The 56989-nt window shown below is 64.6% G+C and carries 53 protein-coding genes and 1 tRNA gene; 28 read left to right on the forward strand and 26 right to left on the reverse strand.

Going from position 1 to position 56989, the window contains the following annotated elements; genetic code table 11:
• Positions 1–471: 471 nt before the first annotated feature.
• On the reverse strand, positions 472–954 hold the full coding sequence (locus OC450_RS31090; protein WP_410050528.1) for a response regulator: 483 nt from the start codon (positions 952–954) through the stop codon (positions 472–474).
• A gap of 433 nt (positions 955–1387) precedes the next feature.
• On the opposite strand from OC450_RS31090, the gene OC450_RS31095 reads away from it, so the two are divergent.
• From OC450_RS31095 to OC450_RS31110, 4 genes are all read left to right on the forward strand, one after another.
• On the forward strand, positions 1388–2098 hold the full coding sequence (locus tag OC450_RS31095; RefSeq protein WP_262049305.1) for a Crp/Fnr family transcriptional regulator: 711 nt from the start codon (positions 1388–1390) through the stop codon (positions 2096–2098).
• Positions 2099–2286: 188 nt separating this feature from the next.
• Positions 2287–2985 (forward strand): Crp/Fnr family transcriptional regulator, encoded by a 699-nt coding sequence (locus tag OC450_RS31100; RefSeq protein ID WP_211384204.1) that lies wholly within the window; start codon positions 2287–2289, stop codon positions 2983–2985.
• Positions 2986–3138: 153 nt separating this feature from the next.
• Entirely contained in the window at positions 3139–3516 is a 378-nt protein-coding gene (locus OC450_RS31105; RefSeq protein ID WP_211383568.1) for an Hpt domain-containing protein, read from the forward strand.
• Between the two features lie 162 nt (positions 3517–3678).
• The gene (locus OC450_RS31110; RefSeq protein WP_211383569.1) at positions 3679–3927 is read left to right on the forward strand and encodes a hypothetical protein; all 249 of its coding nucleotides are present in this window, start codon (positions 3679–3681) and stop codon (positions 3925–3927) included.
• Between the two features lie 81 nt (positions 3928–4008).
• Here OC450_RS31110 and OC450_RS31115 read toward each other — a convergent pair whose 3' ends face one another.
• On the reverse strand, positions 4009–4632 hold the full coding sequence (locus OC450_RS31115) for a helix-turn-helix domain-containing protein (protein WP_262049273.1): 624 nt from the start codon (positions 4630–4632) through the stop codon (positions 4009–4011).
• 337 nt (positions 4633–4969) lie between these two features.
• Here OC450_RS31115 and OC450_RS31120 point away from each other — a divergent pair, with 337 nt between their 5' ends.
• Entirely contained in the window at positions 4970–6133 is a 1164-nt protein-coding gene (locus tag OC450_RS31120) for a hypothetical protein (RefSeq protein ID WP_262049274.1), read from the forward strand.
• 317 nt (positions 6134–6450) lie between these two features.
• On the opposite strand, the gene OC450_RS31125 is transcribed toward OC450_RS31120, so the two are convergent.
• Entirely contained in the window at positions 6451–6654 is a 204-nt protein-coding gene (locus tag OC450_RS31125) for a hypothetical protein (protein WP_262049275.1), read from the reverse strand.
• A 70-nt stretch (positions 6655–6724) separates the two neighbouring features.
• Here OC450_RS31125 and OC450_RS31130 point away from each other — a divergent pair, with 70 nt between their 5' ends.
• Complete coding sequence (locus tag OC450_RS31130) at positions 6725–7939, forward strand: EAL domain-containing protein (protein WP_262049276.1); 1215 nt, start codon at positions 6725–6727, stop codon at positions 7937–7939.
• Positions 7940–7950: 11 nt separating this feature from the next.
• Here OC450_RS31130 and OC450_RS31135 read toward each other — a convergent pair whose 3' ends face one another.
• The gene (locus OC450_RS31135; RefSeq protein WP_262049277.1) at positions 7951–8811 is read right to left on the reverse strand and encodes a DMT family transporter; all 861 of its coding nucleotides are present in this window, start codon (positions 8809–8811) and stop codon (positions 7951–7953) included.
• Between the two features lie 723 nt (positions 8812–9534).
• On the opposite strand from OC450_RS31135, the gene OC450_RS31140 reads away from it, so the two are divergent.
• Both OC450_RS31140 and OC450_RS31145 read left to right on the forward strand, forming a co-directional pair.
• Entirely contained in the window at positions 9535–9825 is a 291-nt protein-coding gene (locus tag OC450_RS31140) for a hypothetical protein (RefSeq protein WP_211383574.1), read from the forward strand.
• A complete protein-coding gene (locus OC450_RS31145; protein ID WP_211383575.1) occupies positions 9822–10043 on the forward strand; it encodes a hypothetical protein in 222 nt (73 codons plus the stop codon). Before OC450_RS31140 ends, OC450_RS31145 begins: the two co-directional genes overlap by 4 nt.
• A gap of 82 nt (positions 10044–10125) precedes the next feature.
• On the opposite strand, the gene OC450_RS31150 is transcribed toward OC450_RS31145, so the two are convergent.
• Positions 10126–10215 (reverse strand) — tRNA-Ser (locus OC450_RS31150).
• Positions 10216–10451: 236 nt separating this feature from the next.
• On the opposite strand from OC450_RS31150, the gene OC450_RS31155 reads away from it, so the two are divergent.
• The gene (locus tag OC450_RS31155) at positions 10452–11315 is read left to right on the forward strand and encodes an alpha/beta fold hydrolase (protein ID WP_262049278.1); all 864 of its coding nucleotides are present in this window, start codon (positions 10452–10454) and stop codon (positions 11313–11315) included.
• A 592-nt stretch (positions 11316–11907) separates the two neighbouring features.
• Here OC450_RS31155 and OC450_RS31160 read toward each other — a convergent pair.
• Positions 11908–13053, reverse strand: coding sequence for an ROK family protein (locus OC450_RS31160; RefSeq protein ID WP_256808654.1), 1146 nt, complete (start codon positions 13051–13053; stop codon positions 11908–11910).
• Positions 13054–13382: 329 nt separating this feature from the next.
• Here OC450_RS31160 and rplU point away from each other — a divergent pair, with 329 nt between their 5' ends.
• The 3 genes from rplU to OC450_RS31175 all read left to right on the forward strand — a co-directional run bounded on the left by rplU (position 13383) and on the right by OC450_RS31175 (position 14887).
• The gene (gene rplU / locus OC450_RS31165; RefSeq protein ID WP_256808657.1) at positions 13383–13772 is read left to right on the forward strand and encodes a 50S ribosomal protein L21; all 390 of its coding nucleotides are present in this window, start codon (positions 13383–13385) and stop codon (positions 13770–13772) included.
• 97 nt (positions 13773–13869) lie between these two features.
• Positions 13870–14139, forward strand: coding sequence for a 50S ribosomal protein L27 (gene rpmA / locus OC450_RS31170; protein ID WP_008137923.1), 270 nt, complete (start codon positions 13870–13872; stop codon positions 14137–14139).
• A 154-nt stretch (positions 14140–14293) separates the two neighbouring features.
• A complete protein-coding gene (locus OC450_RS31175) occupies positions 14294–14887 on the forward strand; it encodes a GNAT family N-acetyltransferase (protein ID WP_211383579.1) in 594 nt (197 codons plus the stop codon).
• Positions 14888–15059: 172 nt separating this feature from the next.
• On the opposite strand, the gene OC450_RS31180 is transcribed toward OC450_RS31175, so the two are convergent.
• Complete coding sequence (locus OC450_RS31180; RefSeq protein WP_211383580.1) at positions 15060–15974, reverse strand: DMT family transporter; 915 nt, start codon at positions 15972–15974, stop codon at positions 15060–15062.
• A gap of 261 nt (positions 15975–16235) precedes the next feature.
• Here OC450_RS31180 and OC450_RS31185 point away from each other — a divergent pair, with 261 nt between their 5' ends.
• The 3 genes from OC450_RS31185 (at position 16236) to OC450_RS31195 (ending at position 19599) form a co-directional block, all read left to right on the forward strand.
• A complete protein-coding gene (locus tag OC450_RS31185) occupies positions 16236–16715 on the forward strand; it encodes a MaoC family dehydratase (RefSeq protein ID WP_211383581.1) in 480 nt (159 codons plus the stop codon).
• Between the two features lie 138 nt (positions 16716–16853).
• On the forward strand, positions 16854–17894 hold the full coding sequence (gene obgE, locus OC450_RS31190) for a GTPase ObgE (RefSeq protein WP_256808659.1): 1041 nt from the start codon (positions 16854–16856) through the stop codon (positions 17892–17894).
• Between the two features lie 70 nt (positions 17895–17964).
• Positions 17965–19599 (forward strand): alkaline phosphatase family protein, encoded by a 1635-nt coding sequence (locus tag OC450_RS31195; protein ID WP_211383583.1) that lies wholly within the window; start codon positions 17965–17967, stop codon positions 19597–19599.
• A 134-nt stretch (positions 19600–19733) separates the two neighbouring features.
• Here the strand turns inward: OC450_RS31195 and OC450_RS31200 are convergent, their stop codons facing one another.
• Complete coding sequence (locus OC450_RS31200) at positions 19734–20699, reverse strand: Bug family tripartite tricarboxylate transporter substrate binding protein (protein WP_262049279.1); 966 nt, start codon at positions 20697–20699, stop codon at positions 19734–19736.
• A gap of 241 nt (positions 20700–20940) precedes the next feature.
• On the opposite strand from OC450_RS31200, the gene proB reads away from it, so the two are divergent.
• The 10 genes from proB (at position 20941) to OC450_RS31250 (ending at position 30584) form a co-directional block, all read left to right on the forward strand.
• A complete protein-coding gene (gene proB / locus OC450_RS31205; protein WP_256808664.1) occupies positions 20941–22062 on the forward strand; it encodes a glutamate 5-kinase in 1122 nt (373 codons plus the stop codon).
• 146 nt (positions 22063–22208) lie between these two features.
• Positions 22209–23504, forward strand: a complete 1296-nt coding sequence (locus tag OC450_RS31210) for a glutamate-5-semialdehyde dehydrogenase (protein ID WP_211383586.1) — start codon at positions 22209–22211, stop codon at positions 23502–23504.
• A 20-nt stretch (positions 23505–23524) separates the two neighbouring features.
• Positions 23525–24169 carry a nicotinate-nucleotide adenylyltransferase gene (locus tag OC450_RS31215; RefSeq protein WP_211383587.1) on the forward strand — a complete coding sequence of 215 codons (645 nt, stop codon included), beginning with the start codon at positions 23525–23527 and terminating at the stop codon, positions 24167–24169.
• A 208-nt stretch (positions 24170–24377) separates the two neighbouring features.
• Entirely contained in the window at positions 24378–24734 is a 357-nt protein-coding gene (gene rsfS, locus OC450_RS31220; protein WP_027515020.1) for a ribosome silencing factor, read from the forward strand.
• 94 nt (positions 24735–24828) lie between these two features.
• Positions 24829–25311, forward strand: coding sequence for a 23S rRNA (pseudouridine(1915)-N(3))-methyltransferase RlmH (gene rlmH / locus OC450_RS31225; protein WP_211383588.1), 483 nt, complete (start codon positions 24829–24831; stop codon positions 25309–25311).
• Positions 25312–25344: 33 nt separating this feature from the next.
• Complete coding sequence (locus OC450_RS31230) at positions 25345–26709, forward strand: murein hydrolase activator EnvC family protein (protein WP_211383589.1); 1365 nt, start codon at positions 25345–25347, stop codon at positions 26707–26709.
• Positions 26706–28064, forward strand: a complete 1359-nt coding sequence (locus OC450_RS31235) for a S41 family peptidase (RefSeq protein ID WP_211383590.1) — start codon at positions 26706–26708, stop codon at positions 28062–28064. The genes OC450_RS31230 and OC450_RS31235 overlap by 4 nt, the downstream gene beginning before the upstream one ends.
• A gap of 154 nt (positions 28065–28218) precedes the next feature.
• Complete coding sequence (locus tag OC450_RS31240; protein ID WP_262049280.1) at positions 28219–29436, forward strand: divergent polysaccharide deacetylase family protein; 1218 nt, start codon at positions 28219–28221, stop codon at positions 29434–29436.
• 76 nt (positions 29437–29512) lie between these two features.
• The gene (locus OC450_RS31245; RefSeq protein ID WP_211383592.1) at positions 29513–30019 is read left to right on the forward strand and encodes an RNA pyrophosphohydrolase; all 507 of its coding nucleotides are present in this window, start codon (positions 29513–29515) and stop codon (positions 30017–30019) included.
• A 64-nt stretch (positions 30020–30083) separates the two neighbouring features.
• Positions 30084–30584, forward strand: a complete 501-nt coding sequence (locus OC450_RS31250) for an RNA pyrophosphohydrolase (RefSeq protein ID WP_211383593.1) — start codon at positions 30084–30086, stop codon at positions 30582–30584.
• Positions 30585–30787: 203 nt separating this feature from the next.
• Here OC450_RS31250 and OC450_RS31255 read toward each other — a convergent pair whose 3' ends face one another.
• The 6 genes from OC450_RS31255 to OC450_RS31280 form a co-directional block, all read right to left on the reverse strand.
• Positions 30788–32434, reverse strand: a complete 1647-nt coding sequence (locus OC450_RS31255; protein WP_262049281.1) for an adenylate/guanylate cyclase domain-containing protein — start codon at positions 32432–32434, stop codon at positions 30788–30790.
• Positions 32435–32585: 151 nt separating this feature from the next.
• Entirely contained in the window at positions 32586–32993 is a 408-nt protein-coding gene (locus OC450_RS31260) for a F0F1 ATP synthase subunit epsilon (protein WP_211383595.1), read from the reverse strand.
• Between the two features lie 91 nt (positions 32994–33084).
• Positions 33085–34527: a F0F1 ATP synthase subunit beta gene (atpD, locus tag OC450_RS31265; RefSeq protein ID WP_211383596.1), complete on the reverse strand. Its 1443-nt coding sequence runs from the start codon at positions 34525–34527 to the stop codon at positions 33085–33087.
• 52 nt (positions 34528–34579) lie between these two features.
• Positions 34580–35455, reverse strand: a complete 876-nt coding sequence (locus tag OC450_RS31270) for a F0F1 ATP synthase subunit gamma (protein ID WP_262049282.1) — start codon at positions 35453–35455, stop codon at positions 34580–34582.
• Between the two features lie 142 nt (positions 35456–35597).
• Positions 35598–37127 (reverse strand): F0F1 ATP synthase subunit alpha, encoded by a 1530-nt coding sequence (atpA, locus tag OC450_RS31275; RefSeq protein WP_262049283.1) that lies wholly within the window; start codon positions 37125–37127, stop codon positions 35598–35600.
• Positions 37127–37687 (reverse strand): F0F1 ATP synthase subunit delta, encoded by a 561-nt coding sequence (locus tag OC450_RS31280; protein ID WP_211383598.1) that lies wholly within the window; start codon positions 37685–37687, stop codon positions 37127–37129. The genes atpA and OC450_RS31280 overlap by 1 nt, the downstream gene beginning before the upstream one ends.
• Positions 37688–38335: 648 nt before the next feature.
• Between OC450_RS31280 and OC450_RS31285 the strand changes: the two genes are divergently transcribed.
• On the forward strand, positions 38336–38845 hold the full coding sequence (locus OC450_RS31285; protein ID WP_211383599.1) for a septal ring lytic transglycosylase RlpA family protein: 510 nt from the start codon (positions 38336–38338) through the stop codon (positions 38843–38845).
• A gap of 175 nt (positions 38846–39020) precedes the next feature.
• On the opposite strand, the gene OC450_RS31290 is transcribed toward OC450_RS31285, so the two are convergent.
• Positions 39021–41228, reverse strand: a complete 2208-nt coding sequence (locus OC450_RS31290; RefSeq protein ID WP_262049284.1) for a primosomal protein N' — start codon at positions 41226–41228, stop codon at positions 39021–39023.
• 111 nt (positions 41229–41339) lie between these two features.
• On the opposite strand from OC450_RS31290, the gene OC450_RS31295 reads away from it, so the two are divergent.
• Positions 41340–42305 carry a tyrosine recombinase XerC gene (locus OC450_RS31295; RefSeq protein WP_262049285.1) on the forward strand — a complete coding sequence of 322 codons (966 nt, stop codon included), beginning with the start codon at positions 41340–41342 and terminating at the stop codon, positions 42303–42305.
• A 5-nt stretch (positions 42306–42310) separates the two neighbouring features.
• On the opposite strand, the gene OC450_RS31300 is transcribed toward OC450_RS31295, so the two are convergent.
• Positions 42311–43333, reverse strand: a complete 1023-nt coding sequence (locus OC450_RS31300) for a TIR domain-containing protein (protein WP_256808683.1) — start codon at positions 43331–43333, stop codon at positions 42311–42313.
• A 248-nt stretch (positions 43334–43581) separates the two neighbouring features.
• On the opposite strand from OC450_RS31300, the gene OC450_RS31305 reads away from it, so the two are divergent.
• Positions 43582–44172: a DUF4337 domain-containing protein gene (locus OC450_RS31305; RefSeq protein ID WP_211383602.1), complete on the forward strand. Its 591-nt coding sequence runs from the start codon at positions 43582–43584 to the stop codon at positions 44170–44172.
• Between the two features lie 78 nt (positions 44173–44250).
• On the opposite strand, the gene OC450_RS31310 is transcribed toward OC450_RS31305, so the two are convergent.
• The 10 genes from OC450_RS31310 to zapE form a co-directional block, all read right to left on the reverse strand.
• Positions 44251–44781 carry a hypothetical protein gene (locus OC450_RS31310; protein WP_211383603.1) on the reverse strand — a complete coding sequence of 177 codons (531 nt, stop codon included), beginning with the start codon at positions 44779–44781 and terminating at the stop codon, positions 44251–44253.
• 34 nt (positions 44782–44815) lie between these two features.
• Positions 44816–46216 carry a dihydrolipoyl dehydrogenase gene (gene lpdA / locus OC450_RS31315; protein ID WP_211383604.1) on the reverse strand — a complete coding sequence of 467 codons (1401 nt, stop codon included), beginning with the start codon at positions 46214–46216 and terminating at the stop codon, positions 44816–44818.
• A 57-nt stretch (positions 46217–46273) separates the two neighbouring features.
• Complete coding sequence (locus tag OC450_RS31320; RefSeq protein ID WP_211383605.1) at positions 46274–47035, reverse strand: SDR family oxidoreductase; 762 nt, start codon at positions 47033–47035, stop codon at positions 46274–46276.
• Between the two features lie 55 nt (positions 47036–47090).
• Entirely contained in the window at positions 47091–48338 is a 1248-nt protein-coding gene (odhB, locus tag OC450_RS31325; protein WP_262049286.1) for a 2-oxoglutarate dehydrogenase complex dihydrolipoyllysine-residue succinyltransferase, read from the reverse strand.
• 177 nt (positions 48339–48515) lie between these two features.
• Positions 48516–51497, reverse strand: coding sequence for a 2-oxoglutarate dehydrogenase E1 component (locus tag OC450_RS31330; protein WP_262049287.1), 2982 nt, complete (start codon positions 51495–51497; stop codon positions 48516–48518).
• A gap of 137 nt (positions 51498–51634) precedes the next feature.
• The gene (sucD, locus tag OC450_RS31335) at positions 51635–52519 is read right to left on the reverse strand and encodes a succinate--CoA ligase subunit alpha (RefSeq protein ID WP_262049288.1); all 885 of its coding nucleotides are present in this window, start codon (positions 52517–52519) and stop codon (positions 51635–51637) included.
• Positions 52520–52553: 34 nt separating this feature from the next.
• Positions 52554–53033 (reverse strand): DUF1579 family protein, encoded by a 480-nt coding sequence (locus tag OC450_RS31340; protein ID WP_211383608.1) that lies wholly within the window; start codon positions 53031–53033, stop codon positions 52554–52556.
• Between the two features lie 4 nt (positions 53034–53037).
• Positions 53038–54234: an ADP-forming succinate--CoA ligase subunit beta gene (gene sucC, locus OC450_RS31345; RefSeq protein WP_211383609.1), complete on the reverse strand. Its 1197-nt coding sequence runs from the start codon at positions 54232–54234 to the stop codon at positions 53038–53040.
• A gap of 220 nt (positions 54235–54454) precedes the next feature.
• Complete coding sequence (gene mdh / locus OC450_RS31350) at positions 54455–55423, reverse strand: malate dehydrogenase (protein ID WP_094972741.1); 969 nt, start codon at positions 55421–55423, stop codon at positions 54455–54457.
• A gap of 221 nt (positions 55424–55644) precedes the next feature.
• Positions 55645–56829 (reverse strand): cell division protein ZapE, encoded by a 1185-nt coding sequence (gene zapE, locus OC450_RS31355; RefSeq protein ID WP_262049289.1) that lies wholly within the window; start codon positions 56827–56829, stop codon positions 55645–55647.
• Between the last annotated feature and the right edge of the window lie 160 nt (positions 56830–56989).

Raw genomic sequence — 56989 nt, forward strand, 5'->3', positions numbered from 1 at the left:
GTGTCCAGGCTCTCGCTGGTCTCCGTCAGAAACTCCCGCAACAGATCATCCATGAGCTACGCCTTACTGACCTGGACCTTTACGCCTGAGCCGCGCTTGGCATGGACGGAAGCCCTACCCTGGATCGTTAGACATCCCTTTTCACGGTCCCGTTAATTTCATCCTCCGTGCTAATACGGATATTGAAGACAAGTTTGCGGTTCGGCCGCATGAGACAGCGTTTTTTAACAAGACCGGCACTGCGCCGCGAGCGCGAGACGCGTTGGGTAAACGTGCCGATAACGGCGGGGCGAGACCCGCGCGAAAGGCCTGCGCGTCAAGGACGATATGCGCGCCTTCGCGCAATTGGATCGCGCCGCCTGCAAACAGGGGCGCTCGCGCCACCGTCGCTTCGTGGCGTGCCGGGATCCCCAAGGCCAGCCATTGCGGTAAACGAAGGGTTACCCCGCGTCCGAGGCGGTTGGTGCCGCGCTAACCCAGCCGTGCGGCGGAGGCGGCGTCGGCATCGGGACGGTGCTCCGACAGACAATCGTTGATGGCGGCGAGCAGGGCATGCGGCGTGAACGGCTTGCGCAGACAGCGCGCCGCACCGAGCTCCAGCGCCATCCGGAGGAAATCGGGGGCCGGCGAATTCAGATTTGCGAAGGCGTAGCCGGACATCGCGATCAGCGGAATGGCCGGCGCCCGCTCGTGAAAGAGCCGGATCGATTCGAACCCGCGCATGTGCGGCATGAAGATATCGATGATCATCAGGTCGAACTGTTCGTGTTCGAGGGCGCGGAGTCCGGATTCCCCTCCTTCGGCAATCGTCACCCGGAAATTGTTGCGCTGGAGATAGATCTCGATGGCCATGCAGACCATCGGGTCGTCGTCGACAACGAGAATATGGCGCAGACCATCTGTCCCCATTTGAGCTTCCCGTTTCGGCGATTCAATCATCGAACCGTGGGGCACGCCTTTCTCCTTTGCTTTCAGCCGAAAAATGGATGGTCGCGAGGTTCGTTGGCCGAACGGGGAAGACGAGGGACGCAAGATCTGCCGCCACCCGGCGCCAGGGATCGGAGCAATGTTGGAGGGCTGTAAGCGCGCGCCCAACGAATGAGGCCGCGCGGTTCGGCCGGCGTCCGATGGCACCGCGGATGCAATGCTTCCGGCTCATGATGGCCCCCTTGCCGCCTCTTCCTGCGATCCTCGCAGGATTGGCACGCAGGCTCATGAGCGAATCAGCGCGCTATTCTCATTTCCGCCGCAAATGCCTCAGGCTGTCTGCCTCCCAACGGGTATATGGATAGCGACGCAACCTGTATAATATGTTTTGGCCATCGCGCAACTGGACGCCGAACAGAGCGCGATGCCGAGCATTTATCGAACGCGCCGGATCGACCTGATGACCGCGAGCGACCAGCCGCCCAACCTGTTGCTGCAACTGCTCGACGCGGCTGATTTGAATCTGCTGAGTCCCCATCTCGCGACGGTCGAAATGGTCAGGGAATCTGTCTTGAGTGAAGCCGGTGCCGCGCTGAGACACATCTACTTCCCGCACGGCGGATCGGTATCGATCACGGTCAGCCTTTCGGAAGGACAGACGATCGAAGTCGCGATGCTGGGCCGCGACAGCGTCGTGGGCGGCGGTGCGGCGCTTGCCGACGGCATCGCGCTGGCCGACGCCGTCGTGCTGTTCCCCGGAACCGCTTCCATGCTCGAAATCACGGCCTTCCGCACGGTTGCTGCCGCAAGCACGGCGTTTCGCAGCCTGATGGTCCGCCATGAGCAGGCCATGCTCGCGCACGCGCAGCAATCGTTGCTCTGCAACACGCTCCACCCGATCGAGGCACGGCTGGCGCGCTGGCTGTTGCGGGCCCGCGACCTGTGCGACAGCGAAATCCTCCCGCTGACACAGGAGGTGCTGGCGCAGATGATCGGCGTGCGGCGCAACGCCATTTCCCTGGTCGCACATGCGCTCCAGCGTGCCGGCGTCATTCGCTACACCCGCGGCCAGATCGAAATCATCGATCCGCGGGCGCTGGAGACCACGTCCTGCGATTGCTATTCGGCGGTGAAGGCCAGCCACGCGCGCCTGGTCGGAACCTCGCGGTGATGCCCGCGACGCGATCAGCCCGTAAGCCGAAGCGCACGCAGCAACGCAGCGGCGATCATCGTGGTCGGACATCTTGTCCCAATTGCCAATATATCCCGGCGGGAACATGATGGAACTTGCCCGCACGGGAAGCGACGTCGCCTGCGGCGAGTCGCAGGTGCAGGAGACGGGAGGCGGCTTTGGAAACGATGGTGCGTCCCTCCAACGGTTTCCTGTCCGCCCTTTCGGCAGACGATTATGAACTGATCCGTCCGCACCTGCGTACGGTCGATCTGCCGCATGACGCGGTGCTGGTCGAGACCGGCGAGACGCTCAAGCGCGCCTACTTTCCCCATCGCGGCGTCATCTCGCTGGTGGTGGAACTCGCCAAGGGAGAGCATGTGCAAGTCGCCATGATCGGCCGTGACAGCCTGTTCGGGGCTTTCTCGACCCTGGGCGATGCATGCGCGCTGAATACGGCAATCGTGCTGGTACCCGGCGTCGCGACGGTGGTGGATCTCGACCGGCTGCGCGTCGCGGCCGATCAGAGCGCCACCTTGCGGACGCTGCTCACGCGCCATGGGCTGGCGGTCTACGTGCAGATCCAGCAGACCGCGGGCTGCAACGCCGCCCATCCCGTGGAGTCGCGGCTGTCGCGCTGTCTGTTGCACACCCATGACCTTTCGGGCGACTACCGGCTGCTGCTGACCCAGGAGGCGATGGCGCAGATGATCGGCGCGCGGCGCAACAGCGTGTCGCTGGTCGCCAATAGCCTACAGCAGGCCAATTTCATCCACTACAGCCGCGGCCACATCCAGATCCTCAATCTGGACGGCCTGCGCCGGACGGCGTGCGAATGCTACGCCACCGTGAAGGCGCAGTATGACCGGCTGCTCGGCCCGCGCTGATCGGCGCGTCGTGGTAAACCGGCGGCTAATTGCGGCCTGCAAACACGGGGCGTCCCGCTACCGGAACTGAAATTCGAATGCCGTAGACACGAGCGTGCCTTGCGCCGGTACGGGCCGCGCAGCGGGCCAATCGTGATCGAGGCAGGCAAAGCCATGTTTGAAGTATCCGTCGCGCCGGCGCAGACAGTGCTCGATGCCGAGACTGCACGCGAGCCGGGCGCGTACGAGGCGCTGGTGCGCGAGATCGGCGAGGATGGTGCCGGGGAAGTGCGCGACGTGTTCTGGAGCGAGACCTGTGCGCGCCTGCAACTGTTCCGTGCGCTCTGGCTTGCGCAGCATCGCGCCAGGATCGCGCGCGAAGCGCATTCGCTGAAGAGCGCCGCGGGAACGTTCGGCTATGTCAGGCTCGCGGCGCTGGCGCTGCGGTTGGAGAAGACCGCCGAGAAGCTCGGCGACGCCGAATTCCGCGACCTCCTCGACCTGATGGACGCCGCCTACGCTGCCGCGCGCGCGCAGGAGCCGGAAGGCTAGATTCCTGTTTTGACGCGTTTTCTTCACGCGAAACGGCATCCACTCCGCTCGCAAACGCCCTAATCCCTCTCGCGTGCAAACCCGCCGTACTTCTACGGTTTGGGATTTTCACAGATGGCTAATCATAGGTAGCGATAGTCGCGGGAAACCAGGAGGGTTTCCATGTTCACATACGAGACCGCGGATCAGAAAGAAGTTCGTCGCTTCCGCATCGCGCAGTTCAACGGCCGGATGGCGACGGTGACCGCTGGCGCATCGACGGTGACCGGCTTCGTGCGTTCGGTGGTAGAGCAGGAATCGAGCATGCCGCCGCGCTGGACCATCACCATCATTCCCAACGCACCGAAGGAAGAGCTTAAGCCGCTGCGCCCCTCGCCGCGCACGCGTCCCTTCGCTGAAGATTATTTCTGAGCGCGATCGGATTCCCGGGCTTTCTCGAGCAATCGCTCAAGCGCGGCCCACGCCGCCGGCGGACGGCACAATACGAGACCTTCAGTCGATCGCATGCAGCAGCGCCGCACGGACGAGGTCCGCGGTGTTGCGCGCACCGAGCTTGCGCATCGCCTCCGCGCGATGGCTCTCGAACGTACGCGGACTGATCTGCATCCGAAGCGCACCCTGCTTGTTCGAATAGCCCTCGCTGATCAGCCTCAGCACCTCGCGCTCGCGCTTGGTCAGCCGCTTCTGGCCCGACAGGCCGAGGAACTCGGCGCTCGGCAGGCGCTGCGACTGCGGCGCGCGCGCGGCTCTCGATTCGGCGTCCTCGGTCCTGGACGGGACCGGCGGGCCGCCCGTGTGAGGACCCGCAAGCTGCTTGACCAGGCCACAAACGCGCTCGGTCTGCGTCAGCGCATTCTCCACCACCCGCTGCAAATAGGCGCGGTCACCCGTGACAGGCGCGAGCTGATCGCTGTGATGCTTGATCTCGCCCATGTAAAGCAGCAGCGCCGTGAGGGGGCCGTTGAGCTCGCGGGCGATGGCCGCGGCCATCTCGTCGGCCGCCTTGGCCCCAGCCGCGTTCAGGCGGACGAAATCGAGCTCTTCAGCTGGAGCAGCGCCGCTTTCGTACCGTTCCGACGGCCGCGAATCGGTGGCCGTATCATTCTGTGACCCCATGTCACTCATTTAGCGGAACCGGGGGCGATCTGTGGTTAACTTTTTGCTCCGTAAGACTACGGTGATTTCGACAGTTTTGCGCTCAAACAACGGCGTCGGCACAATTTGTGCTTGCGCGGGGCTGTCGCCGTCCCCGCAAAGGTTGAGATTTCCGCTCAAATCTTGAGCCGCGAGGTGGAAAGCCGCTCCACCACCCAATCCCGCCCGACGCCGGTTCCCCGGATTTTACGAATTAATTAACGGCGGCTTGCTTTCTTAGCACGATTGAGAGCGCGCAAATGCCTCCACGCATTGGGCCCGCAAGCCTTGCGGGAAACGCTGCGAAAGACTGCGTGCCATGAACGAGATCGACCGCCTGTCGGAATTCCTGCAGAGGCTCACGCCGCTGTCGCGGAGCTGTCTGCTCAGCGAACTCGAGCGGCTCGAGCTGTGCGGCATCGACATGCCGGGCTCGCCCGAGATCCAGTCGCGCCTGCGCGCCGAGTTTCGCAAGGACGGATCGACCCAGGCGCGCGCCACCAGTCCCTCGCGCTATTTCTTCGCGCCGCTCGAGCTACTCCTGATCGACGGCGCACCCGAGCATGCCAATATGGGGCGGATCTCGCGCAACACCCTCACCCCGATCTGGGAATGGATCTGCCGCGACCTGCTGCCGACCATGGCGCGCGACTACATCAAGGCGATCAACGACCAGGTCACCGCCAACAATCCCAAGGAAGTGCTGAAGATCGCATCGACCTTCCAGACCAAGGTCGTCAAGGTCCTCGAGAGCACTTTCGCTTCGGCGGAGAGCACCGAGTTCGCGCGCGGCAAGCTCGCGCAATACACCGCCTCGCGCACCGCCTTCGACGACGTGAAGAAGATGCAGCACGTGCTGCGCGCCGGCGCCGCGCTGCCCAAGTTCGGCGAAAAGCTGCCCGAGAAGATCGCGAAATTCGACGACGGCCTGGTTGATCAGATCACCGCGCGGCTCGATGCCTTCAAGAAGGCGAATCCCGAAGCGCTGCCCTTTGCGCTGGCGCTGGTGGCGAGGCGGTTGAAGACGCCGTGGCAATTGGTGCGCCTTGCCACCAAGGCCGCCGCGAGCAAGAGCGCCGCCGACGTCGCCGCCACGCCCTACGCCTGTGTCGTCCACATGGCGCTCGACCAACTCGACGACAAGCGCCTCGCCTTGCGCATCGCACTCCGGCACAACCGGGTGCTGGTCGCGCGCGACCTGCTCTCCGAGATCTACGACACCGAATACGCGCTCAAGGTGCGCATCGACGGCATCGAACATTGCGAATGGGGCATCCGCCTGCAGCAATTGATGGACGCGATCGCGGCGCTGGTGTCCGCCGAGGTGAGCCGCTTCCCGTCCAATGTCGGCCACATCCTCGGATCGCGCCGGCTGCGCAGCCACGACACGCTGGGCGGAAAGCTGTCCTATCTGGCCTGGAAGGGACGCGATGCGATCGAGGACGGCGCGGCGGCGTTCCGCAAATTGATCGGGCAAACCTGATCTTGTGCCGCGAGCGCTAGCGCGGCAGGCAAAGGAAGCGGTCGAGAAATCGTCCCGACAGCACGAATCTGAACCACCAATACAATAGTCGCCGCGTCGTCATTGCTGCGATCCTTCGACAGCCCACCACCGGCTGTCGCGAGCATTAGCGCAGGTGCAGCAATGCGCATGTGACGTGCTTCACATTTGCCGCCCGGCGCATTGTCGCGGAACTGTCACGAGCCAGGCGGCAATATGCGCACGTCGCGCGAAGATGAGTTCTTCGATCGCGTCGCTCGCTTCCATGCTCGGGCGCATACGGCCAATTGAGGCCGGCATTATTCAATTGGGCGAAGTGCGCTCAGGCCCGTCCAATTGCAGGACACCTGGCGCGCGCGGCGTCGAACCGCGCGTCGCGAAATCCCCGCATGATTGTCGCAGGCCTGCACGCCACGCGTGTCCAGACGTGAAAACTTCGCGAAGGAGATCCGAACAATTTTAGGAATGATGCGCGCTTTAACGTTACCCAGATAATCCAGCATTCGGCTGAAGCCTTCCATATTTGAAACTGCTCACGTCGCTAACACCGTCGCGGAACGGGAGTGGTTTGCGATGAACGACGAAATTGTTGAACTCGCCGGACGAAGGCCAAAAACCTTCGGACGGCGAAAGGTAACGCCGCGAGCATGCGTTGCCGACGGCAAGCGCCATTTGCGCGCCTTTCTCGCCGAAGTGCTGGAGGATCTCGGCTTCGTCACCACCGAATGCGCCAGCGCCGACGAGCTGCAGGGCGTGCTGACGCGCGAACTGCCCGACCTGATTCTGCTCGGCATCGCCGCCGACGGCATCGAGCCCGGCACGTTTCTCGAGACGCTGGTGCGCGAGGGCTTCGACGGCAAGGTTCTGGCCGTCGGCGCCCGCGAGTCGATCATCGTTCGGGCCGTGCAGCAGGTCGGCGAGGAATACGGCCTTGCGATGCTGCCGCCGCTGACGACGCCCTTTGCCGCGGAGACGCTGCGCGAGCGCGTCGCGATGCTGCTGCCGGACGAGCCGGCGCCGAGCCCGGCCGTGCACGTCGGCGAGGCGCTGCATGCCGGCTGGCTCGAGCTCTGGTACCAGCCCAGGATCGACGCGCGCACGCTGGTCCGCAGCGGCGCCGAGGCGCTGGTGCGGATGCGTCATCCGACCTGGGGCGTGGTGCCGCCGGCCTATTTCATCCCCGAGGCGCACGATCCGCATCTGCGCGACCTCTCGGAATTCGTGATCGAGCGCGCCGTGCAGGACTGGCACTATCTGCTGGAGCGGCAGAGCCCGGTCGATCTCTCGATCAACCTGCCGGCGGCGTATCTGAAGGAGCCGCAGGCCGTGCGCGATCTCTGCCGCCGCATGCCGACGCATCCGGCCTTCGGCGGGCTGACGATCGAGATCGACAGCGAGGAGGCGATCCGCGATCTCGATCTCCTCGTCGAGGTCGCCCGCGAAGTGCGTCTGCACAATATCGGCCTGTCGGTCGACAATCTCGGCGCCAACTGGCCGTCGCTGATGGACCTCGGCAAGATTCCCTTCATCAAGCTGAAGGCCGACCGGCACTTCGTCACCGGCAGCGGCAATGACCGGCTCAAGCGCACGGTGTGCCGCCACATCGTCGAGCTTTCGCATGGCTATGGCGTGCACGCGGTCGCCGAGGGCGTCGAGAGCCGCGCCGACCTCGTCGTCGCCAGCGAACTCGGCTTCGACCTCGTGCAGGGTTTCCTGTTCGGAAAGCCGATGCCGCTGAAGAAGTTTGCAAGAAGCACGTTGACGCGGACCGTGATGGGAGGCGAGTGAGGCCGCCCGCCTCAGGCAAACCGCCGCGCGAAGAAGACGCAGGCGACCACCAGCGCGGTCGCCGCGATCATGCTCCAGGCGACGGGCTCGCGCAGCAGCAGGCCGGCGAGCGCAAGACCGAAGAACGGCTGGAGCTGCTGCAACTGGCCGACACGGGCGATGCCGCCGATCGCAAGTCCGCGGTACCAGAAGATGAAACCGACGAACATGCTGAAGACCGACACGTAGGCGAGCCCGATCCAGGCGGGCGCACCGACGCCGCTCCAGTCCGGCGGCCAGGTCCAGACCGCGAGCGGCACCATCAGCGGCAGCGCCAGCAGCAGCGCCCAGGAGATCACCTGCCAGCCGCCGAGCCGGCGCGATAGCGCGGCGCCCTCGGCATAGCCGAGCCCGCACAGCACGATCGCGGCGACCATCAGGAGGTCGCCGCGAAGCGATGCGGTGCCGTCGTTGGACAGGGCGAAGCCCGCGACCGTGGCGCTGCCGAGCACGGCGAACAGCCAGAACATCGGCTGCGGCCGCTCGCCGCCGCGCAGCACGCCGAAGATCGCGGTGGAGAGCGGCAACAGCCCGATGAAGACGATCGAATGCGCCGAGGTGATGTGCTGCAGCGCGAGCGCCGTCAGCAGCGGAAAGCCGACCACCACGCCGATGGCGACGATGGCGAGCGAGGCGAGATCCTTGCGCTGCGGCCACGCCTGGCGGAGCAGGCCGAGCACGGCCACGCCGATCAGCGCCGCGATCACCGCGCGCACCGAGGTCAGGAACAGCGCGGAAAATCCGCCGACCGCGACGCGCGTCGCCGGCAGCGAGCCGCTGAAGATGATGACGCCGAGAAGCCCGTTGCCCCAGCCGGTGGCGGAAGAGTGCATGTTGGTCTCGCTTGGTGGATGGTGATCCGATCTGGAGAGGCCAGCCGGGGGTCGTGATGATTACACTTAAGCCTTCCGGGGCGGGACGACAAAAAAGTCGAAAACAACCCCATGCACAGTAGGCGGCGGATGCAGGATCAATGACTTACGCGGGGCCCGGACTCGTTTGACCGGGCGGCGATCCTAGTGTCGGAGGATTCGGATGACGTCGCGCGTCGTTTGACTCGTCGGGCAACACAGGAGCATGATGTCATCATTGCAGGGCCCGTGAGAGCAACGGACATCAGTGAACCTGCCGCAGCAAACGCAGGCGATTTTCTCTTCGGACGCGCCCGATCATTCCGACTTCACGTTGCTGTTCGTCCGCAGCATCGGCGGCAAATCCGAGAAATGAGCGCGCACCCATTGGATGTTGATCTTGCTCGCCCCAACAGTTGGATGCAACCGACGACAGCGCGTGAGCCGAATGGGACGGTGTTCGATCTACCGCGCTTAGAGAAGCACCTCTTATGTGACAGCGATGGCCGTTCCCGGAGCATTTCAATTCATGGGAGGGTAGTGTTGTCGCGGCCGAATTGCAGCGAGAAGGTACTATCGCTTGGTATCGCAACCCGGACCGAGCAAGTCAGGATTCTCTAGGAGTGACATACAAAGACGGCGACGAAATGAAAATCGTGCGGCCGGACTTCATCTTCTTCTCCGAACATGCTGACGGAACTATCCGTGGCGGACATCGTCGATCCGCACGGGATTCATCTTGCAGACGAACTGCCGAAGCTGAAAATCCTGGCAGAATATGCCAGCGCGAATTTGCGTACCTGCCACCGAACAGAGGCAGTGGCGAAGATTGATGATAACGACCGCGCACTCGACCTTACCAAAGATAAAGTCCGGGCGGAGATTCAAGCGGCCACTTTTGCCAGGTCGCTTTATGCCGGCAACTTTGCGAACGACTATACCCTGCCTAGTTGCTGGCTCGGCCCCGAGCATCTCGAAGTAAGGAAGAAGCGATGAACGACCCTGTCACCCACCAAATGGCGGTGGAAAGGCTGCGCGCCGCTGGGGCGGTTCAGGTGGCCGACAAGCTGGCGGCCTTCCGCAACGTGGACGGAGGGCTCGGCGGCTGGGACGGCTTCGTCCGGAAGCAATTTAGCCAGCGGATCGTTGCAGTCATTTGGCCCGAGGAAGGACCGGCACCGAAGCCCCACCTAACACGACCAGCACTTGGATGAACCGAACGCCTCTCGCGAGCCTTGCCCACATGGGGTCAGGTCGGAGGTTGAACAGGAAAAGTCGCAAGGGATTAAATCAGTATGGCGGAGAGGGAGGGATTCGAACCCCCGATAGGCTTGCACCTATGCCGCATTTCGAGTGCGGTGCATTCAACCACTCTGCCACCTCTCCTGAAGGCGCCAAGGTAGGAGCAGGGCCCCTGTGGTTGGGGGCGTTAATAGGCGAGGTTGGCGGGCCAGACAAGGCGCCAAAGGGGAAAATCCGCTGCCTCTTTCATCCCTGTGCTGGAGCCACTTCCGTTCCGATGGATCGGAACGGGGCTCCAGATTCTTGTTTTGGCGCGCTTTCTTGACGCGAACCGGTCTCCACTTCGCTCGAAAACGCTCTCGTCGCCGGAAGGAATTGCCATGGAGCATCTCACGATCAAGGCCAACGGCGCCAATTTCCACGTGGCCCGCGCCGGACGGGGCAAACCGCTGCTTTTGCTGCATGGTTGGCCGGAATTCTGGCTGACCTGGGAGCCGGTGATGGCCCGGTTGGCCGATCGCTTCATGCTGGTCACGCCCGATCTGCGCGGCTTCGGCGGCAGCGACAAGCCAGACGGGCCTTACGGGCCCGATGGCCATGCGGCGGACGTGCTGGCGCTGATGGACGGGCTCGGCATCGCGCGATTCGCCGTGGTCGGCCATGATGTCGGCGGCGCCGTGATGCAGCCGCTGGCCCGGCAGGCACCGGAGCGGATCGCCGGGCTGTTCTTCTTCGATTTCGTCTATCCCGGCATCGGACCGCGCATGGCGGCGCCCGACCGGCTCAACCACATCTGGTATCAATCTTTCCACCAGATGGAGATGGCGCCCGCGCTCGTGGGCGCGAGCCGCGAGACCTGCCAGCTCTATATCAGCCACTTCCTGAAGGGCTGGGCGCATCGAAAGAATGCCTTCGACGACGTCCTCGACGCCTTCGCCGACAATTTTTTCAAGCCGGGCAACATCGCCGGCGGCTTTGCGCATTATCGCGCGTCGCATGCCGGGCGTGTCGCGATGATGAAGGGCGAGGCGTCACGACTGCCGCCAATCGACGTGCCGACCTGCGTCCGCTGGGCCGAGCACGATCCGCTGTTTCCCTATGCCTGGACCGACCGGCTCGGGGAGACCTTTGGCAATGTCGATGTTGCGATGTTTCCCGACGTTGGACACTTCCCGCATCGGGAAGATCCCGATCGCGCGGCAGCCGAGATCGCGGCGTTCTTTCAGAGAATCGGCTGGGGTTGAATTCGGGGAAGCTGGAGCGGATGGGTTGAAGTCGATCGCGCTTGGCCGACGGCAGCGCTCTCTCCGTTCCCTCCCCCCTTGTGGGGGAGGGGCAGTGAGGGGGGTGCCACACGGGAATTCTCTTCGTCGCGCATCCGTCCCGCCACGCCATCAACGACCGTCACCTTTTCCTGGGCTACCCCTCTCCCTAGCCCTCCCCCACAAGGGGGGAGGGAACGCACCTTTGTTAGGGCGCGAGTCCCGTCTCATCATGCTCTCGAGCAGGGGTGGGACCGCCAGACGCGGTAAACACTGGCGGTCCCGTGCCGCTCATTGAAATACTGGCTGGGAAGGGCGGCTTCGCCAGCCAGGTGAGGCGACGATTCGACCCTAGCGTGCGGGCCGTGCGCCGCAACGCAATCCGGTCCTTAACCTAACCAGTCAAGGTTACTCTGGAGCCGGTGTCTCCCCCATCGAGAACTCCCGCGTGGAGAGACCCTCACCCGCCGCGCGCGGGACGATGCTTCGCATCGCCCGAGGCGCGTCCGCCTCTCCCGCGAGCGGGAGAGGCGGAGCAAGCCCGCGGCCGGTGATCCAACCTGAAGCATTCTCTTCAGTCACCCTTGCTCTTTTTCTTCCCGTTGTCCTTGCCGTTCTCGGTAGAATCCCGGTCCTTGTCCTTGCCATTGCCGCCGTCCTTGCGGCGGTTGGTGAAGCGGGCGTTGCCGAGCCCGGTGCCGATGGTGAGCACGCCCCAGCGGTCGACGTCCTGCATGAACGGCACCTCGGACAGGCCCTGAACCACGCCGTCATTGTGCATCAGGATCGCGGTGTCGTGCTCGCCGATCTGCGGAATGCCCTCGATCAGGCTCGCCGGCAGGTTGAACTTGCTGCTCTCCCAATTGCCCGGCAGGTTCTGCGCGCCCTTCTCGATCGAGCCGTCCGCGTTGATCACGCCGGGACAGGCGATGCCGATGAAGGGCGCGAGCTTGTAGCCTTCCTTTTCGGCCTCGGCGATCAGCGCCTTCAGCATCTTGGTGAGCCGCTTCACCGCGCCTTCGCGCGTCGGCTCGTCGTCGGCATGACGCCACAGGTCGGAGTTCACGACCTTGGCCTTCGAGAGGTCCTTGGCCTTCTTCCAGCTGGTCTCAACCAGGCCGCAGCGGATGTTGGTGCCGCCGATGTCGACGGCCAGAATGCTGTCATGGGCCTCGAAGATCCAAGACGGCGCCAGATGCAGCGCGCCGAGCAGGCCGGCTTCATCCGGGTGATGGCGGATCGGCGTCATGTCGATCTTGAACTCCTCGGCCTTGAGGATGATCTCGGTGCGCGCGATCGCGAGCTCACCCAGCCGGGAATCGCGGAATCCACCGCCGACCACGATGCGCTCGGTCTTCCCCCAGGCCTTGGACTTGAGGAAACGCCGCGTGACGTAAGCGAGCTCCTGGGCGAAATCCTCGATCGCGCTGTGCACCACCGCGGAGGCCTCGGTGTCGTCGCCGGCCAGCATGGCGTCCAGCGTCTTCTTGCTGACGTTCTCCGAGGGCTCCTTGCCGAACGGATCCTCGCCGGTCTTGCGCAGCGGCTTGCGCCAGCGCTCGAGGATCTTGCGGAACGCGCCCCTGCTGGCGCGGTCGCCGAGAAAACCGTCCTCGTCCTTCATCTCGATGTTGAAACTGTCGACGTCCACCGAGGGCAGCCGCTCCGCCCCGTGATGGGCGATGCCCGTCGTCGTCTTCACCAGCTCGTCTGTTGCCATGCTAAGCCCTGCCCGCGCGAGAATTCGCGGGGACAACGACGAGGGAACCCGTTGGTTGCAGCGCGGACCGGGATTCGATTGCGGGCATGCGAACGGCCAAATCCTTCAAATCCGGGCCGTTTTCGGCAGTTTTCCTTGACTCGGCGGGGATCGCGGCTATAAGTCCCACAACCGGCGCGGGGCGTTTCTCGCGCCGCTTGTTTTTGCGTGGGTTTTCAAAGGGATAACTCCCGCCCGCACAAAACTCGCATAAACCCATAGCGACTGACAAAAAGCCGGCCCGGACGAATTTCGTCGCGAGGCCGGGATTTGAACACGGAGAAAAAACGATGTTCGCAGTCATCAAAACCGGCGGCAAGCAATACCGCGTCGTGCCGGATGATGTTCTCGAAGTAGGCAAGATCGAAGCCGAAGTCGGCACGATCGTGCAGTTGAACGAAGTTCTGCTGGTCGGCGGCGACACGCCGGTCCTGGGCATTCCGACGGTGGCCGGTGCGTCCGTGGCCGTCGAGGTGCTCGACCACAAGCGCGGCCCCAAGGTCATCGCGTTCAAGAAGCGCCGCCGCAAGAACTCGCGCCGCAAGCGCGGCTACCGCGACGAGATCACGGTGCTTCGCATCAGCGAGATCCTGACCGACAACGCCAAGCCCACCAAGGGCCCGCGTCCGAAGCGGGAAAAGGTCGTCAAGGAAAAGGCAACCGAAGAAGCCGCCGCATAATTTTGTCACGCGCAATCACGAATTGATGCGTGGGAAATCGTGAAATGATTCCGTCAAGGAATTGATCTAGACATACGCAGGATTTCGGAGACGAGCCATGGCTCACAAAAAAGCAGGCGGTTCATCGCGCAACGGTCGCGATTCCAAGGGTAAGCGCCTCGGTATCAAGGCGTTCGGCGGGGAAGTCGTCATTCCCGGCAACATCATTGCGCGTCAGCGCGGCACCACCTGGCATCCCGGCCTTAATGTCGGCATGGGCACGGACCACACTCTGTTCGCCAAGATCGAGGGTCGCGTCACGTTCCAGGCCAAAGCCAACGGCCGCACCTTCGTATCGGTGCTCCCGCTCGCAGAGGCGGCTGAATAGACGGCGGATCAAATCTGGAGTCCGCCGGGTCCTTGACCGAACCGGCGGAGTCCTGAAGATCAAAAGATCGAAGGCTCCAGGGGAGGCAGGGAAACCGGCCTCCCCTTTCGTTTGCGTCCTCACTTTTCACTTAGTGACTTCGACGGAGCCGGACATGTTGCAGGATTTTTCGAGCGTGACCTTGCGGGAGGCGAGACCCAGCGTCGTCGCCACCGAGCGGCTGACCTTGCGGCGGCCGACACTCGCCGACGTCAGGACCATCGCCCTCCTCGCCAATGACCGCCGTGTCGCGGAGAACACCCGCCGCCTGCCGCATCCCTATTCGCAGGACGACGCCGTCGAATTCGTCCGCGCCACCGCCGCGCTCGGCAGCGAGACCGTGTTCCTGATCGAGCACGACAGCGGACCGGTCGGCATGGTCGGCATCGACTGCTCGACGCCCGACAATGCCGAGCTCGGCTATTGGCTCGGCGTCGAGCATTGGGGCCGGGGCTTTGCCACCGAGGCCGCGCGCGGCGCGATCGACTTCTTCTTCGAGGAGTTCGAGGACGAGCACCTCCATGCCGGCGCGCGCGTCACCAATCCGGCGTCGCGCAACGTGCTGGAGAAGTGCGGCTTCCAGTGGAGCGGGGTCCAGCTGCACCGCTTCCTGGCGCTGGGCTCCTCCACGCCCGTCGACTGCTTCCGCCTCTCGCGCGGGGTGTGGTCGTCGCTGAAGAGCTGGAGCAGCGCGCGACGGGTGAGGTAGGGCGTTTACCCTCCCCTGGAGGGGGAGGGTCGGCTCACATTGAGCGCAGCGAAGATGTGAGACGGGGTGGGGTGACGGTCTCTGCCCGTCCAACAGTGCCCGTGCGGAGAGATCACCCCACCCCGCTCGCGCTTCGCGCGATCGACCCTCCCCCTCCAGGGGAGGGTAAGAGCTACGCCGGCGGATTCACCTCTGCACTCGGGCGCCCCAGATCGCGCTCGCGCAAGTAGATGTAGAAGCCGGCGCCGATGATGATGACGGCGCCGACGATGGTGGCGATGGACGGCACGTCGCCGAACACGACGAAGCCGAAGATCACGGCCCAGACGATCATCGAATATTGATAGGGCACGACGACACTGGCCGGTGCGAGCTTGAGCGAGCGGTTGACGCAGAACAGCGCGGTCACCGAGATGCACCCTGCCAGCGCGAAGATCGCGAGGCTGCCCGATGTCGGCGGCACCCAGTGGAACGCCGACAGCACCGCGCCGAGCAGGAACGTGCCGACGAATTGCGAGGACGCCATCACGATGTCCGGCGTCTTGCGCAGGCTGCGCGTGATCAGCATCAAGGTTGCGAACGACAGGCTGCCGCCGAGCGCGATCAGCGCCGGCAGGCTGACGGTCTGCGCCGACGGCCGCAGCGCGATCAGGACGCCGCAGAAGCCGATCAGGATCGCCGTCCAGCGCCGCCAGCCGACCTTCTCGCCCAGGAACACCGCCGACATCGCGGTGACGAAAATCGGCCCGGCCAGATAATAGGTGATGACGTCGGCAAGCGGCAGATAGACGGTCGCAAGGAAGAAGGCGGCGACCTCGAGCGTCGACAGCACGACGCGGAAGAGCTGCAGGCGCGGCCGCTCCAGATGCAGGAACTGGTGGCGCTGCCGCCAGACCAGCGGCGACAGCAGCAGCAGCGCCGCGCAGGCGCGCAGGAACAGCAATTGCCCCACCGAATACGTCCCGACCAGGAACTTGCCCATGGCATCGCCAAACGAGAACATGAAGATCGACAGCACCATGAGTGCGATGCCGGCAAGGCGCGCGGAGCGATCATCATAGGCGGAGAGGTTTTTGAAGAGAGGCATTGCTGTCGATCGTGGAAACCCGTCGTTGCGAGGAGCTCTTGCGACGAAACAATCCAGACTGTGTCCGCGGAGGCGATCTGGATTGCTTCGCTTCGCTCGCAATGACGGGCGGAGAGCGTTCGGAAACCGGCGAATAGAGTCGCTTGCGGTCGTTTTAATGACGTGGGCAGCCGGGACAAGCCCGCTTCGCCGAATTGAACGGATTGTCGCACTCTTCGCGCCGCGGTAGCGATAGGCCGCCCACGAACAGAGAGCTTGGACATGACCGATTTCGATCCGACCCGGCATCGCATGATCCCCGCGCAACGCTGGTTTGAGGATTTCGTGGTCGGCGAGCGCTTCGTGCTGCCGAGCCGCACCCAGACCTCGGCGGTGTTCGCGGCGTTCCAGACCGCGAGCGGCGACACCCATCCAGTGCATTACGACGTGGAGTATTGCCGCAGCCGCGGCATGCCGCATCTGCTGGCCCACGGTTTCCAGACGCTGATCCACACCGCGCCCGGCGCCGGCCTGTTTCCGTTCATGGTCGAGAATTCCCTGGTCGGCTTCCTCGAGCAGTCGAGCCGGTTCCTCAAGCCCGTCTTTGCCGACGACACGATCTATCCTGCGCTCGAAGTCACTGAGCTCGTGCCGGGACGCACGACCGGGACAGTCACGCTCAAAAGCACCGTGTTCAACCAGCGCAAGGAGCTGGTGCTGGAGGGCGCGCAGAAATTCCTGATCCGGCGGCGGCCCGCCTGACGTCGGCTTGGACGTCGGCTTGGACCTCGTCTTGGACCTCATCTTGGGGTTAAGCACGGGGCGAAAATCGCGGAAATTCGGCCGGTTTGCGGGTCAATCCGGGTTGCCGCGCGGGACCGGCTAGCCTACCTATGGCCCATGAAATTCCTTGACGAAGCAAAGGTCTATATCCGCTCCGGTGACGGCGGGAACGGCTGCGTGGCGTTCCGCCGCGAAAAATTCATCGAATTCGGCGGCCCCTCCGGCGGCAATGGCGGCCGCGGCGGCAATGTCGTCATCGAGGTCGCTGATGGGCTCAATACGCTGATCGACTACCGCTACCAGCAGCATTTCAAGGCCCAGAAGGGTGAAAACGGCTCAGGCTCGGACCGTCACGGTGCCAACGGCAAGCCGATCACGCTGAAGGTCCCCCTGGGCACGCAGATCTTCGACGAGGACCGCGAGACCCTGATCCACGACTTCACCAATGTCGGCGAAAAATTCGTGCTCGCCGAAGGCGGCAATGGCGGTTTCGGCAACGCGCATTTCAAGACCTCGACCAACCGCGCGCCGCGCAACGCCAATCCCGGCCAGCCCGGCGAGGAGCGCTGGATCTGGCTGCGGCTGAAGCTGATCGCGGATGCCGGCCTCGTCGGCCTGCCCAATGCCGGCAAATCGACCTTTCTCTCCAAGGTCAGCGCGGCCAAGCCGAAGATCGCCGACTATCCCTTCACCACGCTGCATCCGCAGCTCGGGGTCGTGAATGCCGACGGCCGTGAATTCGTGCTGGCCGACATTCCCGGCCTGATCGAGGGCGCCCATGAAGGTGTGGGTCTCGGCGACCGCTTCCTCGCCCATGTCGAGCGTTGCCGTGTGCTGCTGCATCTCGTCGATGCAACCTGCGAGCATGCCGGCAAGGCCTACAAGACGGTGCGGAAAGAGCTCGATGCCTATGGCGGGCTCCTGACCGACAAGATCGAGATCGTGGCGCTGAACAAGATCGACGCGGTCCAGCCGGACGAATTGAAGAAGCAGAAGGAGCGGCTCAAGCGCGCCGCCAAGAAGACGCCGCTGCTGCTCTCCGGCATCACCGGCGACGGCGTCAAGGAAGCCTTGCGCGCGCTCGCCGACGTGATCGGCGAGAGCCCGGTCTCCGCCAAGGCGAAGAGCGCAGCCGAAGCCGAGCCCTGGTCGGCCTGATCCGGCTCCACTTGTCTTCGCGCCCTCGATGACGCAGCATCAAGCAATCAAGAAACGGCAGGGGCGAAGCATGGCGCGCGCGAAGAACGTTCTCTGGATCATGTGCGACCAGCTTCGCTACGATTATCTCGGCTGCACCGGCCATCCCACGCTGAAGACGCCGAACATCGACGCGATGGCCAAGCGCGGCGTGCTCTTCAGCAAGGCCTATGTGCAGTCGCCGATCTGCGGTCCGTCGCGGATGTCGTTCTACACCGGACGCTACATGCGCTCGCACGGCTCGCACTGGAACGGCTGGCCGCTGCGCGTCGGCGAGCCCACGCTCGGCGACCACCTGAAGAAGATCGGCGTGCGCAACGTGCTGGTCGGCAAGACCCACATGGCGCCCGATCTCGAAGGCATGAAGGCGCTCGGCATCCCGCCGGAATCGATGATCGGCGTGCACGTCGCCGAATGCGGCTTCGAGCCCTATGAGCGTGACGACGGCCTGCATCCGACCGGCCGGCAGCGCCCGAAATACGACGAGTATCTGCGCAAGCAGGGCTTTGAAGCCACCAACCCGTGGGAGCACTGGGCCAATTCCGGCGCGGCCGATGACGGATCTTTGCAAAACGGCTGGCTGCTGGTGCACGCCGACAAGGCCGCGCGCGTGCCGGAAGAGCACTCCGAGACGCCGTACATGACGCGGCGCGCGATGGACTTCATCAGCGAGGCCGAGACCGACGGCAGGCCGTGGTGCCTGCATCTGTCCTACATCAAGCCGCACTGGCCCTACATCGCGCCCGAACCCTATGCCAGCATGTATTCGACATCCGACATGATTCCGGTGATCCGCTCCGAGCGGGAGCGGCAGAATCCGCATCCGGTGTTCGGCGCCTATATGGACATGCGCTACTCCCGCAACATGGCGCGCGACGAGGCCCGCGAGAAGGTGATCCCGACCTATATGGGCCTGATCACCCAGATCGACGACCAGATGGGCGTGCTGATGAAGTTTCTGGAGGAGCACGATCTGCTCGACACGACGATGATCGTGTTCACGTCCGATCACGGCGATTATCTCGGCGATCACTGGATGGGCGAGAAGGATCTGTTCCACGAGCAGTCGGCGAAGATCCCGCTGATCATCATCGATCCCTCGAAGGAGGCCGACGCCACCCGCGGCACGCGCAGCGACGCGCTGGTCGAAGCCATCGACCTCGCGCCCACCTTCGTCGATTATTTCGGCGGCAAGGTGCCGGGCCACATCCTCGAGGGTCGCTCGCTGCTGCCGCTGCTGCGCGGGCCGACGCCGGCCGATTGGCGCAAGGTCGCGTTCTCCGAATACGATTATGTCATGCAGGACGTGCGGCTGAAGCTGAACCAGCCGATCGAGCGCTGCCGCCTGTTCATGGTGTTCGACGGCCGCTGGAAATACATCCACGCGTCGGGCTTCCGCCCGATGCTGTACGACCTCGAAACCGATCCAGAAGAGTTTCTGGATCGCGGCGACGATCCGGAGTGCGCCCCGATCATCGCGCGGTTGCAGGCCGAGCTGTTCGACTGGGCACTGCATCCCAACGATCACATCACCACGCCCCGCGAGAAGATCGCGGCCTATGCCGATAACCAGCTCCAGGTGAAGGGCGGGATCCTGATCGGCATCTGGGACGAAGCGGAGCTGGCGTCGATTCGTGATGGGATCGAGCAACGCGCGAAGCTGTGAGAGAGGGACAAGCTCTCTCAATTCGTCATGCCCGGGCTTGACCCGGGCATTCACGCCTTACGGCAACCGCGGATACAGGTGGATGGCCGGGTCAAGCCCGGCCATGACGACTGAGTATGCGGCGCCGCCGAAACTCAATTCTCGATCTTGTACCCCGTCGCTTTCACGATCGGCTGCCAGAACGCCGTGTTTGCGGCGAGCTCCTTGGTCAGCCCGTCTGCACTGCTGCCGACCGGGATCAGGCCGATCGCGGTGAGCTTTTCCTTCACCTCGGGCTTGGCGAGTGCGGCGCTTGCGGCCGCACCGAGCTTGCTGGCGAATTCCGGCGGGCTGCCGGCGGGAAGCCACATGCCGTACCAGGCGTCCGCGACGAGATCGATGCCGCTCTCCTTCAGCGTCGGGACCTCCGGAGCGAACGGCGAACGTTCCGCGCTCGATGACGCGATGATCTTCACGCCCTTGGCGCGATGCTGCGGCAGCGCGTCGGCCAATGTGACGATGCCGAACGACAGATGGCCGCCGATGAGATCATTGAGGATGGGTGCGCTGCCGCGATAGGGCACGCGGGTCAAGGGAATGCCGAGATCCTTCGCGAGCTTGGAGCCCATGAAATGCGGAATGGTGCCGTTGCTCGGCACGCCGAACGAGGTCTTGTCGGGATGAGCCTTCAGCCACGCCACGAAGCCTTTGAAATCGGCAGCATCGACCGCCGGACCAATCACGACTGCGAATTCGAACCGCGCCAGCAGCGACACCGGCATGAAATCCTTCGCCGTGTCGAAGCTCGGCGTCGTCTCCACCATCGGCAGCAGGTACATGGTGGGACCGGTTGTCACCAGCACCATGCTGCCGTCGGGACTTCCGCCCTTCACCGCCTTGATGCCGATCAGGCCGTCGCCGCCGGTGCGGTTTTCGACCACCATGGTCCGTTGCAGCATCGGCGCCATCTCCTGCGCGATCAGACGACACAGCGTGTCGCCGCCCGCCCCGGCCGCGAACGGGAAAATGATCTTGCTCAATCCGGCCTGCGCTTGCGCTTCGCCCGCCTGCGCCAGCAACGGCAGCCCCAGACACCCAGCCATGAATTTGCGGCGATCCATACGTCTCCCTCCCCAGCCCATTATTGGTTGCCGGCATTAGACCCGGGCCAGCGCCCAAGACAAGGCCCAACACGAGGTGCAAGACCAGATGGAAGACAAGGCCGACCTTGGCCCCGTTTACCATTCCGTCCGCCTTGCGCCGGCCATCGTCCTGCTGCAAAAGCAGGCCTTGCCGGCGCCGCTTTCCGCTCCGCCGTTTCCGATGCAGAGCAATTCGTCACACGCGCCAGCACATACACACATGGCCAGCCCCGAACTCAGTCAATTCCGCCGCATCGTCGTCAAGGTCGGCTCCGCGCTGCTGGTCGATTCCGACAAGGGCGAGGTGCGGGCGTCCTGGCTCGCCGCGCTCGCCGACGACATGGCCAAGCTGCACCGCGAGGGCCGCGACGTCCTCGTCGTCTCCTCCGGCTCGATCGCGCTCGGCCGCAGCCGGCTCAAGCTGCCGCGCGGCCCGTTGAAGCTGGAGGAGAGCCAGGCCGCCGCCGCGGTCGGCCAGATCGCGCTGGCGCGCATCTGGTCGGAGGTGCTAGGGGCCCACGGCATCGGCGCCGGCCAGATCCTGGTGACGCTCCAGGACACCGAGGAGCGCCGCCGCTATCTCAACGCGCGCTCCACCATCGGCAAGCTCTTGGAGTGGCGCGCCATCCCCGTGATCAACGAGAACGACACGGTCGCCACCACCGAGATCCGCTACGGCGACAATGACCGCCTCGCCGCGCGCGTCGCCACCATGGCGAGCGCGGACCTCTTGGTGCTGCTGTCGGACATCGACGGGCTCTACGACGCCCCGCCGAAGAACAACCCGAACGCAAAGCTCATTCCCGTGGTCGACAGCATCTCCTCGGAGATCGAGGCCGTGGCGGGCGACGCCGAGTCCGAGCTGTCGCGCGGCGGCATGCGCACCAAGGTCGAGGCCGCCAAGATCGCCACCACCGGCGGCACCCATATGCTGATCGCCTCCGGCAAGATCGAGCATCCGCTGCAGGCGATCGCCGATGGCTGCCGCTGCACCTGGTTCCTGACGCCGGCCAATCCCATCACCTCGCGAAAGCGCTGGATCGCGGGCACGCTGGAGCCGAAGGGCACGCTGACGATCGACGCCGGCGCCGTCGCGGCGCTGCGGGCCGGTGCCAGCCTGCTGCCGGCGGGCGTGATCAAGGTCGAGGGCCAGTTCGCCCGTGGCGACGCCGTGATCGTGCGCGGCCCCGACATGAGCGAGATCGGCCGCGGCCTGATTGCCTATGACGCCGACGACGCCGAGCGGATCAAAGGCCGCTCCTCTCCGGACGTGATGACCATCCTCGGCATCAGCGGCCGCGCAGAGATGATCCACCGCGACGATCTGGTGGTGGGCGGGTAAGGGCCGGCACGGCCCCTTTGGCTGATCTTGCTGGGCAAATGACGCAGCCGTCGTGCGGCCGGGGAGACCAGCCATACCCTCCCGACCCTTCGCAAAAGCGGGATTTCCGTGCTAGGACACCGCCTTAGCAAAAGGTTGAAACTCCCATGGCCGCCCCCCTCAAAGCCGTTGACGGCAATGCCGACCTGCAGGCGCTGATGTCCGATCTCGGTACCCGTGCCCGCGCCGCCGCGCGCGTGCTGGCGCTGGCGCCGCCGGAGCAGAAGAACCGGGCGCTCGAGGCCATGGATCGGGCGATCCGCGGCAATGCGGCGGCGATCCTCGCTGCCAATGCCGAGGATGTCGCGGAGGCCCGCGCCTCCGGCAACGCCACCGCCTCCTTCATCGACCGCCTCACGCTGACGCCCGCGCGCGTCGAGGGCATGGCCGAGGGCATCGGCATCGTGCGCGGCATCGCCGATCCGGTCGGCATCGTCACCGAGAGCTGGCAGCGGCCGAACGGCATGACCATCGAGCGCGTGCGCGTGCCGCTCGGCGTCGTCGGCGTGATCTTCGAGAGCCGGCCCAATGTCGCGGCCGATGCCGGCGTGCTGTGCCTGAAGTCGGGCAATGCGGTGATCCTGCGCGGCGGCTCCGACAGCTTCCGCTCCTGCCGTGCCATCCATGACTGTCTCGTCCAGGGCCTGCGCGAAGCCGGCCTGCCCGAAGCCGCGATCACGCTGGTGCCGACGCGCGATCGCGCGGCGGTCGGCATGATGCTGTCCGGATTGAACGGCGCCGTCGACGTGATCGTGCCGCGCGGAGGCAAGAGCCTCGTCGCGCGCGTCGAGCAGGAAGCGCGCGTGCCGGTGTTCGCGCATCTCGAAGGCGTCAACCATGTCTACATCGATGCCAGCGCCGACCTCGCCATGGCGAAGTCGATCGTGCTCAACGCCAAGATGCGCCGCACCGGCGTCTGCGGTGCAGCCGAGACGCTGCTGGTCGATCGCGCTGCTGCCGCAACGAGCCTGAAGCCGCTGGTCGAGATGCTGATCGAGGCCGGCTGCGAAGTGCGCGGCGACGACGCCGTGCAGAAGGCGGATGCGCGGGTGAAGCCTGCGAGCGCAGAGGATTGGGACACCGAATACCTCGACGCGATCATCGCGGCGAAGGTGGTGGATGGCGTCGACGGCGCGATCGCGCATATTCAGAGCCACGGCTCGCATCACACCGATGCGATCGTGAGCGCGGATCAGGCGGCTGCAAAGCGGTTCCTGAGCGAGGTCGATTCCGCGATCGTGCTGCACAATGCCTCGACGCAGTTCGCCGATGGCGGCGAGTTCGGCTTCGGCGCCGAGATCGGCATCGCGACCGGACGATTCCACGCCCGCGGGCCGGTTGGCGCCGAGCAGCTGACGAGCTTCAAATATCGCGTTCACGGCACCGGGCAGACGCGGCCGTAGACGACGCAGGGCACGGGGCATTGAGCAACAATTTCGTCGTGCCGCGTTCCGTGGCGCAAGCGATCCCGCCCTCGACACCGGGCATGCGCGTCGGCCTGCTCGGCGGCTCCTTCAATCCGCCGCATCAGGCCCATCGCGCGATCAGCCAGTTCGCACTGAAGCGATTGCAACTCGATCGCGTCTGGTGGCTGGTAACGCCCGGCAACCCGCTGAAGCAGAACGGCACGCTGCACGAGCTCGGCGAGCGCATGCAGGCCGCGCACGACGTTGCCAACGATCCCAGGATCGAGGTGAGCTGTCTCGAATCCGTCATTCGCACGCGCTACACTATCGACACGATCAACACCTTGCGCCGCCGCCTCCGCGGCCTGCGCTTTGTCTGGATTATGGGCGCCGATAACCTCGCTCAATTCCACCGTTGGCAGGACTGGCGGCGCATCGCCGGCCAGGTGCCGATTGCAGTCATCGATCGGCCGCCACAGAGTTTTCGGGCCCTCGCCTCTCCCGCCGCCCGGGCGCTCGCGCGCTACCGCCTGCCCGAGAACAAGGCACCGCTGCTCGCGGATCGGCCGGCCCCGGCCTGGGTATTCCTGTCCGGATTGAAGCTGAATCTGTCCTCGACGGGCTTACGGAACCCGGACGGGAGCTGGAAAGGTACGACGTGAGACCGAGTGTGCGAACGGAGTGTGGGTTTGGGGCTCTCTGGCATATTGAAACCCTTAACCCCACATGATGTAGTGTAACCAGTGAGTGCCGGATTCGGCGTTCGCGATACAGTGAAAGGAATGGTCCCTGACCACATCTGTATTGTCCAAGTCTGTTTTACCCAAGGTTGCCAAGCCTACGCGTAAAACATCGACCCAAGCTGCGGCCTTGAAGGCGCAACCCGACGCCGACAAGACGCTGAGCCTGATCCTCTCCCGCCTCGACGACATGAAGGCGGAAGAGACGGTCACCATCGACCTTCGCGGCAAATCGGCCTACTCCGACTACATGATCGTCACCACCGGCCGGGTGAACCGGCACGTCGGCGCGATCGCGGAGAACGTCGCCAAGGGCCTCAAGGAAAACGGCATCAAGAACATCCACGTCGAGGGCTTGCCCAATTGCGACTGGGTGCTGATCGATTCCGGCGATGTGATCGTTCACGTGTTCAGACCCGAGGTCCGCGAGTTCTACAATCTCGAGAGATTGTACACGCAGGGCCCAGGGGCGGCGAAGGCGATCTAGAGCGACTGGCCGATTTCGAATCGGTTGACGCGCATGCTAGCGTCGTGCGCGCGCGGAATGCGCGCGGTCCTGAAAACGCGACCTTGAAAACATCATGCGTGTTGCTGTCATTGCGGTGGGCCGGCTGAAGCAGGGCCCCGAACGGGAGCTTGCCGACCGCTATTTCGAGCGGTTCGACGAGGCCGGCCGCAAGCTCGGATTCCGCGAGCTCGCCATCCACGAGATTCCTGAAAGTCGCGCCCGCGACACCGCAACGCGGATGGCCGAAGAGGCTGCGGCGATCTCCGCGCATATTCCGGAAAAATCGATCCTGGTGGCGCTGGACGAGCGCGGCCAGAACCTGGATTCCACCGTATTCGCACGGCATCTCGGGCGCTGGCGCGACGAGGGTGCCGGTCATACTATCTTCGTCATCGGAGGGGCGGACGGACTTTCGCCCGAATTGCGCCGTAAGGCCAAGCTCGCGATCGCGTTCGGCTCTGCGACCTGGCCGCATCAAATGGTCCGCGTCATGCTTCTGGAACAGCTTTATCGGGCCGCCACCATCCTGGCCGGCCATCCCTATCACCGCGCGTGATGCGCGCCACAACGAGCACCTTTGCCTAAAGCGATGCGAGCGCCGATTCTCAACCTGCTGCTGATCGGAAGCCTCGCGGGCGCAAGCCTCGCTAGCACAAGCCTCGCTGGTACAAGCCTCGCGCAAGCTCAGACGGCGACGACGCCGCAGACAGCGGCGGTCTCGCCCGATGCGATCAAGCAGCGCGAGCAGGAGCTGGAGGCAGCGCGCGCAAGCAGGAAGAGCGCGGAGGAAGCGCAGGCCAAGCTCAAGGCCGAGATCACCTCGCTCGGCCAGGACCGCACCCAGCTCAATCAGCAATTGATCGACACCGCCGCGAATGTGCGCTCAGTCGAGACCAAGATCGACGAAGCCGAAGCGCGGCTGCGGTCGCTGAACGGCCGCGAGCAGCAGATGCGCAGCTCGCTGGATTCACGCCGCGCCGACATCGTCGAGGTGCTGGCGGCGTTGCAGCGCGCCGGAAGGCGCTCGCCTCCGGCGCTGCTGGTGCGCCCCGAAGATGCGCTGCAATCGCTGCGCACGGCGATGCTGCTCGGCGCCGTGGTGCCGGACCTGCGCGGCCGCGCGGAAAAAATCGCAGGCGAACTCGGCGAGCTTGTGGCCCTGCGCAAGAACATCGCGACCGAGCGCGACCAGCTCGCCGCCGACCGCGACAAGGTCCGCAGCGACCAGACCCGGCTCACGGCCTTGATCGACGAGCGGCAGCGCCAGCAGGCGTCACGGGAAAAAGACCTCGACGCCGAGAGCGCGCGCGCGATCGCGCTTTCAAGGCAGGTGGGCGACCTCCAGGGGCTCATCGCCAAGATGGAGCAGGATCTGCAAAGCGCCGCCAAGGCGGCCGAGAAGGCCGCCGAGGCTGCCAGGCAGGCCGAGGCCAAGGCGGCCGCCAGCGCCAACGCCGGCACAAAGTCCGGTCCGGCCGCATTCAAGGATCGCTCCCGGACCACCCCTGCGATTGCCTTCGCTGTGGCCAAGGGCCTCCTGCCTCTTCCGGTTAACGGTAACAAGATCAGGGATTTCGGCGGTTCCGACGGGGTCGGCGGGGTCCAGAAGGGCATTTCGCTGGCCACCCGGCCGGGCTCCCAGGTCACGACGCCGTGCGACGGCTGGGTGGTCTATGCCGGCCCGTTCCGCAGCTATGGACAACTCTTGATCCTCAATGCCGGTGGCGGGTATCATGTCCTGATCGCCGGGATGGAGCGCATTTCGGTAAACATCGGACAGTTTGTGCTCACGGGGGAGCCGGTCGCGTCCATGGGGTCGACCTCTCAAGTCGCCTCCATTCTCGCCACGAACGCGAGTCAACCTGTGTTGTATGTCGAGTTCCGCAAAGACGGCACTCCAATCGATCCAGGCCCATGGTGGGCCGCAAATGAAGGCGAGAAGGTTCGCGGATGATGCGCAAGACTTCAGTTATCCTCCTCAGCGCGGCCACCGGTGCTGCGCTGACGCTGTTCGTGACCCAGCCGCGCGCGGTCTTCATGGGCTCCAGCGCGCGAGCCGCCACCGCGGACACCTATCGCCAGCTCAATCTTTTCGGCGACGTCTTCGAGCGCGTGCGCTCGGACTATGTCGAGAAGCCCGACGACACCAAGCTGATCGAATCCGCGATCAGCGGCATGCTCACCGGCCTCGATCCGCATTCGAGCTACATGGACGCCAAGAGCTTCCGCGACATGCAGGTGCAGACCCGCGGTGAGTTCGGCGGCCTCGGCATCGAAGTCACGATGGAAGACGGCCTGATCAAGGTGGTCTCGCCGATCGACGACACCCCGGCGTCGCGCGCCGGCGTCATGGCCAACGATATCATCACCAATCTCGACGACGAGGCGGTGCAGGGCCTGACCCTGAACCAGGCGGTCGAGAAGATGCGCGGCCCGGTCAACACCAAGATCAAGCTCAAGATCATCCGCAAGGGCCAGGACAATCCGATCGACGTTACCCTGGTGCGCGACAACATCCGCGTCCGCTCGGTGCGCGCCCGCATCGAGGCCGACGACATCGCCTATATCCGCATCACGACCTTCAACGAGCAGACCACCGAAGGCCTGAAGCGCGAGGTTGCCAACCTCTCGAATCAGATCGGCGACAAGCTGAAGGGCTACGTCATCGACCTTCGCAACAACCCGGGCGGCCTGCTCGAGGAAGCGGTCACCGTCTCCGACTCCTTCCTGGAGAAGGGCGAGATCGTGTCGACCCGCGGCCGCAATGCCGAGGAGACCCAGCGCCGCACCGCGCATGCGGGCGACCTCACCAAGGGCAAGCCGGTCATCGTGCTGGTCAATGGCGGCTCCGCCTCGGCGTCCGAAATCGTCGCGGGCGCGCTTCAGGACCACAAGCGCGCGACCATCGTCGGCACGCGCTCGTTCGGCAAGGGCTCGGTGCAGACCATCATCCCGCTCGGCTCGGGCAATGGCGCGCTGCGTCTGACCACGGCGCGCTACTACACGCCGTCGGGCAAGTCGATCCAGGCCAAGGGCATCGTGCCCGACATCGAGGTGCTCCAGGACGTGCCGGACGAGCTGAAGTCCCGCACCGACACCAAGGGCGAGGCTTCGCTGCGCGGGCATCTCAAGAACGACGGCGACGAGAAGACCGGATCGCAGTCCTATGTCCCGCCGGATGCCAAGGACGACAAGGCGCTCAAGCTCGCCGACGACCTGCTCCACGGCATCAAGAACAGCGCCTCCGCGGCACCCGCGGCGGGCGGCGACAACAAGGGCACGACCGACAAGCCCAAGGCGGCAAACTAGCTCGGCGCCCCGCGGGGTCCAATCAAAAGGGTGGCTCCAGGAGCCGCCCTTTTTTTTTGGAGCCGCCCGAACTCCCGGCATCCCCGGCCTATCCCGGCCTGCCGCCGCTTGACCTCGGCGTGGTATCGTCGGCGCGAGTGATTCGGGATCGCGCATGACTGAAACGGCCGATGATCTGAGCGCCCCGCTCGGACAGGACAAGCCGCGCCGGAAACGCCGGCTGCGGCTGCCGTTCACGGCCATGCAGGCGCTCGCCGTCATGCTCGGCTTGTTCCTGGTCGCCTTTGCCGGCTTCGCCATCTTCAACAAGGATCCGTTCGGCGGCGAGCCGATGACGCGGATCGCGATCCGCGATCCCAAGGCGGCGGACGAAAAACCGGCCGCCGCTGGCCATGGCCTGGACAGCAAGCAAGAAGGCAAGCACGATACCAAGGAGACGCCGAAGCAGGCAGGCGAGCAGAAGACCGTCACCATGATCGACGGTTCCACCGGCACGCGCCACGACGTGGTGATCGGCGGCGGCGATGCCGCCGACAAGGGCGAGGCGGCCTCCGCGCCGCCGCCCGTCATGGCCGGGATCGACCCAAAACTGCTGGAGAAATCACGCTACGGCATGATCCCCGTGGTCGCCGAGGGCCTGAAGCCGTTCAACGTCTATGCGGCGGATGCCGACCGCGCCAAGGCGGCGAAGATGCCTGTCGTCGCGATCCTGATCGGCGGCCTCGGCGTCGGCGCCGCCAAGACCACCGATGCCATCATGAGGCTGCCGCCGGCGGTGACGCTGGCGTTCACGCCTTATGGTTCCGATCCAGGAAAACTCGCCGAGCGGGCCCGCGCCCAGCGCCACGAGATCTTCCTCCAGATCCCGATGGAGCCCTACGACTTCCCCGACAACGATCCGGGACCGCAGACGCTGCTGACCTCGCTGAGCGCCGACCAGAACATGGACCGCCTGTACTGGCATCTGAGCCGGATGCAGGGCTATGCCGGGATCACCAATTTCATGGGCGCCCGCTTCATCGCGACGGACGCGGCGATGCAGCCGATCATCCGCGAGGCGGCCAAGCGCGGCCTCGGCTTCTTCGACGACGGCTCCTCGCCCCGCAGCATCGCGCCCCAGGCCGCGGCAAGCCAGGCGATGCCGTTCGGCAAGGGCGACATCGCGATCGACGTGGTGCCGACCCCGGCCGAGATCGACCGCGCCCTGAACAAGCTCGAAGCGGCGGCGCGCGAGCGCGGCGCGGCCATCGGCACCGCCTCGGCCCTGCCCGTCTCGATCGAGCGCATCGGCGCCTGGACCAAGACATTGGGCGACCGGGGTATCCTATTGGTGCCATTGACAACCGCGATGCTGAAATCAAAATCCAGCTAAATCAACGGATTGGTACGGCACGGGTCTCGCGGGGCCTGCGCGAGCCTTACCGACAGCATGGAAGAGGTCTGGCGGAATGGCGCGTTACGAGGATCTGCCCTACCGGACCTGCGTCGGAGTGATGCTGATCAACACGAAGGGCCTGGTGTTCATCGGCCGCCGCGCCGGCGGCATCGAGCATGTCGACGACACCCATGTCTGGCAGATGCCGCAGGGCGGCGTCGATCCCGGCGAGGACACCTGGGACGCCGCCAGGCGCGAGCTCTATGAGGAGACCAGCGTGCGCTCGGTCGAACGGCTCGGCGAGGTTCCGGACTGGCTCACTTACGACATTCCGCGCACGGTCGCGGGCCGTGCCTGGAAGGGCCGCTACCGAGGCCAGCGGCAGAAATGGTTTGCGGTCCGCTTCACCGGCAAGGACAGCGAGATCAATGTCGAGAAGCCCGGCGGCGGCGGCCACAAGGCCGAATTCGTCAGCTGGCGCTGGGAGCCGATGAAGAACCTGACCGGATTGATCATCCCGTTCAAGCGCCCGGTCTATGAGCGCGTGGTGAAGGAATTTTCCGCGCTGGCGGAGGATTAGTTCGCGTCGTCGTTGCGGGTTGATGCTAATGCATCGCCTGGGCTGACGACGAAAGATCCCGCGCTTGACCGACCAGAAACCCTACCGCCCCAACGTGGGGATCGCCCTCTTCAATGCCGATGGCCGCGTGCTGATCGGGCATCGCTTCAAGGGCGACGGACCCGAGATCATCCTGCCGGGTCTCGACTGGCAGATGCCGCAGGGCGGCGTCGACGAAGGCGAGGACCTGCGCGATGCCGCGCTGCGCGAACTCTGGGAAGAGACCAGCGTCAGAAGCGCAGCCTATCTCGGCGAGACCGACTGGCTGACTTACGAATTCCCGCCCTACGACGGACCACAGACGCACCGGCTGGCGAAATTCCGCGGGCAGCGCCAGAAATGGTTCGCGCTGCGCTTCACCGGCAGGGACGACGAGATCGATCCGCTGACGCCGCGCAACGGACAGCCGGCGGAGTTCGACGCCTGGCGCTGGGAGCGGCTCGACCGCGTCGCCGACGTCGTGGTGCCGTTCCGCCGCGACGTCTACCGCGCGGTGGCGCGAGAGTTCGCGCCGTTCGGAAACTGAAATCGCGAAAACAACCCCATGCACAGTAGAACCGGGGTTGAAGTCATGAGCGAATTTTCACCGGAAATTTGTGTGTGAGGAAGGCACCATGCTCTCGCCAGCGAAATTAGAACGTGGCCGCTTGCTCCGCTGCGCTCCCTCCCCCTTGCGGGGGAGGGAACGCACCGTCGTCGGGGCGCGAGTCGGGCCCAATCACTGCAACCCTAGTTCACCGGTCCCACCGTGAACGGGCCGATCGCGATGACGTGGCAATTGCTGTCGCGCCTGGCGCAGTCGGCGAGCGCGGAATTGACGGCTGTCTGCTCGTCCGCGGCCTTCAGGCCGAGGCCCGGCCGGCCCGCGGTGCCGACCGCGACGGCGTTCCAGCCCATGCCATCGGCGAGCTTGCGCACGACCTCGTCGCGCGCATCGGCGACGATCGAGGCGTTGGAGGCGGCATGGAAGAAGCCGGTGATTTTGAACAGGGTCGGGATCGGCACGACAAAATTCTCGTCGACCGCGACGACCAGGCAGGCCACGCCGGCGATCGCGCCGCACGATTCCAGGGCGCGCCGCGCGGCATCGTCGGCGGTTGATGCGCCCATCACCATGAAATACTGACCGCCCGGGCCGAGCGCGACCGAGCGCGATTTCGCCGCGGGCACGAACATGTTCTCGAGCCGGACCTTCGCGGGATCGCGCACCATCGGAAAATCCCTGGAGGCGAAGGCGCGCTCGGTCATGGCATCGTGCCGGATGAACGGCTGCGGCGGCATCGGCGGCTTGCCGTGCGTGTAGACGACATTGTTGCCGACCGCATAGAGCTCGCAGCGCCGCGGCGACTGCGCGGCGTCCGCGCGCTTCTGGCACTGCTCGAGCGCCGCGTTGCGCGCGGCCTCCTCGTTCGGCTGATTGAGCGCGGAGCCGGTGTAGCCGCCGACGTTCAGCGCAAAGGCCTTGTAGTCGCCGGCGGCGGAATATTCGCCCGCGAGATAGCCGCGCACGCGGTCGCCGATGAAAGGCACCATGTCGGCCGGAAATTTGCCGCCTGAGGTGGCGGGCGCCGAGGGCATCGGCGCCGGACCTGCCGCAGCCATTTGCGTCGGCATGGGCATCGGCGCTTTCGCTGACATGGTGGGCGTCGGGCTGGGGGCCGCCGCGCTCGGCGCAGGATTTGGCGCCGTTGCCGCGGCGCTCGCCGATGTCCTGGCGGTCTCGAGCTTGGCGAAATAGAGGAAGCCGCCGACGCCGATGGCGACGACGGAGACGACACCGACCACCAGCGGCCACATCCAGTTCGGCGCGGGCGCGGCCTTCGCCACCTTCTTGATCTGCGGCGTTGCGTAAGTGCCGTTCTCCCGCCGCATCGCCACCATGTAGGCGTGCACCGGCGTCGGGATGTTCTTGACCTCCTGCGCGCCGATATCGGCGAACTGCACCGACAGCTTGTTGGCGACCTGCTCGTGCACGGCGCGGGAGACGCAGATGCCGCCGACCTCGGCGAGACCTTCGAGCCGGGCGGCGATATTGACGCCGTCACCGAGCAGATCGCCGTCGCGCTCGACCACGTCGCCGATGGTGATGCCGATGCGGAACGACATCTGCCGGCTCGGCGGATAGGCCATGTTGCGGGTTCGCAGAGATTCCTGGATGTCGATGGCGCAACGCACCGCATCGACCGCGCTCGGAAATTCCGCAAGCACGGCGTCACCGGCCGTGTTGAAGATGCGGCCGCCGGCCTTCGCAATGAAATCGTCGACGACCTCGCGATAGGAGGCGAGACGCCGCAGCGTCTCCTCTTCGTCTTCCGCGACCAGTCTCGAGTAGCCGGCAATATCGGCCGCGAAAATCGCTGCGATCTTGCGTTTCATCTGCGACCGGCCCCCGGAACAAATTTCGCGAGCGCAGAATGCCGCTATCGACCGCGCGGTGCAACAAAGTTTCAGCGCCCGCCACGGCCGTGACGAGCGCTGAACTTATTCAGGAATTTCTCATTCGAGCCCCGGAGCAGTGCGCCGGGGCTTAGTGCATGGCCGTGGAGTTGAGCTGCTGCTGAATGCTCTTGAAGTGATCGAGCCGCGCAATCGCCTGATCGAGCTCGTCGCCTTCGTGCTCCTTCAACCCTTCTTCCATCTCCGAGACGGTCGCGGCGAACTGGGCGCGGTCGAGCTCGGCCATCGATGTTGCGACGTCGGCGAGCACGGTGAGGCCCTTTTCGGAGACTTCGGCGATACCGCCGAGCACGATGATCTTCTCGTGCTTGCCGCCGCTGGTGATGGTGAGAATGCCGGGCCGGATCGCGGCCACGACCGGCGCATGTCCCGCCAGCACGCCGAAGTCGCCCTCGACGCCGGGGATGTCGACCTGGTCGACTTCACCCGAAAATGCGAGCTTTTCCGGCGAGACGAGATCGAAATGGAAGGTGGCCATGGGAAACCTGCGAGTAGTGAATAGCGAATAGCGAGTGGCAATTGAACGGGAGCAGCGTCTGTTCGCTACTCCCTATTCGCCATTCGCCAGCTCAGGCGGCTTCCGCCGCCAGCTTCTTGCCCTTCTCGACCGCCTCTTCGATGGTGCCGACCATGTAGAAGGCGGCTTCCGGCAGATGGTCATACTTGCCTTCGCAGAGGCCGCGGAAGCCCTTGATGGTGTCCGCGAGGTCGACGAACTTGCCGGGCGAGCCGGTGAAGATTTCGGCGACGTGGAACGGCTGCGACAGGAAGCGCTCGATCTTGCGGGCGCGGGCCACCGTCAGCTTGTCCTCTTCCGAAAGCTCGTCCATGCCGAGAATGGCGATGATGTCCTGCAGCGACTTGTAGCGCTGCAGCACCTGCTGGACCTGGCGCGCGGTGTCGTAGTGCTCCTGGCCGACGACGAGCGGCGAGAGCATGCGCGAGGTCGAGTCGAGCGGGTCCACCGCGGGGTAGATGCCCTTTTCCGAGATCGCGCGCGACAGCACCGTGGTGGCGTCCAAATGCGCGAACGAGGTCGCAGGCGCCGGGTCGGTCAAGTCGTCGGCCGGAACGTAGATGGCCTGCACCGAGGTGATCGAGCCCTTCTGCGTGGTGGTGATGCGCTCCTGCAGCGCGCCCATGTCGGTGGCAAGCGTCGGCTGATAGCCCACCGCCGAAGGAATACGGCCGAGCAGCGCCGACACTTCCGAGCCCGCCTGCGTGAAGCGGAAGATGTTGTCGACGAAGAACAGCACGTCCTGGCCCTGGTCGCGGAAGTGCTCGGCGACGGTCAGACCCGTGAGGCCGACGCGGGCGCGGGCGCCCGGCGGTTCGTTCATCTGGCCGAACACCAGCGCGCACTTCGACTTCACGCTCGGATCCGGGTTGTGCGGATCGGCGTTGACCTTGGACTCGATGAACTCGTGATAGAGGTCGTTGCCCTCGCGGGTACGCTCGCCGACGCCGGCGAACACGGAATAACCGCCGTGCGCCTTCGCGACGTTGTTGATCAGCTCCTGGATCAGCACGGTCTTGCCGACGCCGGCGCCGCCGAACAGGCCGATCTTGCCGCCCTTCGCGTACGGAGCCAGGAGATCGACCACCTTGATGCCGGTGACGAGAATTTCAGCTTCGGTCGACTGGTCGGTATAGCTCGGCGCTTCCTGGTGGATGGCGCGCCTGCCTTCGGACTGGATCGGGCCGGCTTCGTCGATCGGCTCGCCGATCACGTTCATGATGCGGCCGAGCGTGCCCGCGCCGACCGGAACCGCGATCGGCTGGCCGGTGTCGGTCACTTCCTGGCCGCGCACCAGACCTTCGGTCACGTCCATCGCGATCGTGCGCACGGTGGACTCACCGAGATGCTGCGCAACTTCCAGCACGAGGCGGATGTTGCCGTTCCTGGTTTCGAGCGAATTGAGAATGGCCGGCAGGTGGCCTTCGAACTGAACGTCGACGACGGCGCCCATGACCTGGGTGACGCGACCGACCTGGTTAGCTGCTGTAGCCATGAAGCTCTCCTTCGAAATTCTGTACTTGAACGACCGTCGTTTGGTTCGTGCGTCAGACCGCCTCGGCGCCGGAGATGATCTCGATCAGCTCCTTGGTGATCTGGGCTTGACGGGTTCGGTTGTAGATCTGGGTTTGCTTGCGGATCATTTCGCCCGCGTTGCGGGTGGCGTTGTCCATCGAGCTCATCTGCGCGCCGTAGAACGAGGCGTTGTTTTCCAGGAGCGCGCGGAAGATCTGCACCGCGATATTGCGCGGCAACAGGCCGGAGAGGAGTTCGTCCTCCTCCGGCTCGTATTCATAGGACGTCGTCGGCGCGTTCGCTGCCTTTTCCTCGACGACCAGCGGAATGATCTGCTGTGCGGTCGGGATTTGGGCGATCACCGACTTGAACTGCGCGTAGAACAGGGTGCAGACGTCGAACTCGCCGTCGTCGAAGCGGGCCAGCACCTTCCTGGCGATGTCCTCGGCGTTGACGAAGCCGAGTTGACGAACGCCGCGCAGGTCGAGGTGCTCGACGATCTGCTTGTCGTAGAGACGGCGGAGCTGCTCATAGCCCTTGCGGCCGACGCAGAAGAATTTGACTTCCTTGCCCTGCGCGATCAGCGCCTGGGCGCGCTCGCGCGCGAGGCGCACGATCGAGGAGTTGAAGGCGCCGGACAGGCCGCGCTCGCCGGTGCAGACCAGCAGCAGGTGGACCTGGTCCTTGCCGGTGCCGGCCAGCAGCGCCGGCGCGCCGGGCGAACCGGCGGCAGCGCTGGCGATGTTGGCGATCACCGCGCTCATCTTGTCGGCATAGGGCCGCGCCGCCTCGGCCGCTTGCTGGGCGCGGCGCAATCTGGAGGCCGCGACCATCTGCATCGCCTTGGTGATCTTCTGCGTCGCCTTGGTGGAGGCGATGCGGACGCGCATGTCTTTAAGTGACGCCATTCTTCGTTCACCCCGGCGGTTCGACGCGAGCCGAACCGCTAGCCTGTCCCTGTCGCAATGCCCGACCGGGCGCCGGGCACGCTTCTTGTTGTCTTGCCTCTTGCGAAGCGGTCATGGCCGGAACGACCGGCCATGCTTGCTATCAGGCGAAGCTCTTGGCGAAACCTTCGACCACCGACTTCAGCTTGGCGGCGGTTTCGTCCGAGAGGTCGCGGCTGTCGCGGATCGCGTTGAGGATGTCGGCGTTCTTGCCGCGCAGCAGCGACAGCAGGCCGTCCTCGAACGCGCGCACCTTGTTGAGCGGAAGCGGATCGAGATAGCCGTTGGTGCCGGCCCAGATCACGCAGACCTGCTCTTCCATCTTCAGCGGCGCGAACTGCGGCTGCTTCAGCAGCTCGGTCAGGCGCGAGCCGCGGTTGAGCAGGCGCTGGGTCGAGGCGTCGAGGTCGGAGCCGAACTGCGCGAACGCCGCCATTTCGCGGTACTGCGCGAGCTCGCCCTTGATCTTGCCGGCGACCTTCTTGGTGGCCTTGGTCTGCGCCGAGGAACCGACGCGCGACACCGACAGACCGACGTTCACCGCGGGACGGATGCCCTGGAAGAACAGGTCGGTTTCCAGGAAGATCTGGCCGTCGGTGATCGAGATGACGTTGGTCGGAATGTAGGCCGAGACGTCGTTGGCCTGGGTTTCGATGACCGGCAGCGCCGTCAGCGAGCCCGAGCCCTGGTCCTTGTTCAGCTTCGCCGCACGCTCGAGCAGGCGGGAGTGAAGATAGAACACGTCGCCCGGATAGGCTTCGCGGCCCGGCGGGCGGCGCAGCAGCAGCGACATCTGGCGATAGGCGACGGCCTGCTTGGACAGATCGTCATAGATGATGACCGCGTGCATGCCGTTGTCGCGGAAATACTCGCCCATGGTGCAGCCGGTGAACGGCGCGATGTACTGCATCGGCGCCGGATCCGAAGCGGTCGCGGCGACGATGATCGAGTATTCGAGCGCGCCCTGCTCTTCCAGCACCTTGACGAACTGGGCAACGGTCGAGCGCTTCTGGCCGATCGCGACGTAGACGCAATACAGCTTGATGTTCTCGTCCGGCTGCGCGTTGAGCGGCTTCTGGTTGAGGATGGTGTCGAGCGCGATCGCGGTCTTGCCGGTCTGGCGGTCGCCGATGATCAGCTCGCGCTGGCCGCGGCCGATCGGGATCAGGGCGTCGATCGCCTTGAGGCCGGTCGCCATCGGCTCGTTCACCGACTTGCGCGGAATGATGCCGGGCGCCTTGACGTCGACACGCATGCGCTTGTCGGCCTGGATCGGGCCCTTGCCGTCGATCGGATTGCCGAGCGCGTCGACGACCCGGCCGAGCAGGCCCTTTCCGACCGGCGCGTCCACGATGGCGCGGGTGCGCTTGACGGTCTGGCCTTCCTTGATCTCGCGGTCGGCACCGAAAATGACGACACCGACGTTGTCGGTTTCGAGGTTCAGCGCCATGCCGCGGGTGCCGTTCTCGAACTCGACCATTTCACCGGCCTGGACGTTGTCCAGACCGTAGACGCGGGCGATACCGTCGCCGACGGACAGCACCTGTCCGACTTCGGAGACTTCAGCTTCCTGGCCGAAATTCTTGATCTGGTCCTTGAGGATCGCGGAAATTTCCGCGGCGCGGATGTCCATCAGCCTGCCTCTTTCATCGCGTGCTTGATCGAATTGAGTTTGGTGCGAAGCGAACTATCGATCATCCGGCTGCCAAGCTTGACCACGAGGCCACCGATGATCGAGGGATCGACCTTCACGTTGAGCGCGACGTCCTTGCCGGTCACCGACTTCAGGGCAACCTTGAGGGCGTCGAGATTCTTGTCCGAGAGCGCCTCCGCCACGGTGACGTCGGCCGTCGCCTCGCCCTTGAACCTGGCGACGAGGGCGCGGTAAGCGCGGATCACGTCGCCCACCACGAACAGGCGGCGGTTGGCGGTCAGCACTTTGAGGAAATTGGCGGAGATGCCGGCGATGCCGGTCCTGTCCAGCACGGCCGAGAGCGCCCTGGACTGGGCCTCGGCCGCGAACACCGGGCTGCGGACGAGGCGCTTCAGATCGGCGCTCTCGTTCAGCAAGCCCTCGAATTTGTCGAGATCGGCCTTGACCTCGTCGACCACTTTCTGGTCGCGGGCCAGTTCAAACAAGGCCGTTGCATAACGGCCCGACACACCGGAAACGGACGTATCTTCTGCAGCCACAGACGCGCTCTTTTTGCTGTCAAACTCGCAAGGGAAAAACCGTCGCCACGAAGCGGCGCCTAGCGATCCAAGCCCTTGGAATTCAAGCGGGACTTCGATTTTCGACCCCGCACGGGAAGTGCCGGGCTCGTTAAAATCGCGGCTTTGCTAACATAGCAGGCGCGCACGTGCAACATGACGCCAAATTAAAGGCACGACGTTCTGTCGCCAGTTCGTCGCAGTGCCCGAGGCGCGACGACGATCGGCATGACGATCTGCCATCCGGCGGAATTGAGGCGGGCCTGCCAGCGGCGCCCGTCCATTTCGTTCCTGCCCTCAGCGCATAGCGGCCATGAACACGGATCACTGAGGCGTGACTTCGGCCCCTCCGGCTGCACCCGCCGAATACTTACCCAATTCTAAACACCGAAAGCGATGACTTCGTTTTTCAGTATTTGTAAGTAATCAACATGTTAATAAATCGTTAAGGACAAGATTACGGAGCATCAGCCGAATATCGGTCACCGGTAACAAGATATTTCATGACGACACGGAACGGATTTACTGCCCAATTCACGCCTCATTAGGAATCGAAACGCCATCCCGCTCACAAACTCATGGGGGCTCCACTTGCCACATATGTGGCAATACTAGCTTAGGGACCACTAAATGCTGTCTTTGAAGACGCTGGGCTCTGTGACCCGGCCGCGTACGGCGATCGCTTTCGTTGCCGCCACTCTCCTCGTCGGTGGAACTGCCACCGAAGCTTCCGCCAAATCCAGGCATCACCACCGGACCTCTCAGCATCATCACCGCCACCACGCCCAGAACGATGCCAACACGACCTCCGATTGGCGCAACGCCAACGCGTCGATGACGCCGTCGTCGGGTAGCGGCCACAGCTTCTCCGGAATGGCCTCCTATTACGGCAACGAGTCCGGCAGCCGGACTGCCTCGGGCCAGCGCTTCAACCAGAACGCCATGACCGCGGCGCATCGTTCGCTGCCGTTCGGCACCAAGCTGCGCGTCACCCATGGCGGCTCGAGCGTCATCGTCACCATCAACGACCGTGGCCCGTTCGTCCGCGGCCGTGTCCTCGACCTCTCCACGGGCGCTGCCCGTGCCATCGGCCTCACCGGGGCCGGCGTCGGCCGCGTCACCGCGGAAGTCGTCTCCTGACGGCGCGAGACGCGCCTCACCACACAAGCGCAGTTCCCGTCATCGTCCGCATGGACATGTGAGCGCGGGATCGGCGCGGGTGAAACAAGCCCGCCGTCTTGGGGGACGGCGGGCTTTTTGCTCGTCCGCCGTCATTGCATTGCGAGCAATGACGAGGGGAGCATTTTTATGATCTCTACAAAAAGCTCTGCGGATCGACGTCCACTTCGAGCTTCTGATTTCCCTTCGGCTTCGGGCACACGGCGAGCCAGTTGCGCAGGTAATCCGACAGATCGAAGCCGCGCGCCGATTTCACCAGGATGCGGAAGCGGTAGCGCCCCTTGATGACGGCGAGCGGGGCTTCCGCCGGGCCCAGCACCACCACGCGCTCGTCGCGCGGCGCCAGCGCGACGAGGCGGCGGCCAAAAGCTTCGGCGCTCGGCCGGTCGCCGGCGGAGATGATCAGGCTGGCGAGGCGTCCGAACGGCGGATAGAGCGTGCGTTCGCGCAAGTCGATCTCGCTGTCGTAGAAGGCCTCGCGGTCGCAGGCGATCAGCGCCTTCATCACGGGATGATCGGGCTGGTGGGTCTGCAGATAGCCGACGCCGCGGCCCTGCTCGCGGCCGGCGCGGCCGATCACCTGGTTGAGCAATTGCCAGGTGCGTTCGGAGGCGCGCGGATCGCCATTGGACAGGCCGAGATCCGCATCGACCACGCCGACCAGATTCAGCCGCGGGAAATTGTGGCCCTTGGCGACGAGCTGGGTGCCGATGATGATATCGACGCGGCCTTCCGCGATCTCGGCAAGCTCGCTGCGCATCGTCTCGATCGAGGTGATGAGATCGCTCGACAGCACCATGGTGCGCGCCTCCGGGAACAGCGCCGCCGCCTCTTCCTGCAAGCGCTCGACACCCGGCCCGACCGCGACCAGCGATTCCTCCGCCGAACAGTGCGGGCAGATATGCGGACGCGGCATCGAGAAGCCGCAATGGTGACAGACGAGGCGCTGGCGAAAGCGGTGATCGACCAGCCAGGCATCGCAGATGGTGCAGGCGAAGCGATGGCCGCAGGCGCGGCACAGCGTCAGCGGCGCATAGCCGCGGCGATTGAGGAACAACAGCGCCTGCTCGCGCCGTTCGATCGCGTTCTTGATCTCGGAAGCCAGCCGCGGCGAGATGAAGCGGCCGCGCGCCGGCGGCTCGCGGCGCAGATCAATCGCCTCGATATGCGGCATGTGCTGGCCGCCGAAACGCGACGGCAGCGCGATGCGCTGATAGCGGTTCTTGCGCGCATTGACCTCGGATTCGACCGACGGCGTCGCCGAGGCCAGCACGATCGGGACCTTTGCGACATGCGCGCGCACCACCGCCATGTCGCGGGCGTGGTAATGCACGCCCTCGTCCTGCTTGTAGGCCTGGTCGTGCTCTTCATCGACCACGATGAGGCCGAGATTGGCGTAGGGGAGAAACAGCGCCGAGCGCGCGCCGACCACGACCGGCGCGCTGCCCCCGGAGATCGCAGCCCAATTGCGCGCACGCGTGCGCGGCGTGAGCTCGGAATGCCATTCGATCGGCCGCACGCCGAAACGCTGCGCGAAGCGATCGAGGAACTGGCCGGTCAGCGCGATCTCCGGCATCAGGATCAGCGATTGTTTTCCGCGGCGGATCGCCTCGGCCACGGCTTCAAAGTAAACCTCGGTCTTGCCCGAGCCGGTGACGCCGTCGAGCAGCGCGACGTGGAAGGTACCGTTGGCCGCGAGCGCGCGCATCGTATCGGCAGCAGTGCGCTGGAGCGGCGAAAAATCCGGCCGGGCGAAATCCGGGTCGGGGGCCGGTGGCGGTGCCGGCGGCGGCATCGGCTCGACCGTCAGAGTGCCTTCGTCGACGAGGCCGTCGACCACGCCGGCCGAAACGCCCGCCTCCCTGGCGGCCTCGGACTTGCCGTGCAGCAGACGGTCCGACAGCACCTCGATCAGGCGCTGCCGCGCCGGCGTCAGCCGTTTTGGCGGATCGCCGGCCAGCCGGACGCCGGCGCGCACCCGCTCGGGGCCGAGATTCTCGCCCATCCGCAGGCACATCCGCAGCACCATGCCGCGCGGGCTCAGCGTGTAGTTGGCGACCCAGTCCACGACCGCGCGCAGCTCGGGCTTCAACGGCGGGATGTCGAGCTTTTCACTGACCTCCTTGAGGCGGTTGTGCAGGCGCGGATCGGGATTGGCGTTCTCGGCCCAGACCACGGCGAGCACCTCGCGCGGGCCGAGCGGCACGCCGACCAGATCACCCGCCTTCAGCTCCATCCCGCGCGGCACCTTGTAGGAATAGGTCTGGTCGAGCGCGACCGGCACCAGCACGTCGACCATGCGGGTCGCGTTTGCGGAAGCGGGGCTGCGCGGTGTGTGATCCATGGATGGAGAATCGGAACCCGGGGCTTCAAGGCTAGCGGCCTGAGGCCGCCTTAGCGAACGATAAACGAGTGTGATGCGATATACTGGGTGGAATCACCACGTCCAGAGCGCATGAGCAAAGCGGCCGCCCCACAGATCGAGCTCGCCAGCGCCGATCCTGACATCGCGCAACAGATGACGCGCTGGCTGTCGCATCTCGGCTCCGAGCGGCGGCTATCGCCGAAGACACTGGAGGCCTATGGCCGCGACCTGCGGCAGTGCCTGAATTTCCTCAGCAATCATTGGGGCGCGCGCGTGACGCTGAAGCGCTTCGCCGCGCTGGAAGCCACTGACATCCGCGCCTTCATGGCGATGCGCCGCGCCGACGACATCGCCGGCCGCTCGCTGATGCGCGCGCTGGCGGGCCTGCGCTCGTTCGGCCGCTTCCTCGAACGCGAGGGCAAGGGCAAGGTCGGCGCGCTCTCGGCGATCCGCGCGCCGAAGGTCGCGAAAAGCCTGCCAAAGCCGCTGCCGATGGCGTCGGCCAAGCGTCTTGCGGATGCCGACGAGCGCGCCGGCGAGGACCGCGAGACCTGGATTCTGGCGCGCGATGCAGCGGTGATGGCGCTGCTTTACGGCTCGGGCCTGCGCATTTCCGAGGCGCTGGGCTTGAAGCGCCGCGAGGTGCCGCGGCCCGGCGAAGGCGACGTGCTGATCGTGACCGGCAAAGGCAACAAGACCCGCATGGTGCCGGTGCTTCAGAACGTGCTCGCGCTCGTTCAGGAATATGTTTCGATGTGCCCGTATCCGCTGCCCGCCGAGGGGCCGATCTTCGTCGGCGCCCGCGGCGGCCCCTTGAGCCCGCGCATCATCCAGCTCGCGATGGAGCGGCTGCGCGGCGCGCTCGGCCTGCCCGACAGCGCGACACCGCACGCGCTGCGCCATTCCTTCGCCACGCATCTGCTGTCGCGCGGCGGCGATCTGCGCGCGATCCAGGAATTGCTCGGCCATTCCTCGCTCTCGACCACGCAGATCTACACCGGCATCGATTCGGAGCGCCTGCTCGAAGTCTATGCGAGCGCGCATCCGCGGCGGTGAGCGTGTCAGCGCGTTAGAACAAACCTCGGAGGCAAGCCAATCGGAGGAGCCTCAACAAAGACGTCATAAATCTCTCGGAGAAGCTGGTCTTTTGTCTCCTGCGCGTCTTGCTCGGTCCAGGTCAACGCATACACGCCCCGCAAGAAGCTAGGCATGCTCTTCGCATCGAAACTGCCTCGGAGTATCGGAAGAAATTTTTTGGGATTCGTCGACTGTGATTGCAACAACTCACCTTGAATGACGCGCATTTCCCATCCAACGCCGCCCAAGCGACCGTTCGCTCGAGCAGCATATTCATCGTTGCAAACGATCAAGACTCGATCGGCTTGATCAAGCTCGTTGCACATCCACTGAGGAGTATCCATGCCCGGACGGAGGTGCCAGACATCAAGTCTCGCATCGACTCCATTCTCGCGCAGAAAGGTTGCCAAATCTCGTACCCAAGTCTGATGCTCTTGAGATGTTTTCGTATAGCTTATGAATACGCGCAGTGGCTCGCGCGTGCGCTCTCTAGACTTCTCTGAAACACTGACGTCCGATCGCATCGTCTTTTCTTGCTGCGAGGAAAGCTTCTCAAAGACTTCTCGCTTATAGACGAAAATATTGATCACTTTCTTTTTGATTAGAGACTTTTCAAACCCGGTCATCAAGGCCGACAGCGATTCTGCAGGCGTCAGTCTTCCTGAGCCGGCCCCCAACAGAGGAATAGCAACATCGCGAATCTCCGGCTTCTCAGCTATAAAATCCGATACGGTCTCCGCAATTTTCGAGATAGCCTGTTGGCTCGACTCCATCGCTTGGACGGAAGTGGCGTAGCCCACGTAGGCAGCTATATTTGAAGCGCCATTGAACAACTCGAATTTGACATCACCAAGATTGGAATAGCCTGTAGGCCATTTGATATCAAATTGCTCAAGCTGACTTGCTATTGCGCCAGTTACAGTGCCACCGGTGGAGCAAGGTATCACGATCAAATCGGTTGGCTGCGCGAACATATCGCCCTGACGAAGCTGGATTGTCGACTTCATTTTGCAATCCTTGATTGAAATACATCAAGGAATTACATTTGGCTGAATGAGTCAATGGTTAGCTTTTTGCAGCCAGAAGGAGGTTCGCAGCACGGGCGAATCCAGCCTAGACTCGGAACGGCTGCTGAAGTTCTACGCCGGCGCGTATCCGCGCAGTCGAGCGCACGACGTAGTCCCGTCATAACTTGCTTGCCTCTTGCGCGGCGCCCGCGGTTCGGTCAATCGTGGGGATCCGACAGGAGGGATCTATGAGCGCACATGAAAGCATGGAGCACGCCGAACACGCCGAGCACGCGTCCGGCTCGAACAAGAAGATCGCGCTCCTGATCGCCGTTCTGGCGCTGTTCCTGGCGATCTCGGAGACGCTCGGCAAGGGCGCCCAGACCGAATCGATCAGCAAGAACGTCGAGGCCTCCAATCTCTGGGCGTTCTTCCAGGCCAAGAGCATCCGCCGCACGGTGGTGCAGACCGCGGCCGACCAGGGCAAGCTCATCCTCGGCGCGGCGAGCGACGAGGCCAACAAGGTGGCGGTGCAGAAGCAGATCGAGGACTGGCAGAAGACCGCGGCGCGCTACCGCTCCGAGCCCGAGACCGGCGAAGGCACCGAGCAACTCGCCGAGAAGGCCAAACATGCCGAGCACGAGCGCGATGAAGCCACCGCCAAGTACCATCACTTCGAACTGGCGTCGGCGGCCTTCCAGATCGGCATCGTGCTGGCGTCGGCGACGATCATCACCGGAATGCTGGCGCTCGCCTATGTCGCTGGCCTGCTGACGCTCGGCGGCGTCGCCATGACCGCGCTCGGCCTGTGGTTGCCACATCTGCTGCATTTGCATTGAGACGCTGAGGCACATGACACGCCCTTCGCCGGGCCGGCACCTGAGGATTTGGCGGAGACGCAGGTTCAGGAACCGCACTTACCGCGCTTCGTGCACGCTCTTGCGGAAGCGCTGGATCAGGCGGAGGGTCCGGGAGGACCAGCCCTCGCCGTTACCGGAGATCAGCTCGCGGATGCGCTGCTTGATCGGATCGACCAGTTCGGCGGCCTTGGCGCGGAGCTTCAGCACCAGATCATAGATCCGCTCGAACCAGTGCATCTCCAGCAGCTTGTCGCGCGTCACGTCGAAGACGAAGGCGGTGACGCCGACGCCGAGCAGCTTCGCGAACAGGATCGTGAAGATCGCGCTGGTCCAGTATTCATGCGTGAGCAGCCACAGGCCGACCAGCTTGAGCGGAAACAGCGGGATGATGGGGACCGCGAACACGATCAGCGTCATCGCCGGCGACAGCGCATCGACGCGATCCGACAGCCATTGCTTGAACCGGGCGAGCGGAATGATCGCAACGACCCGCGCCACGATCGGTTCGAGATGGTCCCACAGCCAGGCTTCGATCAGGAAGACGATCGCAAGCAGGACCCAGACCGGTTGAAGGAGGCGGCGCAGCATATGTTGTCCCGCCCGATTCGGCTCGGAGCGTCGCCTACATATGGATGGCCCGCTTGCCGACTGCAAGCGCCGCTTCCTTGACGGCCTCCGAACGCGTCGGGTGCGCGTGGCAGGTGCGGGCGAGATCCTCCGCACTTCCGCCGAATTCCATGAGAACGCAGGCTTCGTGGATCATTTCGCCGGCCTCGATGCCGATGATGTGCACGCCGAGCACGCGATCGGTCTTCGCATCTGCGAGAATTTTCACAAAGCCGTCGGTGGTCTGGTTGACCTTGGAGCGGCCGTTGGCGGTAAAGGGAAACTTCCCGACCGTATAGGCCACGCCCGCCTGCTTCAGCTCCTCCTCGGTCTTGCCGACGGAGGACACTTCCGGCGTGGTATACACGACGCCTGGGATAACGTCGTAGTTCACGTGGCCGGCCTGGCCGGCGATGATCTCCGCGACCGCGACGCCTTCATCCTCGGCCTTGTGCGCGAGCATCGGGCCCGCGACGACGTCGCCGATGGCATAGACGCCCTTGAGGCTGGTGGCGAAATGCGGATCGATCTGCACCCGGCCGCGATTGTCCAGCGCAACGCCGGCTTCCTTCAGGCCCAGCCCGTCGGTGTAGGGCACGCGGCCGATGCAGACGAGCACGACGTCGGCTTCCAGCGTCTCCGCGGCGCCGCCGGCGGCGGGCTCGATGGTCGCCTTCAGCGTCTTGCCCGAGGTGTCGACGGCGGTGACCTTGGCGCCGAGCTTGAATGCAAAACCCTGCTTCTCGAGGATGCGCTGGAATTGTTTTGCAATTTCGCCATCCATGCCTGGCAGGATACGGTCCAGGAATTCGACGACGACGACCTCGGCACCGAGCCGCTTCCACACCGAGCCGAGTTCGAGGCCGATCACGCCGGCGCCGACGATCAGGAGCTTGCCGGGGACCTTGTCCAGCGACAGCGCGCCGGTGGATGAGACGATGCGCTTCTCGTCGATCTCGATGCCCTTGAGGCGCGCGATGTCCGAGCCGGTGGCGATCACGATGCTCTTGGTTTCGATCACCTGCGACTTGCCGTCGGCGGAGACTTCCACCTTGCCGGTGCCGAGGATCTTGCCGGTGCCCTTGAGCACGTCGACCTTGTTCTTCTTCATCAGGAACTCGACGCCCTTGACGTTGCCGTCGATGCCCTGCTGCTTGAAGTTCATCATTGCCGGAAGCTCGAGTTTCGGCGCGGAGACGCTGACGCCCATCTTGGCGAAGGAGTGCCCGGCTTCCTCGAACATCTCGGACGCGTGCAGCAGCGCCTTGGACGGCATGCAGCCGACATTGAGGCAAGTGCCGCCGAGCGTTGCGTTCTTTTCCACCACGGCGACTTTCATGCCGAGCTGCGCTGCACGCACCGCGCAGACATAACCGCCCGGTCCGGTGCCGATGACGACGAGATCGTAGGTAGCCATGAGAGAAAGTCCCGTAGGTTTAGCGTGATGAGGATGTGTCAGCGTCCGCGCGGCGCGTCAGCGTCCGCCGGACACATCGAGAATGGCCGAGGTGACGTAGGAGGCATCGTCCGACATCAGCCAGACGATGGCATTGGCGACTTCATCGGCGGTACCGACGCGCTTCATCGGCACCATATGGGCCAGACGATGGTGCCGATCGGGCTCGCCGCCGGAGGCGTGGATTTCGGTGTCGATCAGGCCGGGGCGGATGCCCGCGACGCGAATACCCTCGTTGGCAACCTCGTAGCCGAGGCCGATGGTGAAGGAATCGATCGCGCCCTTGGAGGCGGCATAGTCGACATAGGTATTGGGCGCGCCGAGCTTGGCAGCAACCGATGACAGATTGACGATGACGCCGCCGTTGCCGCCGTGCCTGGTCGACATCCGCTTCACCGCCTCGCGCGCGCAGAGGATGGAGCCGGTGACGTTGACCGCCATGACGCGCTGGATGCGCTCGGCCGACATCTCGTCGACGCGCACGCCGCTGGTCCCGACAATACCGCCGTTGTTGACGAGCGCGCCGAGCGTGCCGAACTTGTCGGCTTGCTTGAACAGTTCGACGATGTCGCTTTCCTCGGCGACATCGCATTTCACCGCGATGGCCTTGCCGTTGCTGGCCTCGATCAGGCTGACCACCTCGTCGGCGGCGGTCTTGTTGCTGGCATAGCCGACCACGACACGGAAGCCGCGCGCGGCCGCAGCAATGGCAGTCGCGCGACCGATGCCGCGGCTGCCGCCGGTGATGACAACGACTTTATCCGTCAAGCTTGCCTCCATCTTTCGACAAACGCCGCCGCCCCTTCAGGCGACGGCGTCTTCAAGGCATCAGGGATCAGAGGTCCAGCACCAGCCGCGCCGGATCTTCCAGGCTCTCCTTGACGCGAACCAGGAAGGTGACGGCTTCCTTGCCGTCGATGACGCGGTGATCATAGGACAGCGCCAGATACATCATCGGGCGGACCTCGATCTTGCCGCCGACGACCATCGGCCGCTCCTGGATCTTGTGCATGCCGAGAATGCCGGACTGCGGCGCGTTGAGGATCGGGGTCGACATCAGCGAGCCGTAGATGCCGCCATTGGTGATGGTGAAGGTGCCGCCCTGCATCTCGTCGATCTTGAGCTGGCCGTCGCGGGCGCGGCGACCGAAATCGGCGATCCCCTTCTCGATGTCCGCGATCGACTTGTTGTCGCAGTCGCGCACGACAGGCACGACGAGACCCTTGTCGGTGCCGACGGCGACGCCGATGTGGTAATAGTTCTTGTAGATCAGATCGGTGCCGTCGATCTCTGCGTTGACGGCCGGGATGTCCTTCAGGCCCTGCACGACGGCCTTGGTGAAGAAGCCCATGAAGCCGAGCTTGCTGCCGTGCTTCTTCTCGAACGCGTCCTTGTAGTGCGCGCGCAGCGCCATGACGTTGGTCATGTCGACCTCGTTGAAGGTCGTGAGCATGGCGGCGGTGTTCTGCACGTCCTTGAGGCGGCGCGCGATGGTCTGGCGCAGCCGGGTCATCTTGACGCGCTCTTCGCGGGCGGCGTCATCGGCCGGCGAGGGCGCGCGGACCTGAACCGCTGCGGCGGGCTGGTTGACTGGGGTCGGCGCCGAGGCCGCGCGTTCGATCGCAGCTAACATGTCGCCCTTGGTGACGCGGCCGTCCTTGCCGGAGCCCGGAACGGTCGAGGCGTCGATGCCGGTCTCGGCCGAGAGTTTTCGCACGGAAGGGGCGAGCGGCGCATCGGCCGGCGGCGCCTTCGGCGCCGGCGCAGCAGCAGCAGCAGCAGCAGCGGCCGCCGGAGCAGCGGCAGCGGGCTTGGCCGGCGCAGCAGCCGGCTTGGCAGCGCCAGCGGCGCCTTCGGTGATCTGGCCGAGCAGCGCACCCACGGCGACCGTCGCGCCATCGGCAGCGATGATCTCGCTCAGCGTGCCGGCGGACGGCGCCGGGACTTCGATGGTGACCTTGTCGGTCTCGAGCTCCACCAAGGGCTCGTCGACGGCGACGGGATCGCCGGCCTTCTTGAACCAGCGGCCGATGGTGGCCTCGGTGACGGATTCGCCGAGCGTCGGCACACGAATTTCAGTCATGGTCTTTTCCTTAAGGAGATCGCCAATGCGGTCATAAGTGCGGATGTCATCGCCTGCGAAAAGCAAGCCATCCGGCAAGCCGCAACGTTCGCATTCACGACGACGTCACGACTTACCGGATGCCCCGCTCCGGTGCGCGATTGCGCACAAGGCGGGGCATGACGCAGTTCAAAAAGTTCAGCTCAGTGCTTCGTCCAGGAACGCCTTCAACTGCGCCTGATGCTTGGACATCAGACCGGTCGCGGTCGCGGCGGAGGCGGCGCGGCCGACATAACGCGGACGCCGGCTCGCACCGTTCACCTGGTTCAGCACCCATTCCAGATAGGGCTCGATGAAGTGCCAGGCCCCCATGTTGCGGGGCTCTTCCTGGCACCACACCACTTCGGCCTTCTTGAAGCGCGACAGCTCGGCCACCAGCGCCTTCAGCGGCACCGGATAGAGCTGCTCGACACGCATCAGGTAGATGTCGTCGATGCCGCGCTTCTCGCGCTCCTCGTAGAGGTCGTAATAGACCTTGCCGGAGCATAGCACGATGCGACGGATCTTCTCGTCCGGGACGAGCTTGACCGGCTCGCTCGGCAGCATCTGGGCGTCATCATAGAGGATGCGGTGGAAGGTCGTTCCCTTCGCGAGCTCCTCGAGACGCGACACCGCCCGCTTGTGACGGAGCAGCGATTTCGGCGTCATCAGGATCAGCGGCTTGCGGATCTCGCGATGAAGCTGACGGCGCAGCACGTGGAAGTAGTTCGCCGGCGTGGTCGGATAGACCACCTGCATGTTGTCTTCAGCGCACATCTGGAGATAACGCTCGAGCCGCGCCGAGGAGTGCTCCGGTCCCTGGCCCTCATAGCCGTGCGGGAGGAGGCAGACGAGACCGGACATGCGCAGCCATTTGCGCTCGCCCGAGGAGATGAACTGGTCGAACACGACCTGCGCGCCGTTGGCGAAGTCGCCGAACTGCGCCTCCCAGAGGGTCAGCGTGTTCGGCTCGGCGAGCGAGTAGCCGTATTCGAAGCCGAGCACGGCTTCTTCCGACAGCAGCGAGTTGATGACCTCGTAATGGCCCTGCTCGTGGCCGAGATGGTTGAACGGCGTGTAGCGGCTCTCATCTTCCTGGTCGATCAGGACCGAATGGCGCTGCGAGAAGGTGCCGCGCTCCGAATCCTGGCCCGACAGGCGGACGTGGTGGTTCTCGTTGAGTAGCGTGCAGAATGCCAATGCCTCGCCGGTCGCCCAGTCGATGCCGGTGCCGCCGTCGATCGCCTTGGCACGATTTTCCAGAAAGCGCTGGATGGTGCGATGGACGCGGAAACCGTCCGGCACCTTGGTGATCTTGCGGCCGATTTCCTTGAGCTCGGCGATGTCGACGCCGGTGACGCCGCGCCGCGCATCTTCTTCCTGGTCGGCGATCTTGAAGCCGGCCCATTTGCCGTCGAGCCAGTCGGCCTTGTTGGGCTTGTAGCCGGAGCCGGCTTCGAGCTCGGCATCGAGCCGCGCGCGCCAGTCCGCCTTGGCCTTCTCGACCTCGCCCTCGGTCAGCACGCCTTCGTTGATGAGGCGGCGGGCGTAGAGCTCGAGCGTCGACGGATGGGCCGCGATCTTCTTGTACATCACCGGCTGGGTGAAAGCCGGCTCGTCGCCCTCGTTATGACCGTGCCTGCGATAGCAGAACATGTCGATGACGACGGGCTTGTGGAATTTCTGCCGGAACTCGGTCGCGACCTTGGCCGCGAACACCACGGCTTCCGGATCGTCGCCGTTGACGTGGAAGATCGGCGCGTCGATCATCTTCGCCACATCCGACGGATAGGGCGAGGAGCGCGAGTAACGCGGATAGGTGGTGAAGCCGATCTGGTTGTTGACGATGAAGTGCACGGAGCCGCCGGTGCGGTAGCCCTTCAGGTCGGACAGACCGAAGCATTCCGCGACCACGCCCTGGCCTGCGAACGCGGCGTCGCCATGCATCAGCAGCGGCAGCACCGAGATGCGCATGTCCGGCGGATCGCCGTGCTGGTCCTGCTTGGCGCGGACCTTGCCGAGCACCACGGGATCGACGATCTCGAGATGCGAGGGATTGGCGGTCAGCGACAGATGGATGCGGTTGCCGTCGAACTCGCGGTCCGAGGACGCGCCGAGGTGATATTTGACGTCGCCGGAGCCTTCGACCGCATCGGGGTTGGCCGAACCGCCCTTGAATTCGTGGAACAGGGCGCGATGCGCCTTGCCCATCACCTGGGTCAGCACGTTGAGGCGGCCGCGATGCGGCATGCCAAGCACGACCTCCTTCACGCCGAGATTGCCGCCGCGCTTGATGATCTGCTCGAGCGCGGGGATCAGCGATTCGCCGCCGTCCAGACCGAAGCGCTTGGTGCCGGTGAACTTGGTGTCGCAGAATTTCTCGAAACCTTCGGCTTCGACCAGTTTCATCAGGATGGCTCTGCGGCCTTCCCGGGTGAACGAGATCTCCTTGTCCGGTCCCTCGATCCGCTCCTGGATCCACGCCTTCTGCGCGGCATTGGTGATGTGCATGAACTCGACGCCGAGCGTCTGGCAGTAGGTGCGCTCGCAGATCGCGGTGATCTCGCGCAGGCTGCCATATTCGAGGCCGAGCACGTGATCGAGGAAGATTTTGCGGTCGAAATCGGCTTCGCTGAAGCCGTAGGTGCGCGGGTCGAGCTCTTCGCGGTTACGCGGGGCTTCGATGCCGAGCGGATCGAGCTTGGCGTGGAAGTGGCCGCGCATCCGGTAGGAGCGGATCAGCATCAAGGCGCGGACGGAGTCGCGCGTGGCCTGCAGCAGGTCGGCGGAGGAGAGGCCGCCACCCTTGTCGCTCCCCTTGTCGCCACTCTTGGCCTGCGCCTTGGCGGCAATCTTGGCGCCGACCACCTTCTCGACCTCGGCCCAGTTGCCGTCGAGCGCGGAGGTCAGGTCGTCCTGCGGGGTCAGCGGCCAGTTGGCGCGCTCCCAGGACGGGCCTTCGGCATTCTTCCGGACGTCGCCGGGCTGGTCGTTCAGGCTCTTGAAGAACTCCTGCCACTCGGCGTCGACCGAGGACGGGTCCTTCTCGTAGCGGGCGTAGATTTCGTCGATGTAGGTGGCGTTGGTGCCCTGCAAAAAGGAGGAGAGGGCAAAGGCTGCGTTCGCGTCTTGGCGAGACATACTTGAGTTCCTGGCGATTTCGGTTCGCGCATAACAAACGGCGCTGGCGCCGAGCTTCCCGGCAGAGGCTCGACGCGACAGGCACCATTTACCCTATTTGCTGCGAAACTTCGCCCGGAAAAGTACGAAGAAGTGAACTAGCCTTTCAACTTTTCGGCAAGCGTATGCCCGAGGCGGGCGGGAGACGGCGACACTGTAATCCCTGCGGATTTCATCGCGTCGGTCTTGGAACCGGCGTCGCCCTTGCCGCCCGAAATGATCGCGCCGGCATGGCCCATGCGGCGGCCGGGAGGTGCGGTGACGCCGGCGATGAAACCGACCATCGGCTTCTTGCGGCCGCGCTTGGCCTCGTCCTTGAGGAACTGGGCGGCGTCCTCCTCGGCGGAACCGCCAATCTCGCCGATCATGATGATGGATTCGGTCTTGGCGTCGGCCAGCAGCATTTCCAGCACGTCGATGAACTCGGTTCCCTTGACCGGGTCGCCGCCGATGCCGACCGCGGTGGTCTGGCCGAGGCCCTCCTGCGAGGTCTGGAACACGGCTTCATAGGTCAGCGTGCCGGAGCGGGAGACGATGCCGACGCTGCCGGTCTTGAAGATGTTGGCCGGCATGATGCCGATCTTGCATTCGCCGGCGGTCATGACGCCCGGGCAGTTCGGCCCGATCAGGCGCGACTTGGAGCCGGCCAGCGAGCGCTTCACGCGCACCATGTCGATGACCGGGATACCTTCGGTGATGCAGACGATCAGCGGGATCTCGGCGTCGATGGCTTCGCAGATCGCGTCGGCCGCACCCGGCGGCGGCACGTAGATCACCGAGGCATCGGCGCCGGTCTTCTCACGTGCCTCGCGCACGGTGTCGAACACCGGCAGGCCGAGATGCGTCGCGCCGCCTTTGCCCGGCGAGGTGCCGCCGACCATCTTGGTGCCATAGGCGATCGCGGCTTCGGAGTGGAAGGTGCCGTTCTTGCCGGTAAAGCCCTGGCAGATGACCTTGGTGTTCTTGTCGATCAGGATGGACATGAGGTCTGCTTTCGCGAAACTAACGAGTGAGAGGTCAGTGGATGCGGCGGTAGACGCCGGTGAGCACGTCAGCCCAGCCTTCCGCGTCCGGCGAGAACTGGATCTTCAACGAATAGGAATCATCGTCGATGATTTCGTAGACGTGGCGCGCATTGCCGCGGAGCGAACCGCGCACCAGCGTCAGGGTCTTGCCGACCCACCCGCCCGAAGCGGGCGAGGGCGGCGTGTAGCCGAGCGAGTCGTACCAGAACAATTTGTAGGTCCGGTCCTCGCGATCGAAGGTGAAGATGCCGTGGGTGGCGAAGCTTTGCTTGCCCTCGCGCGTCTGCACCGAGTCCTGGATCAAGTAGAAGCCGTTGAGATCCATGTGCGCGACGACGTGAGACGTGGCCGACCCGCCTTCCGTCCAGCGCGACGGAAAGACCACCTCTTCGCCATTCCATTCGCCGGCGAACGCGGCGAGACGCGCATGCTCTGCAAGCGGGGACGATGCAGCGAGATGGTCCTGGGTCATGGCCTCAGCCTCCCTTGACGGCCTTCACGATCTTCTGTGCGGCGTCGTCGAGATTGTCCGCCGGCACCACGTTCAATCCGGATTCACGGATGATCTTCTTGCCGAGCTCGACATTGGTGCCTTCGAGGCGGACCACCAGCGGAACGCTGAGGCCGACCTCGCGCACGGCAGCCGTGACGCCCTCGGCGATCACGTCGCACTTCATGATGCCGCCGAAGATGTTGACCAGGATGCCCTTCACGTTGGGATCGGCGGTGATGATCTTGAAGGCGGCCGCGACCTTTTCCTTGCTGGCGCTGCCGCCGACGTCGAGGAAGTTCGCCGGCGCCATGCCGTAGAGCTTGATGATGTCCATCGTCGCCATGGCGAGACCGGCGCCGTTGACCATGCAGCCGATGTTGCCGTCGAGCGTGACGTAGTTGAGGTCGTATTTCGACGCCTCGATTTCCTTGGCGTCTTCCTCGGTCTCGTCGCGCAGCGCGAGCACCTCGGGGTGACGGAACAGCGCGTTGTCGTCGAACGACACCTTGGCGTCGAGCACGCGGAGCTGGCCCTGCTTGGTCACGACCAGCGGGTTGATCTCCAGCATCGACATGTCCTTGGCGACGAAGGCCGCGTAGAGCTGCGCAGTGAGCTTCTCGGCCTGCTTGGCGAGGTCGCCCGACAGCTTCAGCGCGTTGGCGACCGTGCGGCCGTGGTGGCCCATGATGCCGGTCGCGGGATCGACCGAGAAGGTGACGATCTTCTCGGGGCTGTTGTGCGCGACGTCCTCGATGTTGACGCCGCCCTCGGTCGACACCACGAACGAGACGCGCGAGGTCTCGCGGTCGACCAGGATCGAAAGGTAGAATTCCTTGTCGATGTCGGAGCCGTCCTCGATGTAGAGGCGGTTGACCTGCTTGCCGGCGGGGCCGGTCTGGATCGTCACCAGCGTGGCGCCGAGCATCTGCTTGGCGAATTCGGCGACCTCGGCGGCCGACTTGGCGATACGGACGCCGCCCTTGTCGCCGGCGGAGGCTTCCTTGAACTTGCCCTTGCCGCGGCCGCCGGCGTGGATCTGGCTCTTCACCACCCAGACCGGGCCCGGGAGGGCCTTGGCAGCGGCTTCCGCGTCCGCGGGCTTCAGGACGGGAACGCCCTTGGAGATCGCCACGCCGAACTCGTTCAGCAGCGCTTTGGCCTGATATTCATGGATATTCATATGGTCGCTCCCTGAACCCGCGGGCGGTGACCTCTTGGGCCCACCTCAGTCTTGTGGCTGGCATACCATATACCACAGGAACTGCAACACGGATTCTTTGACATCGATCTGGACTGCCGAACCGGAAAACCCGCCAGGCCTTCAACAAGAGTTGCAGCCAGGCCCCGGAAGTGAAACCGCCGAAGACCGGTTTTTCGATCTTCGGCGGGGAATTTTGCGCTTAGCGGCCGAGAAGATCGGGGGCGATCTTCTTGCAGGCGTCCACCAGGCCCTGCACCGCCCCGACCGACTTGTCGAAGGCCTCGCGGTCCTTGCCGGCGAGCTCGATCTCGACGACGCGCTCGACGCCCTTGGAGCCGATCACGACGGGCACGCCGACATACATGTCCTTCACGCCGTATTCGCCGTTGAGGTAGGCGGCCGAGGGCAGCACGCGCTTCTTGTCACGCAGATAGCTCTCGGCCATCGCGATCGCGGACGCCGCCGGCGCGTAGAAGGCCGAACCGGTCTTGAGCAGATTGACGATCTCGGCGCCGCCGTTGCGGGTGCGGTCGACAATCTCGTCAAGGCGCGCCTGCGAGGTCCAGCCCATCTTGACGAGGTCGGGCAGCGGAATGCCGGCGACGGTGGAGTACTTCACCAGCGGCACCATGGTGTCGCCATGGCCGCCCAGCACGAACGCGGTGACGTCCTCGACCGAGACGTTGAACTCGTCGGCCAGGAAGTAGCGGAAGCGCGACGAATCCAGCACGCCGGCCATGCCGACGACCTTCTTGTGCGGCAGGCCGCTAGCCTTCTGCAGCGCCCAGACCATGGCGTCGAGCGGGTTGGTGATGCAGATGACGAAAGCGTCGGGGGCGTACTTCTTGATGCCGGCACCGACCTGCTCCATGACCTTGAGGTTGATGGAGAGGAGGTCGTCGCGGCTCATGCCGGGCTTGCGCGGCACGCCGGCGGTGACGATGCAGACCTTTGCATTGTCGAGCGCCTCGTAGGAATTCGCGCCGGTATAGTGCGCGTCAAAACCGTCGACCGGCGAGGACTGCGCGATGTCGAGCGCCTTGCCCTGCGGCACGCCCTCGGCGATGTCGAACATCACCACGTCGCCCAGTTCTTTCAGGCCGATGAGATGAGCCAGCGTTCCGCCGATCTGACCGGAGCCAATCAAAGCAATCTTGTCGCGCGCCATGTGAACCTGTCCTTTAGACACGTAAGGAGGGGAAAACTGACAGGGTGGTTATCCCTTTCGCTTCCGCCGTTCAAGTCGGTGGATGCCCAATTGTCGGGCTTGCCGATGCCTCGGGCACGCAGCCCTGTCATTCCGGGCTCGCGACCAACGGGTCCGCGCAAAGCGCGGCCCGATGACGGGCTCCGTCGCGAGCCCGGAATGACAGCGCTGGCAAATAGGACTTAAGTCTCCACCAGGCCCTTGGTCGAGCCGCTCGCGGTGGAATCCTTGCGGCCGTGAGGCAGCGCCAGATAGGATTCCGAGCTCATTTCGATCAGGCGCGACGCGGTGCGCTTGAACTCGTTGGCCTCGTTGCCCTCGTGGGCGAGATAGAGCGAGATCGGATTGGCATCGGCCGAGGCCATCAGCTTCACGGCGTTGTCATAGAGCGTGTCGATCAGCGTGATGAAGCGCTTGGCGGAATTGCGCCGGGAGAAATCCATCACGGGAATATGGTCGACCAGGATGGTGTGGTAGTCGTGCGCCAGCCTGAGGTAGTCGGATGCGCCTAACGGCTTCTCGCAGAGATCGGCGAACGCAAAGCGCGCGACGCCATGGGCCGAGCACGGCACGTGCAGGATGCGGCCCTTGATCGAAATATCGCGCGACCTGCATTTGGCGCCGCCCGACATCTTCGACCAGGCGCGGTCGAGCGCTGCGTCCGCATCGCTGTCCGCCGGCGTCAGCCACATCGGCACGCCCTGGAGCTTCTCCAGCCGGAAGTCGGTGCGCGCATCGAGCCGCGCCACGTCCATGTGATCCGTGATCTGCTTGATGAAGGGCAGGAACAGCGAACGGTTCAGGCCGCCCTTGTAGAGATCGTCGGGCGCGACGTTGGAGGTCGCGACCACCACGGTGCCGAGCTCGAACAATTTTGCGAACAGCCGGCCGAGGATCATCGCGTCGGCGATGTCGGTGACGTGAAATTCGTCGAAGCAGAGCAGCCAGCTCTCCTCGAAGATCGCGTTCGCGGTCAGCGCGATGACGTCGCCATCGGCGATCTCGCCGCGCGCGATGCTCTGGCGGTAGTCGTAGATGCGCTCGTGCACATCGGCCATGAATTCGTGGAAATGCGCGCGCCGCTTGTGCTCGACGGTGCTGTGCTGGAAGAACAGGTCCATCAGCATGGTCTTGCCGCGGCCGACCTCGCCATGGATGTAGAGCCCGCGCGGCGCCTCGTCCTTGTCGCTGCTGAACAGGCGGCTGAGCAGGCCCTGCTTGCGCGCCGGCTTGTAGTTTGCGAGCCGCTGGTCGAGCGCCGCATAGGCTTCCGCGACTTCGGCCTGCGCGGCATCGGGCTCGATCGCGCCGGACGCGATCTGGGCCTGATAAGCCTCGCGGAATGAGGAACTGGGGGTCGAGAGCATGGCTCTTTACCGCCAGAGATGAGCGAAAATTGCAACTCCGTATTGGCGCAAGGGCTTATGCGCCCCCACCCTTCGCGGACAGATCGCATGCATGCACGGACCTTGGCGCGAGACGCGGCACCCGGTCCGCCACGAGGATCATTCTTGCGCTCCGCCGGGC

Origin of the sequence: Bradyrhizobium sp. Bra78 (assembly GCF_024519855.1) — a bacterium.
GTDB lineage: Bacteria > Pseudomonadota > Alphaproteobacteria > Rhizobiales > Xanthobacteraceae > Bradyrhizobium > Bradyrhizobium japonicum_G.

Bases quoted from the DNA above. Each gene is read 5' to 3' on its own strand.
- OC450_RS31100 (WP_211384204.1), top strand. From the start codon at position 2,287: ATGGTGCGTCCCTCCAACGGTTTCCTGTCCGCCCTTTCGGCAGACGAT.
- OC450_RS31285 (WP_211383599.1), top strand. From the start codon at position 38,336: ATGCTGTCTTTGAAGACGCTGGGCTCTGTGACCCGGCCGCGTACGGCG.
- atpA (WP_262049283.1), bottom strand. From the start codon at position 37,127: ATGGACATCCGCGCCGCGGAAATTTCCGCGATCCTCAAGGACCAGATC.
- OC450_RS31105 (WP_211383568.1), top strand. From the start codon at position 3,139: ATGTTTGAAGTATCCGTCGCGCCGGCGCAGACAGTGCTCGATGCCGAG.
- OC450_RS31130 (WP_262049276.1), top strand. From the start codon at position 6,725: ATGAACGACGAAATTGTTGAACTCGCCGGACGAAGGCCAAAAACCTTC.
- OC450_RS31115 (WP_262049273.1), bottom strand. From the start codon at position 4,632: ATGGGGTCACAGAATGATACGGCCACCGATTCGCGGCCGTCGGAACGG.
- zapE (WP_262049289.1), bottom strand. From the start codon at position 56,829: ATGCTCTCGACCCCCAGTTCCTCATTCCGCGAGGCTTATCAGGCCCAG.
- rpmA (WP_008137923.1), top strand. From the start codon at position 13,870: ATGGCTCACAAAAAAGCAGGCGGTTCATCGCGCAACGGTCGCGATTCC.
- OC450_RS31245 (WP_211383592.1), top strand. From the start codon at position 29,513: ATGGCGCGTTACGAGGATCTGCCCTACCGGACCTGCGTCGGAGTGATG.
- OC450_RS31310 (WP_211383603.1), bottom strand. From the start codon at position 44,781: ATGCTGCGCCGCCTCCTTCAACCGGTCTGGGTCCTGCTTGCGATCGTC.
- OC450_RS31125 (WP_262049275.1), bottom strand. From the start codon at position 6,654: ATGCTGGATTATCTGGGTAACGTTAAAGCGCGCATCATTCCTAAAATT.
- OC450_RS31300 (WP_256808683.1), bottom strand. From the start codon at position 43,333: ATGAAGTCGACAATCCAGCTTCGTCAGGGCGATATGTTCGCGCAGCCA.
- lpdA (WP_211383604.1), bottom strand. From the start codon at position 46,216: ATGGCTACCTACGATCTCGTCGTCATCGGCACCGGACCGGGCGGTTAT.
- OC450_RS31185 (WP_211383581.1), top strand. From the start codon at position 16,236: ATGACCGATTTCGATCCGACCCGGCATCGCATGATCCCCGCGCAACGC.
- OC450_RS31180 (WP_211383580.1), bottom strand. From the start codon at position 15,974: ATGCCTCTCTTCAAAAACCTCTCCGCCTATGATGATCGCTCCGCGCGC.
- obgE (WP_256808659.1), top strand. From the start codon at position 16,854: ATGAAATTCCTTGACGAAGCAAAGGTCTATATCCGCTCCGGTGACGGC.
- OC450_RS31235 (WP_211383590.1), top strand. From the start codon at position 26,706: ATGATGCGCAAGACTTCAGTTATCCTCCTCAGCGCGGCCACCGGTGCT.
- OC450_RS31255 (WP_262049281.1), bottom strand. From the start codon at position 32,434: ATGAAACGCAAGATCGCAGCGATTTTCGCGGCCGATATTGCCGGCTAC.
- OC450_RS31110 (WP_211383569.1), top strand. From the start codon at position 3,679: ATGTTCACATACGAGACCGCGGATCAGAAAGAAGTTCGTCGCTTCCGC.
- rplU (WP_256808657.1), top strand. From the start codon at position 13,383: ATGTTCGCAGTCATCAAAACCGGCGGCAAGCAATACCGCGTCGTGCCG.
- OC450_RS31145 (WP_211383575.1), top strand. From the start codon at position 9,822: ATGAACGACCCTGTCACCCACCAAATGGCGGTGGAAAGGCTGCGCGCC.
- OC450_RS31330 (WP_262049287.1), bottom strand. From the start codon at position 51,497: ATGTCTCGCCAAGACGCGAACGCAGCCTTTGCCCTCTCCTCCTTTTTG.
- OC450_RS31095 (WP_262049305.1), top strand. From the start codon at position 1,388: ATGACCGCGAGCGACCAGCCGCCCAACCTGTTGCTGCAACTGCTCGAC.
- sucC (WP_211383609.1), bottom strand. From the start codon at position 54,234: ATGAATATCCATGAATATCAGGCCAAAGCGCTGCTGAACGAGTTCGGC.
- OC450_RS31230 (WP_211383589.1), top strand. From the start codon at position 25,345: ATGCGAGCGCCGATTCTCAACCTGCTGCTGATCGGAAGCCTCGCGGGC.
- OC450_RS31290 (WP_262049284.1), bottom strand. From the start codon at position 41,228: ATGGATCACACACCGCGCAGCCCCGCTTCCGCAAACGCGACCCGCATG.
- atpD (WP_211383596.1), bottom strand. From the start codon at position 34,527: ATGGCTACAGCAGCTAACCAGGTCGGTCGCGTCACCCAGGTCATGGGC.
- OC450_RS31195 (WP_211383583.1), top strand. From the start codon at position 17,965: ATGGCGCGCGCGAAGAACGTTCTCTGGATCATGTGCGACCAGCTTCGC.
- OC450_RS31155 (WP_262049278.1), top strand. From the start codon at position 10,452: ATGGAGCATCTCACGATCAAGGCCAACGGCGCCAATTTCCACGTGGCC.
- OC450_RS31270 (WP_262049282.1), bottom strand. From the start codon at position 35,455: ATGGCGTCACTTAAAGACATGCGCGTCCGCATCGCCTCCACCAAGGCG.
- rlmH (WP_211383588.1), top strand. From the start codon at position 24,829: ATGCGTGTTGCTGTCATTGCGGTGGGCCGGCTGAAGCAGGGCCCCGAA.
- OC450_RS31200 (WP_262049279.1), bottom strand. From the start codon at position 20,699: ATGGATCGCCGCAAATTCATGGCTGGGTGTCTGGGGCTGCCGTTGCTG.
- sucD (WP_262049288.1), bottom strand. From the start codon at position 52,519: ATGTCCATCCTGATCGACAAGAACACCAAGGTCATCTGCCAGGGCTTT.
- OC450_RS31260 (WP_211383595.1), bottom strand. From the start codon at position 32,993: ATGGCCACCTTCCATTTCGATCTCGTCTCGCCGGAAAAGCTCGCATTT.
- OC450_RS31305 (WP_211383602.1), top strand. From the start codon at position 43,582: ATGAGCGCACATGAAAGCATGGAGCACGCCGAACACGCCGAGCACGCG.
- OC450_RS31240 (WP_262049280.1), top strand. From the start codon at position 28,219: ATGACTGAAACGGCCGATGATCTGAGCGCCCCGCTCGGACAGGACAAG.
- OC450_RS31175 (WP_211383579.1), top strand. From the start codon at position 14,294: ATGTTGCAGGATTTTTCGAGCGTGACCTTGCGGGAGGCGAGACCCAGC.
- OC450_RS31340 (WP_211383608.1), bottom strand. From the start codon at position 53,033: ATGACCCAGGACCATCTCGCTGCATCGTCCCCGCTTGCAGAGCATGCG.
- mdh (WP_094972741.1), bottom strand. From the start codon at position 55,423: ATGGCGCGCGACAAGATTGCTTTGATTGGCTCCGGTCAGATCGGCGGA.
- odhB (WP_262049286.1), bottom strand. From the start codon at position 48,338: ATGACTGAAATTCGTGTGCCGACGCTCGGCGAATCCGTCACCGAGGCC.
- OC450_RS31160 (WP_256808654.1), bottom strand. From the start codon at position 13,053: ATGGCAACAGACGAGCTGGTGAAGACGACGACGGGCATCGCCCATCAC.
- OC450_RS31210 (WP_211383586.1), top strand. From the start codon at position 22,209: ATGGCCGCCCCCCTCAAAGCCGTTGACGGCAATGCCGACCTGCAGGCG.
- proB (WP_256808664.1), top strand. From the start codon at position 20,941: ATGGCCAGCCCCGAACTCAGTCAATTCCGCCGCATCGTCGTCAAGGTC.
- OC450_RS31320 (WP_211383605.1), bottom strand. From the start codon at position 47,035: ATGGAGGCAAGCTTGACGGATAAAGTCGTTGTCATCACCGGCGGCAGC.
- OC450_RS31120 (WP_262049274.1), top strand. From the start codon at position 4,970: ATGAACGAGATCGACCGCCTGTCGGAATTCCTGCAGAGGCTCACGCCG.
- OC450_RS31135 (WP_262049277.1), bottom strand. From the start codon at position 8,811: ATGCACTCTTCCGCCACCGGCTGGGGCAACGGGCTTCTCGGCGTCATC.
- OC450_RS31295 (WP_262049285.1), top strand. From the start codon at position 41,340: ATGAGCAAAGCGGCCGCCCCACAGATCGAGCTCGCCAGCGCCGATCCT.